The following is a 40,434-nucleotide window of genomic DNA, read 5'->3' as shown; positions in this document are numbered from 1 at the left end:
CATCCGAGACCCCAGGTCAAGCACGCTTTTCGCTTGACCTGGGGTCTCGGATGCGGCTGCCTCAGGTGCGATGCGACGGGAGGGGCACACCACCCCAACGCAACCCACTACGAAACGACACCACGGCTGGGCCCCTCTTTGAGCTGAGCCAGGGGTTCTTAGGGGGCGGAGCCCCCAAGGCGCCGAAGGCGCGCTACGAAAGCCACCGCGTCGCACTCCCAACCCACCACGCAAGCCGCCGCGTGACTCACACCCTCCGTCGCCCACTCCGCCGCCCGCCACCACTCCACAGGACCACGCCAAACGCCACGGCCACCACAACCAGCACCCCCAGCAACGTGTCCGAGGTCGAACCGGTGCGCCGCCGATAGGGTTCCTGAGGATCCGGGATCGAGGGAAAGTTGGAAGCCGCCACCCGCGGCACGTTCCCAGCAAGACCCTTGGCAGCCACCTTCGCCACCGGAATCGCCGTGGTGTCGCCGAAGTCCACCATGCCGGTTTTCTCGACGACCGTGATGTGGTCGAGCACAACCTCCATGCACCGCCGAGCGAAGTCCCGGATCAACGTGTTGCGCGTACCAGTGCGCACGTCGGCCAGAAACTTGAAGACCGTGCCGTGCGCGGCGCGCAGTCGGTTGGCGAAGACGCGGTCGAACTCGGCGCTGCCGGGCGCGGCGGCGTTCAGCTCGCCGAGCCAGCCCTTCTGATCCTCATTGGGCTCGGTGGGCAGCTCCACGTTGAGCATGCGCCCCAGTTCCTGAACCGTGGCGTCCAGTTCGGTGTGCCCCTCGATCAGGTGACGTCCGGCATCCTTCACCAGCGGGCTGTTCGACTTCTCCAGGCCCAGGCGTCCCGCCGGGCCCTCCCACAGTCCGGCCAGGCGCACCTTGACCAGCATGTCGCGCCCCGCGGGACCCATCGGGCCCCACGCCGTCTGGACGAAGTCCGGACCTAGCGGCTGAGCGACCGCCGCCGGGGTGAACGAGCACAGCATCGCCAGTACCGCGATGACTAGGCGGGTGAACACCTGGTCTCCCTTCGTACGAGAACACCGGGGGATACGGGCTGCGCGGCGGGCCGTGACCGTTGCACAGTGCAACCGTTATTGTTTCGTGATCCGGGTAGGCTGTTGTGGTGACTCGATCCGCCAGCGACGTCGACGCCCTCACCGACGCGGTGCTGACCGCCTCCCGGTTGCTGATGGCGATCTCCGCACGGTCCCTCGCCTCGGTCGAGGAGACGATCACGCTGCCGCAGTTCCGGCTGCTCGTGGTGCTGGACAGCAGAGGCGCGATGAAGCTGACGGGGCTCGCGGACGTGCTCGCGGTGAACCCCTCGACGGCGACCCGCATGGTGGACCGGCTGATCGCGGCGGACATGGTCGCGCGGCAGCCCAACCCCACGTCGCGGCGCGAGGTGGTCATCGAGCTGACCGCCGCGGGGCAGAAGGTTGTGCGCGGGGTGCTGCGCAAGCGGCGGACCGAGATCAGCAAGATCGTCGCGCGGATGCCCGAGTCCAAGCGGCGTGGACTGGTCAACGCGCTCGTGGCGTTCACCGAGGCGGGTGGCGAGCCGCCTAGCGACGACTACAGCTGGGTGTAGCCCGTTGGGCGGGACGCCGGTGGCCCCGCGTAACCGGGAGGCCGGACACTCGCCCGCATGAACCTGCTCGTCGTCGGCATCTCGCACCGCACGGCACCGATGTCCCTGCTGGAGCGGGTCGCGCTGCGGGCCGAGGACGCGAAGCAGCTGGGGAATGCGGTCCGCGAGGCGATGGTGCTGTCGACGTGCAACCGGGTCGAGGTCTACGCGGCCGTGTCCGGGTTCCACGGCGCGCTGGCCGAGATCGGCGGCCTGCTCGCCGCCAAGGCCGGTGTGGACATCCACGACCTCGCGCCGCACCTCAACGTCCGTTACGACGACGAGGCCGTGCGGCACGTCTTCCGCGTCGCGGCGGGACTGGACTCGATGGTCGTCGGCGAGCAGCAGATCCTCGGTCAGCTGCGCGACGCCTACGGCAGCGCCGAAAACGCCGGACGGACGTTGCACGAGCTGGTCCAGCACGCACTCAAAGCAGGCAAGCGGGTCCGCACCGAGACGCGCATCGACGACGCGGGACGCAACACCGTCACCGCCGCGCTGGAGCTCGGGCTCGCGCGGACGGGAATCGTGCCGCGGAAAGGACTCGTCGTCGGCACCGGCGCGATGGGCCGGCTCGCGCTCGCGACGCTGCGGCGCGCCGGTGTCCACGATCTCACTGTCGCCGGCCGGTCACCGGACAAGATCGCGCAGGACTACGACGCGACGCCGATTTCGTTGGCACGACTGCACGAGGCCCTGGGAAGTGTCGACGTCGTCATCTCCGCGACGTCCGCGCCGGGCGAGGTGATCACGAGCGCGCCGCGCAAGCCGTTGCTGATCCTGGACCTCGCCGTGCCGCGCGACGTCTCCCCCGCCGTCGCCGACGTGCCCGGCGTGACGGTCATCGACCTGGGCATGCTCGCATCCGCCTCGGGCACCGAGGACATCGCCGAGGCCGAAGCCGTGGTGAACGAGGAGGTAGGCGCTTTCCTGAAGTGGCTGCGCTCAACGACGGTGGCGCCGACCGTCGCCGCGCTGCACGCCCGCGCGGACGAGCTGGTCGGCACGGAGCTGGCGGCGTTGCGCAGACGCAGGCCGGAACTGTCCGATGAGCAGCGCGCGGACGTGGCGCGCACCGTCCGGCGTGTCGTAGGGCAACTGTTGCACCAGCCAACGGTCCGGGTTCGCGAGCTCGCCGCGGGGCCCGACGGGGACAGATACGCAGAGTTGATTAGGGAATTGTTCGATCCCGAATACAATCCGGACGGGATCAAACGAGCGCTGGAGATACACTGAATCGGCCGAACTTCCGCGAATAATCGTCATGTCCACTTCTTGAACTGCTCCATTCGTACTACGCTCCGGACCGTCCTGGGGTGACGAGCACGGCGGAGCGGTCACATGAAACGCGGCACGAAGCGGACCAAGGACGACTACCGGTTCACCGGGCTGACAGTGGTCGTCGCCATCTTCGGATGCCTGTTGTTCCTGCCCCCGTTGATGACCGCGTTCGACCGCGGTGACCAGGTATTCAACGTCCCGGTCGTGTGGGCCTACCTCTTCGGCGCATGGGCGTTGCTGATCGCGCTCATGGCCCTGCTGGTCCGGCGATCGGGCTGACGTGGTTCTCCAGACCTGGTTCGTCATCACCGCCTCGGTCGCCTATCTGGGTGTTCTGTTCGCCGTCGCCTTCTACGGCGACCGGCGCGCGGACGCCGGCCGCAGCCTCATCAGCGGCGGCACCATCTACGCGCTCTCACTCGCTGTCTATGCGACGAGTTGGACGTACTACGGCAGCGTCGGACGCGCGGCCACGACAGGTGTCGGGTTCCTGCCGATCTACCTCGGTCCGACGATCATGCTCGCGCTCGGCTGGCTGGTGCTGCGCCGGATCATCCGGATCAGCCGGCGCAACCGCATCACGTCGTTGGCGGACTTCGTGTCCGCGCGCTACGGCAAGAGCGCCTCGCTCGGCGCGCTCGTCGCGGTGGTCGCGGCGATCGGTGTCGTGCCGTACATCGCGCTGCAGCTGAAAGCGGTTTCCAACACGTTCGAGATCATCCGCAGGCACCCGGAGATAACGCCGACCTCGCAGCTCGGCCAGGTGCCGCTGCTGCAGGACACCGCGCTGTACGTGACGCTGCTGCTGGCCGGGTTCACGATCGTGTTCGGCACCCGGCACCTCGACGCCACCGAGCGGCACGAGGGCATGGTGAGCGCGATCGCGTTCGAGTCAATCGTCAAGCTCATCGCGTTCGTCGCGGCGGGTGTGTTCGTGACCTTCGGTCTGTACAACGGTTTCAGCGACCTGTTCGCGCAAGCGGCGCAGGCGAACCTGACCACGTTGTTCTCCCTCGGCGACGACACGGGTGAGTGGGTGTGGCTGACCGTGCTGTCGATGTGCGCGATCATGTTCCTGCCCAGACAGTGGCAGATCGCGGTGGTGGAGAACGTCGACGAGCACCACGTCAAGCGCGCGATGTGGCTGACGCCGCTGTACATGTTCCTGATCAGCATCTTCGTGCTGCCGATCGCGGCGGCGGGCATGCTGCGGCTGGGCGGCGCGGTCGACGCCGACACCTACGTCCTCGGCGTCCCGATGGCCGCGGGCCAGGAAGCGCTGACACTGCTGGTGTTCATCGGCGGCCTGAGCGCGGCCACCGGCATGATCATCGTCGAGACGGTCGCGCTGAGCACCATGATCTCGAACTCGCTCGTGGTGCCGCTGATCCTGAAGCGGTGGTCGTACCGCCGCCGGCTCGCGGGCCTGATCCTCGGTGTGCGCCGCGTCAGCATCGTCATCGTGATGCTGCTGGGCTACGGGTACTTCCGCCTGGCGGGCGAGGGCACGGCGCTGGTCGCGATGGGACTCATCTCGTTCGCGGCGGTCGCCCAGTTCGCGCCGACGATCATCGGCGGCCTGTTCTGGAAGGGCGCCACCCGCAACGGCGCGCTCGCCGGTCTGTCGGCCGGGTTCGCCGTCTGGATCTACACGTTGCTGCTGCCGAACTTCACGTCGTCCGGCTGGCTGCCGAAGTCGTTCATCACCGAAGGTCCGTTCGGCATCGCGGCACTGCGACCGGAACAACTCTTCGGCGTGACCGGCATGGATAACATCAGCCACGGCATGTTCTGGAGCATGCTGGTCAACGTCGGCGGCTTCGTCGTCGTGTCGCTGCTCGGCAGCCCGCGCGGGCGCGAGGAAGCGCAGGCGGTGATGTTCGTCGACGCGCTGGCGGATCCCGAAGGACCGCGGCTGTGGCGCGGCCGGGTGGCCGTCGACGACCTGCGCGAGGTGCTGCGGCGGTCGATCGGACGCACCGCGACCGACCAGGCATTCGAAACATATGCACGCGATCGGGGCATTGAGGTGCCGGAGACGGGCGACGCGGACCCGGATCTGGTACACCACGCCGAGACGTTGCTCGCGGGTTCGGTCGGCACCGCTTCGGCCCGGATCATGGTGGCGTCGGTCGCCGGGGAGGAACAGCTGCGGGTCGAAGAAGTGATGGAGATGCTCGACGAGGCATCTCAGGTCGCCGCGCTCGAAGAACGGCATCGCCTTGCCCGCGAGCTGCACGACTCCGTGTCCCAGGCGTTGTTCTCCATGACACTGCATACCCGCGCGGTGGAACTGGCCGTACAGAAGGAAGGCGGCTCGCCCGAGGGCCCGGTCGCCCGCGGTCTCAAGGAACTGCGCTCGCTCACCCAGGGCGCGCTGGCGGAGATGCGCGCGTCGCTGTTCCAGCTGCGCCCGGACGCGTTGCACGAGGACGGCCTCGCCGAGGCGATCCGCAAACAGTCCGCCGCCATCGCCGCGCGGGAGAACCTCCAGATCACCGTGGACGCCCCGATGTACCGGCTGGTGCTGGACGACCGCGCCGAGGAGGAGCTCTTCCGCGTTGTGCAGGAAGCCGTGCACAACAGCGTCAAACACGCGAGCCCACGCCGCATCGAGATCCGTCTCGACGAGTGTCCCGAAGGCCTCGTCGTCGAGGTGATCGACGACGGCAACGGTTTCGACCCGCTCGCCGCCCGCCCTGGTGGCATGGGCCTGAACGGCATGCGGGAACGCATGGCGCGCATCGGCGGCGAGCTGATCATCAACAGCAGCACTACGGGGTCGACCACCGTTCGCGCGGTGCTACCCGGCCAGCAAATAGGAGAACCACGATGACGCCGATCCGCGTGTTCCTCGTTGACGACCACGCGGTCGTCCGGCGCGGTATGAGAGCGTTCTTCGAAATGCTCGACGACATCGATGTCCAGGGCGAGGCCGCCGACGGTCAGGCCGCGCTGGACGAACTGGCCGTGCTCGCCGCGCAGGACGATCTGCCCGACGTCGTATTGATGGACCTCCTGATGCCGCGGCTGGACGGCATCGGCGCCACCAAGGCGATCAAGCAGCGCTACCCGCAGGTCGAGGTGGTCGCGCTGACCTCCTTCAGTGAGGCCGAACGCGTGCACGTGGCGCTCGAGGCCGGCGCCGCCGGGTACCTGTTGAAGGACGCCGAGGCCGACCAGGTCGGTGCCGCGGTGCGGGCGGCCAAACGAGGTCAGGTGCACCTGGACCCGGCCGTCGCGCGAACGTTGACGCGGTCCCTGGTAGCGCCGCAGCGCACAGCCACGGCTCTCACCCCTCGCGAACGCGAGATCCTTGTCCTTGTGGCGCAAGGAAAGTCCAATCGCGACATCGCCGATGCGTTGGTGATCTCGGAACGGACAGCGCGGACACACGTCTCGAACGTGTTGAACAAGCTGGGGCTGGCGTCCCGGACGCAAGCCGCGCTGTGGGCCGTTCGCGAGGGCTTGGTGACCGGTCCCTAAGGCCGGGTCGTGCGGACGTGGAGGTGTTCCAGGCCCCGCAGCAGCGGGTCGTCGCGGAACACCGGGGCGGGCGCGTCCGGGTCCAGCCGCAGGTGCGGGAACCGGGTCGCCAGCCGGGTGAAGAACTCCTGCCCCTCGATGCGGGCCAGCGCCGCGCCGATGCAGAAGTGGATGCCGAACCCGAACGACAGCTGACCGTTGGGCTGACGCGTGATGTCCAGCCGGTCGGGGTCCGGGAACCGGGCCGGGTCGTGGTTCGCCGCACCCACGACCGGGTAGAGCATGGTGCCCTTCTTGATGTGCATGCCGCCGAGTTCGAGATCCTCGTTGGCCAGCTGCGGCGTGAGGATCGGCGTCGGGCCGTCGTAGCGCAGCAGCTCCTCGGCGGCCGACTCGGCCAGCAGCGGATCGTTGCCCAGCAACGCGAACTGCTCGGGGTGCCGCAGCAACGCCAGCGTGCCGTTGCCGAGGTAGTTGGCCGTCGTCTCCAGGCCGGCGTTGATCAGGGCCATGCAGTTGTTGATCACCTCGTCGTCCGTCAGCTCGCCGCTGATCAACGTCGACAGCAGGTCCTCGCGCGGGTTCGCCCGGCGTTGACCGATCAGTCCGGTCAGGTACTCGGTGAACTCGTTCATGGCGGCGTGGGCGCGCCGGGCGATGGCCGGGGCGTCCTTGGCGTACTGGGCACCCAGCAGCGCCATCATCTCCGTGCCCAGGAACGTCATCCGTTCGTGGTCGCGTTCCGGCACGCCGATGAACTCCATGACCACTGTGGACGGCAGCGGGTACGCGACGATCGACATCAGGTCTCCGCCGTCGCACACGTCCAGGACGTCCAGCAGCGAGTCGGTGATCTCGCCGACCCGGTCGCGCATCGCGCGGATCTTGCGCGGGGTGAACGCCTTCGCGATCAGGCCACGCAGCCGAGTGTGGTATGGCGCGTTGGTGAACGGGAGCGAGCCCGCCAGCTGTCGTTCGAAGGCGATCATCTCGTCGCGCTGTGCCTGCGGCACCGAGGCGAACAGGTAGTCGGTCACCGGCGGCCGGATCACGCGGTGGTCGCGCAGCAACGCCGACACGTCGTCGTACCGGGTCAGTACCAGGCCGCCGAGCGTGTCCTCGTAGTGCATCGGCGCTGTCTCCCGCAACGCGCGGTAGAACGGGTACGGGTCGTTCAGGAACGCCGGGTCGTCGGGGTTGAACATGATGGCCTGCGCGGCCATCGTGTTCGCAGCCCGGCGTTCGTGCAGCATGCACGAGTGCACGGCGTCGGCGACCAGCATGTCGTTGGGTTCCACGAACATCGTGAAGTGGTCGCCGGGAATATCCACAACAGACAGTGAGCCAACTGTGACGTTCGCCCAGCCGTTCGCCGGGCAGTCCAGGTGCAACGCGGTGTTGCGGTGCGGCTGCATCACCGGCGGGAAGCCGTCGGCCGCCTTCAGCAGCGTGACGTCCAGATCGGACGGCAGCGGCTGGTACTTGACGTTCGCCTCCAGGTTCGCCTGGTAGACGCGCAGCATGTGACCGATGTGCTCGTCGACCGGCAGCGATCCGTTGGAGCCGAGGAACCGGCCGAGGCGTTCCTTCTGCTCGGAGATCGCCAGTGACGGGTCGATCTCCACGCCCGCCGGACCGCCCGACGAGAACGCCAGGCGGTTCATCGTCAGCAGTTCCTCGATGGCCGCGGCATCGTCGACCGGTGGCAGGTCCTGACCCGCGATCGGGACGTAGGAGTCCAGCAGCACGATCCGCGTGACCTCTTCACCGGCCAGGCGCAGCTGCCGGCCCATCTCGTAGGCCACGACGCCGCCGAACGAGTGGCCGCCCAGCAGGTACGGGCCGTACGGCTGGATGACGCGGATCTCCTGCACGTACCGCGCGGCAAGCGCCTCCACCGTGTCGAGCGGCTCCTCCGTGCCGTCGTAGCCCGGTGCGCGCAGACCGTAGAACGGACGCGACGAGCCGACGTCGCGGGCCAGCTTCAGCAGGTAGTAGGCCGCACCCAGCGCGCCGCCGACGCAGAAGAACGGACGCGCGGACGTGAGGCCCAGCAGCAAAGACGAGTCGGACGCGGCAGGTTTCTGTTCTACTGATTCCTCCACCGCCAGGTGCTCGGCGACCGCGTCGATCGTCGGGTGCTCGAGGAACAACGTGTGCGGGATGCGGTAGCCGAGCCAGTCGGACAGCCCGGATTGCAGCGCCGCGACCGACATCGACTCCAGCGCGAAGCTGTCCAGCCGCGCCGACGACGACACGGTGTCGACGCGCAGTTCCTCGGCGATGTGCGAGACGAGCCACGACCGCAGGGCGGCCACGGTCGGTGCCTCCTCGATGACGACGGCCGAGTGGCCGAACACGTCGTCCTCCTCGGCGCCACCGAAGTGCTCGCGCACCAGCTGCTTGCTGTAGGCGACGTTGCACTCGACCAGCTCGTAGGCGGGCAGGCTGCCCGCGTGGAACGTGTGGTTGTTCCCCTGCAACCGCTCGATGCGGTCGTACACGCCGTCGCGGATGTCGTCGCCGCCGAAGTACGGCAGGAACTTCCAGCGCCGCTGCGTGTGCACCTCGCCCAGCGTGCCACCGAGTCGCTCCACAGTGGACCTGAAGCACGCGATGACGTCGTCGCCGTCGAGGTCCGGAGCGCCGTAGGAGTACACGGCGTAGACGTCGCTGTCCGGGTACCGGTGGTGGAACGACACCGCGTTGCCGGGCGGCTCCTCGTCGAGCAGGTAGAACGCCGACTCGGGCAGGCCGGTGACCGACACGACGGTCGTGTAGTAGTCCATCGACCGCACGCGGCCGGCGAGGTCGCGCTCCTCCTCGGAGGCGTCCAGCACGTCCAGGAGCTCGGAGATCGGCACGGTCAGCACGATGTCGTCCGCGACGACATCTCCCTCCACAGTGGACACGCGCACGCCGCCGCGTTCGACGTCCGGCGACCGCGTGATCGATGTGATCGTCACGCCGCATCGCACGTCGGACAGACCCGCCGCCACCTTCTCCCACAGGCCCTTGAAGCCGCCAACGATGGTGAAGCTGCCGGGGTGGCCCAGCAGGGACGGCTTCGCGGACAGCAGGCCGGTCATCTCGGCGTACTTCACGAAGTACAGCGCGGGCAGGTCGCCCTGGAGGTAGCCGTAGCCGGCCGCGGTGTAGCCGGTGCCGAGCGACCCGGCCATCGACTCGAGTCCGTGCCTGGCCAGCCAGGACGTGACGGGTTCGGCGAGCGCCCGCGCGGAGTGCGCGAGACCCGCCGTGGCGATCAGCGGGAACTCCTGCTCGCGCAGCTCCTGGTAGCGGCCGAACGTCTCCCGCTGGAAGAACTCCGTGCTCTGCGGCCGCGACTCCCCCGTCTCGAGGTCGTAGATCCGGTGCGGAGTCGTGTCCTCGGTCGGCACACCGAGTTCCTGGGCCAGGCGCGCCACGTTCTCGTACTGCGTGGTGCACACGTGTCCGCCGAGGTCGTACGCCCGGTCGTCGATGTCGATCGACTCGCACTTGCCGCCGACCGCGGGCAGCTTCTCCAGCACGATCGCGCGGTGCCCGGCTTTCTCCAGCTCGCGCGCGACGCTCAGGCCGGCCGGTCCGGCGCCGATCACGACGACCGTCCGCGCCGTCGACGGCTCCTCCCCCAGCCGCGCCGCCGCCGTCAACCGGTAGACGAGCGCGCGCAGGTGGTTGAGCGATGCGGGCTCGTACGGCGAGGACGCGAGCACGAGGCCGAGGTCCGGCGGGGTGTTGGCGTGGTTGAACCGCAGTTCCTCGATCTCGTCGTTGGCGAGCATCTCGGTGAGCGACACGGTGGCCACGTCGCGCCACGGCAAGTCCCAGGTGACCGTGCAGTCCAAACCGGACTCTTCTGCCGGGTGCAGCTGCACCTGCAGCACCGCGTCGACAGACGAGCGGGACAGCCGGGAGCGCAGCTCCTCATGCAGGAACACGCGCGAACGCGGGTCCTCGGGGTCGAACCGGGTCAGCTCGCCGGGCGGTTCCGGCGGCAGGAAACGGTCACCGGGGTCGACCAGCCCAGCATTACCGGTGCCGTCGGCCGGCACGAGGCGGTAGCGGATCAGCCACTGCGTGCCGTCCAGCGCGGTGAACCCGCTCGGCACCTGCGAGTGGTAGTGGTACTCGGCGTACGAGGTCGCGTGCCGGTACAGGTTCCACGCGGTGTCGCGGAACGACGGGTCCTCCGCCACGAGGGCCGCGCCCTGCCCGGCGAAGTACCGGTGGAACACGTCGGCGGACCGCGCGAAGAACCGGTCACCGGTGTTCAACGACAGGTCGAGCCCGCCGAACCGCAGCGTGATGCCACGGATCGCGGGCGCGATGTCGTCGTTCTCGATGCTGTTGCTGTACCGGGCGATCACGTCGAACTCGCGGCCCGGCTGGAAGAAGGAGTGCGCGGGCAGGTCCGGGGAGTCGAGGACCTTCAACGTGCCACGCGCACCCGTGGCGTTGCGGTGGAACACCCGGCGCCGCGTCGCCCTCGACGCCGCCACCAGCGGTCCGAGCGCGTCGATGACAGCGCGGAAGTCGTCGTCGACCTCGTCGAACCGCGGGTCGTCCGGTCCGGTCGAGAACCTCATGCCGCCTCCCCAGCCAGATATGCCTGCCTGCACGCCAGCCGGCGCACCTTGCCGCTGGTCGTCTTGCGCACGATGCCCTGCCGGCCGACCACCACGTCGTGGCAGCGCAGCTGGTGCTCCTCGTAGATCCGCCTGCGCACCACGTCCGCGATCTCGGCGCGGTTCGCCTTGTCGTGCCTGGTCTCCACGAACAGCACCAGCTGCTCGCCGTCCTCGGTGTCGACGGCGAACGCCGCGAGACCGCCGGGCCGGATGTCCGGGTGGCAGTCGCGCACGCTGTCCTCGATGTCGGCCGGGTACAGGTTGCGGCCACGCACGATGATCAGGTCCTTGTTGCGGCCGGTGATGAACAGCTCGTCGCCGTGGAAGAAGCCGAGGTCGCCGGTGCGCAGGAACTCGCCGTCCACGCCTTCGATGCGCGCGTGGAACGTCGCCTCGGACTCCTCCGGCATGCCCCAGTAGCCGAGCCCCTTGGTGGGCGAGTCCACCCAGATCTCGCCGATCTCGTCCGGCCCGCAGAGGACGTGCGACAAGGGATCGACGATGCGCACCACCGTGTCGGGCTTGGTGATCCGGCCGCACCCGATGTACGGGACACCGGTGTTGTCCGGCACGACCTTGCCGCTCTCCAGCGCGGACTTGTCGACGTGCAGCGTGGCGCGCCCGCCCATCGACACGCTGACGCTGTGCTCGGCGAGGCCGTAGGCCGGGAAGAACACGTCCCTGGGGATGTCGAAGGCCGCGAAGAATGCGTCCATTGTGGCCGGACGGATGGGTTCGGCGGCGGACATCATCGCCCGCAGCGACGACAGGTCCCAGGACGCGCGCTGCTGCGAGGTCGTCTTGCGCACCGCGAGCTCGAACGCGAAGTTCGGCGCGGCCGTGTGCGTGGCGCGCACGCGGGACATCACGTCGAACCACACGCTGGGCCGCTGCAGGAAGGTCAGCGGCGACATCAGCGTCGTGCGGCCGTTGCCCGCGATGGTCGAGAGGATCACGCTGATCAGGCCGAGGTCGTGATACTGCGGGAGCCAGAACACGCCGCGCGTGTCCGGCCCGAGCCCCAGGTCCGCGGCGTTCGCGACGACCTCGTACGCCAGGTTGCCGTGGCTGATGATCACGCCCTTCGGCGTGGACGTCGAGCCCGACGTGTACTGCAGGAACGCAGGGGTGTCGAGAGTCGGTTGACACCAAACAACTTCGGCTCCGGTCGCGCGGAGCTTGTCCGTCCGGTACCACGGCAGGCTGGGCCACTTCGGGCTGTCCGAGCTGAAGAAGCTGGTCACCGAGCCCGCGGTGCGGGATCGGTCGTACGCACTGTTCGTCAGCACGCCGCGGGCCTGGCAGTTGGCCGCGATCGCGGTGAACGTGGCCAGGTCCTTCTTGAGCTTGAACGGGTTCGGGGGATATACCGGCACGGGGATGACGCCCGCCGCGAGGCAGCCGAGGAAGGCCTCGATGAAGTCCAGGCCCGGCGGGTACACCAGCAGGGCGCGGTCACCGGCCGTGAAACCGCGGGCGCGCAACGACTCCACCACACGGTCGGCGGCTTCACCCAGTTCACGCACCGTGAGCGCGGCTTCGTCGTTGCCCTTGTCGTCGACGAAGGTGAACATGCGCCGGTCGGGGTCGGCGGCGCGAAGTCGTTGGAACGACGCGAGAATGGAATCGGTCACGAACCGAAAGTTACGGAGGCTGGACTACTCGGATCATCCCCCGTGCCGCCAAACGGGACGATCGAATTGACCAGATCCGCGCCGCTGACAACATGTTTGAATGCAAAAGCGCACCCAGCACGCGATCGTGGTCGGGGCGGGCTTCGCCGGACTGCTCGCGGCCCGAGTCCTGTCCGAACGATACGACCGCGTCACGCTCGTCGAGCGCGACCGCATCGAGACCGGCACCGCGCACCGCAGCGGCGTTCCACAAGCACACCACCCGCACGCGTTGCTCGCGCGCGGCGCCCAGGTACTGGAAGGCCTGTTCCCAGGCCTGCGCGCGGAGCTGGGCGAGGCGGGCGCGGTCGTCGCGGACGTGGGCAGCGAGTTCATGAGCCGTGCCCCACGCGGGTGGGCGCCGCGCGATGAGATCGGCCTGCTCGTCCAGTCCGTCACGCGGATCACCCTGGAACAGGCGGTCCGCCGCCGCGTCCTGGCCCTGCCACAGGTGTCCATCGTGGACGGAGTCCAGGTGGACGAACTGGTCACGTCCGGCGACCGCGTCGTCGGCGTCTCCGGGCGGCACCGCGCCACCAAGACCTCCTTCGAAGCCCACGCGGATCTCGTCGTCGTGGCGTCCGGACGCACCAGCCGGCTCGTCGACTGGCTCAAGGCCATCGACGTGCACTGCCCGCCCCGGATGGAGGTCGACGGCCACCTCGCGTACACCTCACGCCTCTACCACGTGAACGACGCGCTGAACTTCGACTGGGTCACCATCTACGAGATCACCCACGCGCCGGAGACCAAACGCGGCGGCGCGGTCTCCACAGTGGACGGCAGGCGCTGGTTCGTCACGCTGTTCGGTGCCGGCGGCGACGTCGCGCCCACCGACGAGGCCGGGTTCATCGAGTACGCGGGCACCCTGGAGTGCCGCGAGGTGGCGGACGTGGTCAAGAACGCCGAACCCGCCTCGCCGATCTACCGGTTCGCGAACCTGGGCAGCTCGTGGAACCGGTTCGACAAGGTGCGGAACTGGCCGCGGGGCCTGATCGCGCTGGGCGACACGGTGTGCACCATGAACCCCGTGTACGGGCACGGCATGACGCTCGCGGCGCTCGGCGCCGACATCCTGCGCCGGACGCTGGACAAGCAACGGTTCGAACGGCGGTTCCAGCGCCGGCTCGCCCGCGTGGTCGGCGTGCCGTGGCTGACCGCGACCGTCACCGACCTCGGGTGGAGCGACGAGAAGCTGTCGCTGCCGGTCCGCCTGCAGCTCTGGTACGGCCGGAGGCTCTTCGACGTGGTGCCCGGCAACGCCCACGTCTACCGCCGGTTCATCCGCGTCTCGCAGATGGTCGACCACCCGGCGACGCTGTTCCACCCGTCGGTGGTCGCGACGGTCGTGCGCGGCCTGTTCAGCCGCTAACGCTATGGGGGGAGCTTTCCAAGCGCTGGGCGCTTGGAAAGCTCCCCCATAGCAATTCAGCCTTGCACGATGACCTCGTCACCGAGGTCCGTGAACTCCAGATTGTGGTTGTCCACCTGGACTTTGGACGGGTGGACGAGCAGCTTGCGCGCCACGTGGTCCGCGACCGCGATCCGCACAAGGTGATCGCGCCCGCGCGCGCCCTTAGGCAGTCCGTACGCAGTCGCCACCGTGCCCGCCAGCCAGTCACACTGCTCCACATCGGACAGTGTCAGCCGCGTGACGCCATCGGTCGTCGTCGAGATCCCCAGACCGTCGGCATAGACGCGGTCGCGTAGGAACGCCCGTCGTTGAGACGACGAAGCCGCACCGAACGTGCCGGTCGGCATCAGCACCTCGACGAGCCGCAACGCGACCAGCACCCGTCCCTCCCGCAACAGCTGCAGCTGCACCACGGGGAACCGGCGATCGCCGTTCTCGAAGCCGGCGAACCGCGCCTCCACCTGCACCTCACCGCTGTCGGGCAACGGTTCGAACTGCTCGAAGCTCGTGATCCGGTGCGGGTAGGCGACCTGGTCGCGCGGGATCTCCTGGTACCACCGCCACAGGCTGTCGTGCGGGATCACGTGCGTCGCCGCGTCCAGCAGCCCCTGGTGCAGGTTGCCCCGCGGGACGGATCCGGCGCTCGCGTCGAGCACACCGGAAGCGCCGCCCGCGCCGCGCCGCAACGACTTCAGGTAGTGGAACGCCGGGCCGTGGAACAGCTCACCCGAGGTGTAGAAATCGGTGACCGGCGAAGCGTTCGGCAGCTCCGCGAACGGCGCCGGCCGCGCGCCGGGCGCCACGACGGTCGCCGACGCCACGGGCTCGAACCGCGACAGCACCGCCTTCGGAGCCTCGCGCCACGCGAGCAGCGTGACGCGATCGCCGTCCCGTTCGAGCTGGAACCGCGGCGGCTGGTCGGCCGGGATCCACCGGTTGAGCGTGACGTCCCGCAGTGCGGTCGCGTCACCGGCGAGCCGGTCGAGCACCGACATCATCGGCACGACCGGGACTGTCCATGTTGGACGGTGGTCCCGTAGCCAGTCGTCTTGCGAAGAAGTTCCGACCACACGTGCGCCGAGGTCCACACAGCTGTAGATGCGCTTGCCGTCCACCCACAGCGAGGCCTTGGCCCCGGCGGACCGCGACGCCGGGTCGTACGAGGTGATCTCCACCTCGGAGGTGATGACCGAGTGGGACGGGACGACCTGGCCGCGGTACTTCCACACCATCGGCGCGGTGTCCATCATCATCTCGAACCTCGGGTTCGCGATCCCCTCACCCGCACCGCGTTCGATCAGGTAGAACTGCAGCAGCTGGTACAGCGCCTCGATGCCGAGCGAGCCCGGCTGCACGGGGTCCTGGAAGAAGTGGGCCTTGAAGAACCACTCCCCCGCGTCGACGTCCTTCTCCGCGGTGAGCCGGCCGAGTCCGGCCGCGCCACCGGTGGGGTCGAAGTTCGTGACCCGGTCCAGCATCCGCAGCATGTCGCCGGGCAGCCGCAGCTCACCGCTGCCGTACTGGGTGAGGTCGATGTTCGTGGTCGGTGCGATCGCCGCGCGTTCCGCTTCGGTGGAGCCGAGTCCGGGCTGGTCGACGAACGCCTCGGGCGGGAAGAACCCGAAGACGGTGTCGAGCTCGTAGACCAGCTCGTCGTCGGTGTAGCACCGCACATCGAACGAGACGATGATCATCGTGCCGTTGATCGAGATGTCGCGCAGCTTCGTGTGGGTGCGGATCACCTCGGTGCCGGGCGTGATCTCGCGGTGGATGGTGCCCTTGCCGTCGAGGTTGCGGAACAGCAGGTCCTTGTCGATCTCGACCGCACAGCCCACGTAGGAGGCGAGCCAGCCGCACGGCTGCAGCACGACCTCCATCAGCACGGAGATCGGCATCGTCCCGTGGTTCTCGGCGAAGTACCAGGCGTCGGACGGCACCTCGTACTCGACGACGCACGAGCTGCCGCGCTCCATGCCGCCGATCTCGCCGGTCGTCCCGGTCACCCTGGTCATGAAGTGATAGGGCGCTCCGGGCAGTCGCGCGACCCGGCGGTGGCTGTCGAACCGTTCGTACAGCGGGCCGAACGCCTCGGACGGCCGGCCCCACGCGCAGGCCAGCAGGGCCGTGTAGTCGAACGTGGCGCCACCGGCGACGGCGACGCGTGGGTCCTGCTCGGAGTTCACGAGCTGTGAACGCCACTGGTCGAGCGGCCAGTCCGGCACGAGCCGCAGGCCGACGCGCTTGGCGTGGAACGCCTTCACGCCGTCCACAGTGCACAGCACGTCCGCGTACAGCGTCGGGATCGGGCCGGCGACCAGTTCGGAGACGAACACCTCGTAGCTCAGGTCGCGGCTGTCCGGCGTGACCTGGCCGCGGCACCGCATGTCATAGGCCGCGCCGGGCACGACCTCGAAGCGCCACGCGTCGTTGCCGATGGTGAAACCGCAGCCCGCGAGGTAGAACGACATGGCCTGCACGCAGCCCTGGAACATCAGCGTGCCGGGCATGCACGGGTCGTTCTTGAAGTGCCCGTCGAAGAACCAGTCGTCCGGCGCGATCTTCGTCTCGGCTTTCAGGTAGCCACGCTGCCACGGGCCGCCCTTGACGTCGAAGTCGGTGACCTCGCCCAGGAAGAGCATGCGGCCGTCGTCGATGCGCGGCGTGCGGCTGTGCGCCTTCGTGGTCTCCCACTGCGGGCCGAAGCAGTCCCACGGCCGGCCCTCGGCGAACGCGCGCACGGCCGCGGCGTCGAAGCTGCGCGGCGCGCTGGTGATCAGCGGCTGGTCGACCTGTCCGTGCGGCTGCTCCTGGGCGGGATCCCAGATCACGCCGGTCGTCGCGGCCAGCTCGGCGTCGGTGAAGAACCCGGCCTGTCCTTTTCGGACGGACAGGCGCAGCTCGTCGCCGACGTAGCAGTCGTAGTGGAAGAAGAACAACCGGATGCCGTTGAGCTCGGCGTGGCCGTCGATCTCGATCTGGTACTTCAGCGTCTCGCCGGGCACGGGCGGGCTGCCGTGGTAGGTCAGCTCGCAGCCGAGCAGCCGGTACACGCGCTCGCCCTGGTTGAGCAGGTCCGCGCCGAGGTAGCTGATCAGCAGCAGGTCGGCCTGCCCGGCCTCGATGAGGATGCCGGGCGGCATGCGGCCGGTGCTGTCGAGGTACCACGCGTCCTGCGTCACGTCGGTCTCGGTCCAGATCCTGCCGGTGCTCATGCTGCCGGGCTCGGCCTCGATCCCGGTCACCCGGTCGGCGAGCAGCATCGGCGGTTCGGGCATGCGGCACTGGCGCGCGTACTGATCCTGTGGCTCGAACATGAACCCGAAGAGGTCCGAAATCCGGCCACTGGCCAGGTGCTCGAGCTGCGCGCGGTTGAACTTCGGGCCGGGCAGGCCGCTCGGTTTCGCGTGTACGGACGGCAGTGCGGGCGGCCGGGCCATCACGTTCGTTTTCGACAACCTGACCTCCGGGGGATGTGCGGGCAGCGTGATGACGCGTCCCAGGGCGTCGGCGTGCGGCCAGGCCGTGCCGAGGTGGTTCAGCAGTGCTTCGGTGTCGACGGGAACGCCCGCCGCGACGAGCTCCGCGGCGACCCGGCTGAGCTGCCGGACGCTGCGGCCGTCCTGGGCGTCGAGCGCGACGGCGAGGTGCTCGCGGTCGCCGAGCGTCTGGCGGATCCATTCGCTGCACAACGACTTCGGGCCGTGTTCGACGAACACGCGCACGCCGTCGCGCCACGCCTGCTCGATGGCGCCGGCGAAGTCCATCGTGCCGACGGCCTGCGCGGTGAGCGCGTCCGCGACGCGTTCCGCGGTCGGGAAGTACGAGTCGTCGGTGGCGCAACTGTAGAACCGGACGCCCTCCGGCGGCGTGGTCGGGCGGCAGTGCAGCCGCCACCACTCGTTGCGCACCTCACCCAGTTCGGGCGTGTGCACGGCCAGCTCGTACGGAATCGGCAGCGCGTACGTCGTGTCCAGTGTGGACAGCACGCTCTCGCACGCGCTCCGCTCGCCACCGATGATGCAGGACTCCGGGGAGTTGACCGCGATGAGGTGCACGGCCTGCTCGCCGTGCAGCGTCTTGCGGACGTGGTCCGGGTCGGCGCCGATCAGGTAGTTCTTCCAGCTGCCCTCGATGCCGTGGCGCGCCCAGGCCCGTTTGATGGCGGCGAACTCGCCGGCGACCTGGCGGCTGAACATGCCGCTCGACGTCATCTCCGCGCGCAGTTTGCGCATGTCGGTCCAGACGCCCAGCGCCACCAACGCGTTCGACTCGCCGGCCGAGTAGCCCAGCGCGGCGTTCGGTGCGATGCCGAGGACGTCGCGGGTGATCGCGGCGTGGATCTGGCTGAGCAGCGCGGTGCCCCAGATCTGGTCGAGCACCTCCTTCGGCTTGGCGTCCTGCTCGAACGCCCAGCCGACGACGTCCTTGACGCTGCCGGACCTGGTCTCGATCTCCTCGATCAGGTGCGGGAACGCCAGTAGCAGTTCGCGGCCCATGCCGGGGTACGCGGCCATGCCGCCGGTGAAGACGAACCCGATCTCGCCGGTGATCGGCTTGTCCCGGTACGCCGCGCCCTCCGTCTTGGGACCACGTCCCTCCAGCCACTTCCTGGCCGGTTCGTCGTTGCCGTCGAGCAGCACCAGCCGGGCCGGGCCCTGTTCTTCTTCGCGGCCTTCTTCCAGTGCTCGCAGAACTTCGGCCTTGTCGTTGCCGGAGTAGATCCTGAGGCGCGACGGCCGTTCGGCGATCCACGGCCTGGTCCGGTGCTTGCGCAGGCGGACCGTGGTCTCCGGGGCGTGCAGCGGCGTGATCGTCACCTTGGCGGTGTCGACGTCGAACGCCGGGTCGGCCGGTGCGTCCGGTCGCGGGGTGGCGCGGTGGCGGAGCGCGAGCGCGGCCGTGGCCACCGCGAGCAGGCCCTTGGCCGCGTGCGGGGTGCCGAAGGTGCTCGCCGGGTCGAAGCCCCGGTCCCCCACGACCAGTGCCGCCTCGGTGGTCGCGTCGTCGAGGATGGCGATCGCGTCATCGGTGTCGCTGAGCTTTTTCAGGACCAGCACGACGGCCGCGTCACCGGATGTTCTTTGGATGCCGAGATCCTTCAGTGCCTGCTCGTGCACCGGTTCGCACGACAGGTCGACCGCGCCGACGACGGCCGCGTCGGCCTCGCCGGTGCGGATGGCGCGCGCGGCGATCTCCAGCGCGCGGATGCCGGACGCCTCCTCGGCCGAGACACTGAAGCTCGGCCCGGCCAGGTCCAGCAGCACGTTGAGGCGGTTGGCGGTGATGTTCGGCATGGTGCCGACGACGCCCGCGCTGGTCAGCTCGGCGATGACACCGTCGCGTTCGTCCTGGTCCGCGCGCCAGCGAGCGCCGTAACGAGCGACCTCGGGGTCGCAGCCCATGCCGACGAGCACCATCGTCCGTTCGCGCGGAAGGTCGAGACCCTGCACCGCTTCCCGCGCGGCTTCGAGGACGAGGAGCTGCTGTGCGTGCGTCTGCAGGACGTCGACCGGGGGCATCCGCAGGCCCGGCATCGCCACGTCGACGGTCTCGCGCTTCGTGTTCCTGGTGCCGGTGAACAGGTTGTGCTTGAAGTCGTGCGCGCTGTCCCCGTTGCCGACCTTTGCGCCGATGGCAATGATCGCGACGGGTTCGTTGCGCGGCATGGGTTCGACGGTCGCGACCGTGGTTCCCGGTGCGTCCACGATGAGGTGCGCGTTGTTGCCTCCGAAGCCGAACGCGCTGACGGCGGCGCGCTTCGGGTTGGTCCACTCCTCGGCTTCGTGCAGGACTCGCAACGGATTCGGGATGTCGATCGGGTCGTCCGCGTTGAGTGTCTTCGGCCGGATCCCGGCTTTGAAGGCGCCGAGGACCTTGATCAGCCCGGCGGCGCCGGCGGCGGTGATCAGGTGGCCGACGTTGGACTTGGCCGAGCCGATCGGGAGGCCCGAGTGGTGCTTGAAGATCTCGTGCGCGCTGCTGATCTCGACCGCGTCGCCGACCGTCGTACCGGTGGCGTGGCATTCCAGCAGCTCGACGGTCTCCGGCGCGACGCCGGCCAGTTCGTAGGCCTGGCGCATCGCCCGAATCTGACCTTCGGCGCTGGGGACGAGCAGACCCGCGCCACGACCGTCGTTGGACAACCCGACACCGCGGATGACGCCGAGGACCTCTTCGTCCCTGACGTCCGCGAGCCGCATGAGCGTGACGACCGCGGCGCCTTCAGCGGGGACCAGGCCGTCGGCGTGTTTGTGGAACGGACGGCTCTGCCCGCTCTTGCTGAGCGCGGCGAGCTTGGTGAAGCCGGCGTGGATGAACAGGTCGTCCGAGCAGTTCACCGCCCCTGCCACCATGACGTCGGCGTCGCGGTCGTGCAACCGGTCGCACGCGAGCTTGATCGCGTAGAGGCTCGACGCACACGCCGCGTCCAGCGCGAACGCGCTCGTGAGCCCGAACTCCTCGGCGGCCAGGTGTGCCGGGAGCCCCGACATGAAGCGAGCTTCGGCGTTGTTCCTCTGGTCCTTGCGCCACACCTGCTCGGCGTAGGTGGCCATGCCCGCGGTGGGGAACGACAGGTTGCCCAGCACCAGGCCCGTCCGTTTGCCGGACAAGTTCTTCAGTGCCTGCTCGAGGCAGCTGTTGATCCATTCTCGAGGTGAGCCCGGCTCGGTGACGTATCCACCGACCTCGCAGGACACCTCCACGTCCTTGGCACGCCACCGGTCTGCCGGCGTTCTGCTGATGCTCATCCGGCCCGCGAGAACGTTGGCGCAGAAGGTGTCCGGGTCGGGACCGCCGGGCAGGACCGCGCCCCGCCCGACGATCGCGATCGGTTCGAACCTCATGACGACCAGGCCACCATCTCGACGCCCAGCAGCTCGGCGATCACCTCGTCGTGCTCGTCGATGAAGGCGATGTCGCACTCGACGCCGTCCTGGTGGATGCCGCGCGCGGTCAGGACGACCCGCGTGCTCCCTTCGTGCAGGCCCTTCCGATGGGTGCGCGATTCGCGCACTCCCATCGGCAGCGCGGACTTGCCCAGCACGTGCCGGGCCCAAAGAACCGCGAGCTGGAAGCCCCCGTCGATCGCGGCCGGATCGGTGTTCCAGGCCGTGCCACACCAGCCGGCTTCCCGCGCACCGGTGACGGTCGCTTCGCCGCCGTTGCGGGAGAGTCCCTTGATCTCCTGGATGACCTGGAAGGCCGGTCCGTGGAACAGGTCGTGTCCGTTGTAGACGTCCGGGTTGATCTCCCGGAGACCTTCGGGCGTGTCCCACCTTTGTGGACTGTTGATCGAGGTGACCTTCGCCTGGTAGTGGTTGGTGATCTCCAGGTGTCCGTTGCTGCGCTTGATCTGTGTCTTGTCTTTAGGCCCGAGCTTGCGCAGCACCTTGACGTCCGTCACGGCCGGTGCGAACCCGGCGAACCACTCCAGCGCCAACGCCATCGGCACGACGGGCGTGCCGTTGATCGCGTGGTCGTTCAGGCACGAGTACTCGTTGAGGTCGACCTCGCCGTGCTCGGTTTGCGTTTCCTCGTGCTCGCCCTTGGTGATCACCACGTGCGTGTCACCGCCGCTGGTCAACTCGGCGACGAACTGCCGAGCGCCTTCGTCCACCGGGATGAGCGGCACCCCTTGGCTCTCGAAGTGCTCCTTGAGCGCCGGGTTGACCATGCCGCCGGCCCACGGCCCCCAGGCGATGCTCCTCACTGTGCAGCCTTCGCGCTTCTGCGCGTGGGCGACCTGGTTGAGCACCTCGTTGGCCATCGCGTAGTCGCACTGCCCCGCGTTACCCGCGAACGCCGAGATCGACGAGAACAGGCAGATCGTCTCGAGCGGATCGTCCTTAGTGGCCTCCAGCAACGCCTGCAGACCCTTGACCTTGGTGTCGAACACCTTCGCGAACTGCTCGTCGGTCTTCTCCGCGATCCGCTTGTCCGCGAGGACGCCCGCGCCGTGCACGATGCCGGTGATCGGTCCCCAGGCGCGCGCCTCGGCAAGGGTTGCCTTGAGCGCTTCCGGGTCGCGTGTGTCGACGTTCGCGTACCGCACCTCGGATCCCGCTTCGCGGATCCGTTCGATGGTCTCCTCGACCTCGCGGGCCTTGAGGATGTCGGCCACGATGGCGTTGACCTCGGCCGGCTTCTTGCCGGTCTGCTGGATGATCAGCCGGCGCAGCTCGGTCTCGTCCTTGGCTTTGTAGGTGTCCTGCTGCCGTTCGGTGCGTCCCAGCAGCAGGATCTTCGGCGCGTACTGCCGGGCGAGCTCGATCAACGCCTGCGCTGTGACGCCCCTGGCGCCGCCGGTCGCGACGATCACGCCTTGGATCTTCCTGTGCGGCTCGGCCTTCGTGTGGATCGCGTGGATCTTGCTCCGTTGGCCGTTCGCCTTGAGCCCGATGTCCGTGCTCGACCCGCCGGTGAGCAACTCCTTCGCGATCGCTTCCGCGACCGCGCTCGGGGTGCGCCGCCCGCGCTGGATGTCGATCGTCTTCGTGGTGGCGTCGGGCCACTCCCTGGCGGCCGTGCGGGTGAGGCCCGCGACGCCTCCCACCCAGGCCCGTTCCGTGCCTTCGATGCCGTAGTCGCCGCCCGTGTCCTGGACCGTGACGAACAGTTTGGCGTTGTCGGCCATTTTGCGGGCGTCGCGGAACAGTGCCTTCTGGATTTCTATCGCTTGGTCGATCGTCGATGCGTTCTTGAGGCCGCCTAGGTGGACCACCCTTTCGGTGGTCTCGCTCACCTCGCCCTGGTGTGCGTTGATTCCCTTGGCCTTGAGGCGTGCTACCAGGTGCCTTGCCACGCCGGTGCCGTCGTCGGTGACCGTTACTTGGCCGTCGCGGAGGCCGGGGAGGGACAGGCCGCATGGTGCCGCTTCCTTCATGCGTACCGCTCGGCGGACTAGGTCTGGCTGCTCGGGCTTGGCTTGCTTGGTTTCTTGCTTGGTGTTGCCGAGGCTCGCGGTGATTTCGCCGAGCGTGCGGAGCTTGCTGAGTTCGACCGGGTCCACCTCGGGCAGTTGGGGCACGGCGCGCCGCACCGCGGACAGGATCTCCACTCGCTTGATGGAGTCGATGCCCAGGTCCGCTTCCAGGTCCATGTCGCTCGCGAGCATGTCGGCCGGGTAGCCCGTCTTCTCGGCGACGACATCGAGGACGAGCTTCTCCAGGTCCGCCATGGGAGCTGGGGGCTGTGCGGGGGCGGGGGTCTGCGCAGTTGTGGGTGCGAATGCGGTTGCCGGCGGGGCAGCGGGTGCCTGCGGCTGCGTGAAGGCAGGTACGGCTGCGGCTGCCTGGGGCAGCGTGGCAACGGGTGCGGCGGCAGCAGCGGGTGGCTGCGCGGCGGCGGGTGCCTGCGGCTGCATCGGTGCGGCACCCACGCCGCCGCCCAAGCGATCCGTGATCTCGCCCAGGGTGCGGAGCTTGCCCAACTCCACCGGATCCACCTCCGGCAGCTCCGGCACCGCCCGCCGCACCGCCGACAGGATCTCCACCCGCTTGATCGAGTCGATGCCCAGGTCAGCCTCGAGATCCATGTCGCCGGCCAGCATGTCCGCCGGGTAACCCGTCTTCTCGGCAACCACGTCCAGGACGAGCTTCTCCAGCCCCATTACGGAAGTCGCGGCGGGAGCGGATACGGGGACCGGTACGACAGCTGGCGCCTCTACGGGTGCGGCTGCGGGAGCCGGCGTGACGGCCGGTGCCTGCGGCTGCTCGGGCGCGGGAGCCACGCCGCCCAAGCGATCCGTGATCTCGCCGAGCGTCCGCAACTTGCCCAACTCGACCGGATCCACCTCCGGCAGCTCCGGCACGGCCCGACGCACCGCGGACAGAATCTCCACCCGCTTGATGGAGTCGATGCCCAAGTCGGCTTCCAGGTCCATGTCGCTCGCGAGCATATCGGCCGGGTAGCCGGTCTTCTCGGCGACCACATCCAGGACGAGCTTCTCCAGTCCAGCCACGGAGGTCGCGGGCTGCGCGCTGACAGGAGCGGGCGCCGGAGCCGACGCGGCGGCGGGTGCCTGCGGCTGGTCGGGCGCGGGAACCGCGCCGCCCAAGCGATCCGTGATCTCACCGAGGGTGCGGAGCTTGCCCAACTCGACCGGATCCACCTCCGGCAGGCCCGGCACCGCCCGCCGCACCGCCGACAGAATCTCCACCCGCTTGATCGAATCGATTCCCAGATCAGCCTCGAGATCCATGTCGCCGGCCAGCATGTCGGCCGGGTAGCCCGTCTTCTCCGCGACTACATCCAGCACGAGCTTCTCCAGACCCGCCACTGAGGTAGATGCGGGGGCCGGGGCAGGCATTGGAGGCTGCGTCGCAGCGGGCGCCGAGGTGGCAACGGCGAAAGCGGGGGCCAGCGCGGCGGAAGGTGCGGGCAGCTGCGTCGCTCCGAGCGCGGCGGCAGGTGCAGGAGCGACGAGGGCAGGCGCCGACGCAGCAGCAACAGCCGCGGCAGTCGGCGTAGCAGCGGGCACGGAGGTTTCAGCGGGCACGGCGGCGGGTGCATGCACGGCAGCGGTAGCAGGAGCCAGCGCCGCAGCGGGCATTACAGCGGCAGCGGATGCATGCACAACAGCGGCAGCAGGGGCCAGCGCCGCGGCGGGCACTACAGCCGCAGCCGCAGCGGGTGCGGGTGCATGCGCGGCGGCTGGCACAGCTGCCTGCGGCTGCACTGGAGCGACCACCGCCCCACCCAACCGAGAGGTGATCTCCCCCAGCGTCCGCAACTTGCCCAGATCACCAACCTCCAGATCGGGCAACCCAGGCACCGAACGCCGCACGACCGCCAGAATCTCGACCCGCTTGATCGAATCGATCCCCAGATCAACCTCGAGATCCATATCGGGCGCCAGCACCTCGGCCGGGTACCCGGTCTTCTCCGCCACCACCTGAAGCACCAAGTCAGCAACAGCAGGAGAAGGCGCAGCGACCGGAGCCAAGGGCGGGTAAGGCTTGCCGTAGTTGGCACCAGACACCTGCTTCACCAACCGAGGCCGAGTCTCCTCAACCACCTCAGCCGGCGGCGCGACGTGCGCCCACAAAGCGTCGAAGTCAGCGGCAACGCCGTTGACGGCCAGCACGCCGAGAGCCTCGAACAAAGCGGTCACGCCGTGCTTCCCCTTGCGGTCCAACGACACGGCGACGTGGGGCCGTCCGGCAAGGATCTTGCCGACCAGACCGGTCAGCACCGACCCCGCACCGACCTCGACGAACGTGCGCACACCGGCGGCGTACATGGCCTCGATCTCGTCGACGAAACGGACCGGGGTGGCCAGGTGCGACGCGATGCGTGAACGGATCGCATCGGAAGAAGTGGGATACACCGACGCGTCGGCGTTGCCGTACACCGGGATGCGCGGCGAGCCGACCTCGATCGAGCCCAGGAAGCTGCTCAGCGAAGAACCCGCCGAGGCCACCAGCGGCGAGTGGAACGCGGTGGCCGTCTCCAGGCGGCGGCACGTCACACCCAAGGCCGAGAAATGCGACTCCACAGCCGACACCCCGGCAGCGGTGCCGGACACGACGACCTGCGTGGGCGAGTTGTGGTTGGCGACCCAAACACCGTCCAGTTCGGACACTACCGCGGAGACGGCGGAGAAAGGAGCGGACACCGCGAGCATCACGCCGGACACCGAAGCGTCACGCATGGCCTCGCCACGGCACCGCGCGAGACGCACCAGCGAATCGGCGGAGAAGGCCCCGGCCGTGTGCAGCGCGACCAGCTCACCGAAGCTGTGGCCCGCGACGGCGTCCGGCGAGACCTTCAGCGAGTCCAGCAACGCCAGCTGGGCCAGTGAAGCCGCGGCCAGCGCGGGCTGGGCCCACTCGGTCGCGGTCAGGGCCTCCTGCTGAGAGGCACGTTCCGCGTCAGAGAACACTGGCACCGGGAAGACGCGGGTGTGCACCGGCAGGATGTCGGCGACCGAGTCCCACACGGCTCGCGCCGCCGGGAACTCCATCGCCAGGTCGGCACCCATGCCCACGTACTGGCTGCCCTGTCCGGAGAACACGAAGCCGACCAGTCCGGGATCCGGGTCGCCTGACGCGAACATCACGCCGGGCGCCTGGGTTCCGGATACGGCGAGCGACAACCGAGTGGCCAACTCCGCGGAAGACGAGGCTACTACCGCCAGGCGCGCGGAGTCGGTTGGCACGAAAGAGGACTGCGACGAACGGGCGATGTCGGCCAGCGCAGCTGAAGTGTCCACTTGGGACGCTTTGCGGGCGAGTTCCTCCGGGGATGCCGCCGACAGCAGCACCAGCTCGGCAGGGGAACTGTGCACCCGCCACGGGGTGCGGCCACCGTTTCCGGGCACGTACTCCTCCAAGGTCAGGTGGAAGTTGCTGCCGCCGAAACCGAACGACGACACCGAGGCGCGGCGCGGGTGGTCCGACGAACGGATCCACGGGCGCGCAGAGGTGTTCAAATACATCGGCGACGACGCCAGGTCCAGCTTGGGCGACGGTTCGGAGACCTTGATCGTCGGCGGCAGTACCTTGTGGTGCAACGAGAGCACGGCCTTCAGCATGCCCGCGGCACCGGCGGCGGCCTTGGTGTGGCCGATCTGCGACTTCACCGAACCCAGCGCGCACCACTGCGAGTCGACGCGACCCGACTCGGAGAACACCGTGCGCAGCGCGGTGAACTCGGCCAGGTCGCCCGCGGTCGTGCCGGTTCCGTGCGCCTCGACCAGCTCCACCGAGTCGGGTCCGTAACCGGCCGCGGAGTAGGCACGGCGCAACGCGCGCGCCTGGCCCTCGGGCAGGGGTGCGTAGATCGCGGTCGAACGGCCGTCCGACGCGGTGCCGAGACCCTTCAGGACCGCGTAGACGTGGTCGCCGTCGCGCTCGGCGTCCGCCAGGCGCTTCAGCGCGAACATGACCAGGCCCTCGCCCAGGATCGTCCCGTCCGCCTCCGAGGAGAACGGCTTGCAGTCACCGGACGGCGACAGCGCGGGCGTCTTGGAGAAGCACATGTACATCGTGATGTCGTTGAGCGTGTCGACGCCGCCGGTGATCACCATGTCGGCGGTGCCGAGCATCAGCTCGTTCATCCCGGCCTGCAGGGCCGCCAACGACGACGCGCAGGCGGCGTCGGTCGTGCAGTTGGTGCCGTGCAGGTCGAACTTGTTCGCGATGCGGCCTGCGACCACATTGGACAGCAGACCGGGGAACGACGCCTCCTGCCACGGCACGTAGTGCGACGCGATGGAGTCACAGACAGCCTCCGCGTTGGCGACGCCGTGTTCACGCAACGCCTTGAGCCACACCGGGCGCTGCAGGCGCGACGCCATGGTCGCGAGCAGCTCCAGCGGCGCGGTGCCGAGGATGACCGACACGCGATCGCGATCCAAAGAGGACAGTGAGCCGCCGGTCGCATCGCGAAGCACCTGGTCCGCGACGACCAGCGACAGCAGCTGCGTCGTGTCCGTCGCCTCCATCTGGTTCGGCGGGATGCCGAACGCCAGCGGGTCGAAGTCGACCGGTGACAGGAACGCGCCCCGTTTGCCGTACGTCTTGTCCGGCGCTTTGGGGTCGGCGTCGTAGTAGTCGGAGATCAGCCAGTGCGACGGCGGGACCTCGGTGATCTGGTCCTCGCCACGCAGGACGGACCGCCAGAACCCGTCGACGTCCGACGAACCGGGGAGCAACGCGCTGACACCGACAACGGCTACAGGGACAGACACGGCGAACTCCTCAGATCAGCTTGCGGGGGGCGAAGGTGAAGGACTGGACCGGCACGCCGTACGTGCGCAACTGGTGGGCGCGGGTCAGGACCGCGGCGCCCTCGAGCAGGTTCAGGGCGACCTGCACGACGGTTCGCTCGGAAGGTGCGGCGAGGAAGGTGCCTTCGGTCCAACGGTTGAAGGCGCCCATCGCCGGACCGCACCAGATCTGGTAGTCGACGCGCCGGGTGTCGTCACCCTCGATGGCCCACCGCGAGGCCTTGCCGAGGTACCAGCGGAACACCAGCGCCATGCGGTGCTTGGGATCCGCGAGCGCGCGCTGCAGCTCGGCCGGGTCGCGCTCGCGCCAGAACGCCTCGGTGCCCGCCCAGATCTCGGAGATCGGCGCCCGCAGCACGTCGCGCTCCAACCGCGTCCGCACCGCTTCCGGGAGCGCTTCGAGCGACGGGTACGAGCGGTAGGCCTCGTACAGCTGGCCGGCGCGGGCGGCGAACATCGTGCCGCGGCGCAGCACCTGCAGCTTCACGCCCTGCTCGAACATGTCCGCGGCGGGCGCCATGATCACGTCCGCGATGTCGGCTGCGGCGAGCATCTCGCGCGCCTCGGCCGAGATCCCGGCCTCGACGCACGCCTGGTTCACCGAACCGGTCACGACGTACGCGGCACCCAGCGCGAACGCACCGGCCACCGACGCCGGCGTCCCGAGCCCGCCGGCCGCGCCCACGCGGATGGTGAACCCGTGCTGCGCCACGATGGAGTCCCGCAGGCCGATGATCGCCGGCAGCAACGACACCAGCGGCCGGTTGTCGGTGTGCCCACCGCTGTCCGACTCGACGGTGATGTCCGACGCGACCGGCACGCGGGCCGCGAGCGCCGCCTCCTCGGCGGTGATCTGCCCGCGGTCGAGGAGCACGCGCAGGATCTCGTCGGGCGCGGGCGACATGAACTGCGCCGCGACCTCGGGCCGGGACACCTTGGCGAAGACCCTCCGGCGCGGGACCACGACACCGTCCACGAGCCGCAGTCCCGCAACGGCGCAGCGTACGACCGCGGGCGTGAGGCCCATGTACGCCGACGCCGACACGATCGGCACGCCGCGGCTGATCAACAGCTCCGCCACGCGTTCCTCGATCGCCAGCTCGTTGGGCGAGTGGATCAGGTTCACACCCCAGTTCGGCGCGTCGCCGAGCTCGCGGACGAGTTCGTCGACGGCCGCCTCGACGCGCTGCGGCGCCAGCCCGCCCGCGCCGAAGAAGCCGAGCATCTCGGCCCGCGCCATGGCGATGACCATCTGGGTCGTCGCGATGCCGTTGGCCATCTCGCCCGCGATGTAGGGGAACCGGACGCCGTGCGCCTCGCAGAACGACCGGTCCCCCAGCCACTCCGGGTACAGCGGTGGCAGCGTTCCCAGCAGCCGGAAGCCGTGGTCGTCGTTGACCCCGGCCGAGCCGCCGATCCCGACACCGACGCCGTTGTCGTGCCGCGACGCCACCACGTGTACCGGCTCGCGAATCTCCGAGAGGATCTCCGCGATACCGTCCGGGTCGAACGCGGGTCGACCCGAACCGGGGACCCATGTGGCGATCGGCGCATGGGCCCGCCGAAAATCGATCACCTGAGCAGTGGAATTGCCGTGGTCCGCCGACACGGTGTCCCCTTAGTTATGGGTGAAATGTTGTAACGCACCCCTGTTACGTCTCAGCAGGCGCGGAGGGTCGGCCGAACGTGGAGATTTCTTCTACGGTTCGTCTCAATTCGCCGACGCGAAGGAGAGGGTCCTGAGCACACGCACGTTCGTTCCCGCCGCGACCTGGCTGCTGCACCTGGCATTGCCGCTGCTGGGACTGTGGTTGCTGGTCGCACAACCCGCGTTCGACGTGCGGTGGGAGGACCACCGTTCACACTTCTGGCTGGTCGCGGCGGTCGCGATGATCAGCCTGGGGCTGGCCGCGCGGATCAACGAACAGGCCCGCGCGCGGCGGGACGCGCGCCTGTTCCTGGTGTCGCTGGCGTTCATCACGGCGTCCGGCTTCCTGGCGCTGCACGCGTTCGCGACGCCCGGCGTGCTCGTGCACCACCCGAACCCCGGCTTCGCGATGGCTGCCCCGATCGGGTTGTTCCTCGCCGCCGTCGTCGCCGGGTTGTCCGCAGTCGAGTTCACCAACTCCGGCGCGCGCCGGGTCGTGCGCTGGCAGCTACCGGCTCGGCTCGCACTGGTGTTCACGCTGGTCGTCGCCGGTGTGCTGAGCTACGGCAGCCGGTTCGGCACGCCGAGCGAGGCACATGGACCGCTTGTGGGTGTGGCGATCGCGGGTTCGTTGCTCTATCTGGTGGCGGCCGTCCGGTACTTCGCGGTGCACCGCCGCAGGCCGGCCGCGATCCTGCTGAGCGTCATCACCGCGTACATACTGCTCGCCGAGTCCCTGGTAGCAATGGTGTACGCCCGCAACTGGGCCGCGTCGTGGTGGGAGTGGCATCTGCTGATGCTCCTGGCGTTCGGGTTCGTCGCCTACAGCGCGCACGTGCACTACCAACGGGAGGGCACGCGGTCGGGGCTGTTCAACAGCGTGGCCCTGGAGCAGACGCTCGAAGAGGTACGGCGCTCGCACGCCGCGGCGCTCGACGCCCTCGTCGGGTCCATGATGGACTCACCAGACCCAGCCAGGCTGGGCCGCGTCACCGCCCGGCTCGCCGCCGAGTTCGGCCTCACCGAACGTCAGGCCGAGGTCCTCGAACAGGGCGCCGCGGCGGTCGCGCGGGAACGCGACCAGGCACGCAGGCTCGAAGCGCTGGTGCGGGTCGGCCTGCTGGCGAGGGTGAACCTGCCGGAGGACCGTCTACTCGCGACGGTCGAGGAGCTCACCCGTGAGGCGTTCGGCGAGGCGCGCATCCAGATGGTGCGCGCCGGGCGGCTCGAGGTGAACGACGATCTCACCGCGCGGGCGCTGGAAACCCGCGAGCCCGCGCACGACGATGAACGGATCGTGCTGCCGTTGACCGTCAAGGACACCGCGGCCGGCGTGCTCGAAGTGTGGCATTCCGGCGACGACCCAGTGCTGCGATCGCTGGCGAGCCAGGTGTCGACCGCCGTCGAGAACGCGCGGCTGTACCGGCACCTCGACGGCCTGTTCCGCAGCTACCTGTCCCCCGACGTCGCGCAGGCGCTCATCGCCGACCCGGCCCAGACCGCGCTCGGCGGTGCGACGGTGGAGGTGACCGTGCTGATCGCCGACCTCACCGGCTTCACCACGTACTCGGAACGCGCGCAGCCCGCCGACGTCGTCACGATGCTGAACACCTATTACGGCGCGATCGTGCCGCGCATCCTCGACCACGGCGGCACCATCACGCAGTTCGTCGGCGACGCGGTGATCGCGCTGTTCAACGCCCCGGTGCCGCAACCCGATCACGCGTTGCGCGCCGCGAAGGCCGCGCTGGACCTGCAAAACACGGCGAACGGTGTGGCCCGGGAGGGCTGGCCGCGATTCCGCGTCGGCGTCAACACGGGTTCGGCGCTGGTCGGCAACATCGGCAGCGAGTCGATGCGGCACTTCACCGCGATCGGCGACACGGTGAACCTCGCGGCCCGCCTGGAGGGCGCCGCCCCGGCCGGTGGCGTGGTGATCAGCGCGAGCACACGGGCCCAGCTCCCAGGCGCGCGAGTAACACCACTGGCCCCGATCACGGTGAAAGGCAAGACGGAGCCCGTAGAAGCGTTCGTGTTGGGAGGATGCGATGGATGACCTGCGGCGGCTGCTCGACTCCGTGGTGGCGACCGCGCAGCACATCACCGGCTCCAGGGCGGGTTCGGTGGCCCTGGTCGACGGCCCGGACCTGGTGTTCCGCAGCGCGTCCGGCCCGCAGGGACACGCGCTGATCGGCGTGCGCCTGCCGGTCGGCAGCGGCATCGCGGGTTACGCGGTCAGCTCGGGCCAGGCCATCGCGCTGGACGACGTGCGCGACGACCCGCGGTTCGCCCGCGATCTCGCCGAGTCGCTCGGTTACGTGCCAAGGGGAATCGTTGCGGTCCCGCTGGACACCGAGGACGAGGTCGTCGGCGTGCTGGAGCTGCTGGACCCGGCGGGCGGGGTCGAGCTGGACGTCCTCGCGCTGCTGGCGAGACAGGCCGCGCTGTCGATCACGCTCGCGCGCACCTTCGGCGCGCTGTCCGGCGACACCGAGGCCGCGGAGCTGGCGAAGCGGCTCAGCGGGTTGGGCGAGAAGGAAAGGGTGCTGTTGCGAGCCTTCCTGGACTACCTCGCATGAAGCCGGCGTGGTCGTGGCAGTTCGACGTGACGTCACCGCCCGAGGTCGCCCTCCCGGTCACGCGCGAGTGGGCGTGGGGCGACGCGACCGGGGCGGGCGTGAGCGTCGCGGTGATCGACAGCGGCATCGACGTGGAAGCCGTGGGTCCGATCGCCGGTGCGGTCGCGGTCGATGGCACGTCACTGGTGGAAGGCCCGCACGACGACGCGTTCGGCCACGGCACGGCGTGCGCGGGCCTCATCCGCCGCGTCGCCCCGGACGCCGAGATCTACAGCGTGAAGGTGCTCGGTGCTTCGTTGAGCGGCACGGGATCCGCGCTGCTGGCGGGCGTGCGGTGGGCGCTGGAGCGCGGGATCGGGGTGATCAACCTCAGCCTCAGCACCAAGCGCCGCGAGCACTACGCGGCGCTGCACGAGCTGGCGGACCGGGCGTACTTCCGCAACGCGGTGATCGTCGCGGCAGTCAACAACGTGCCCGCGATCAGCTATCCGGCCGAGTTCTCCTCGGTCGTCTCGGTCGCCGCGACGGAGGGGACGGACCCGTTCACCGTGCGGTACAACCCTTCGCCGCCGGTGGAGTTCGGCGCGCCCGGCATCGGGATCCGCGTGCCGTGGCCCGGCGGTGGAACGGTGAAGGCCACCGGGAACAGCTTCGCGGCCGCGCACGTGTCCGGCCTCGTGGCCCGGATCCTGAGCAAGCATCCGGGCCTGACCCCGTTCCAGGTCAAGGCGATCCTGCACGGGGTGGCCTCGTGAGTGGTTTCCGTTGCTATAACGACGGAAACCACTCACGACTACAGCGGGATGTTGCCGTGCGCGCCGCGGCCCGGCGGCGCGGCCGCCAACGCCGCCGCCAGCCGTGATCGCGTCTCCGCGGGCGAGATCACCTCGTCGACCACGCCGAGCTCGAGGGCCCGGTTCACGCCACCGGCGACGCGTTCCTGTTCTTCGACCAGGCGGGCATGGAGCCCATCTCGTTCGTCATCGGGTACCGCGGCCAGCTTCTTGCGGTGCAGGATGTTCACGGCCGCGGCGGCGCCCATGACGGCGACCTCGGCACCGGGCCAGGCGAACACGGCGGTCGCGCCGAGCGCGCGGGAGTTCATCGCGAGATACGCGCCGCCGTAGATCTTGCGCGTCACCAGGGTCGCGCGGGGTACGACCGCGGAAGCGAAGGCGTGCAACAGTTTCGCGCCACGGCGCACCACGCCGTTGGTCTCCTGCGTCAGCCCCGGCAGGTAACCGGGCACATCGACGACCACGACCAGCGGGACACCGAAGGAGTCGCACATCCGCACGAACCGCGCGGCCTTCTCGGCCGACGCCGAGTCGAGGCAGCCGCCCTTGCGGATGGGGTTGTTGGCGATGACGCCGACGGTGTGGCCGCCGAGGCGGCCGAGCGCGATCACGATGTTGGGGGCCCAGCGTGGTTGCAGCTCAAGGGATGCGTCGTCGAACAATGCGCGCACCAACGGCCGCACATCGTAGGCCCGGCGCGGGCTCGACGGCAGGAAGCCGGACAGGTCGCCGGAGGACGACACGGGCGAGAAGTGGCCGCGGTGTCCCAGCAACGACGTCAGCAGGCGCGCGTCGCGCAACGCCAGGGAGTCCGAGGAGGAACAGACGTGCACGACACCGGACTTGGCGTGGGTGTCGGGGCCGCCGAGCATCTCCATGTCGACCTGCTCGCCGGTCACCGACCGCACGACCTCGGGCCCAGTGACGAACACGCGCCCGGCCGGTCCCATCACGACGACGTCGGTCAGCGCCGGGCCGTAGGCGCCGCCGCCGGCCGCGGGGCCGAGCACCACGGAGATCTGCGGTACGCGGCCGGAAGCACGCACCATCGCGGTGAACACGCGGCCCACGGCGTCCAGCGCCAGCACGCCCTCGGCCAGTCGCGCGCCGCCGGAGTGCCACAGGCCCAGCACCGGCATGTGTGAGGAGACGGCGAGCTCGATGGCGCGCACGATGCGGGCGCAGCCCTCGGCGCCCATCGCGCCGCCCATCGTGGTGGCGTCGGTCGCGTACGCGACGGCCGGGCGGCCGTGCACGAGGCCGCGGGCGGTGACCACGCCGGACGGGCCGGGCGGGTCGATCAGGCGTGTGGAACCGTTGTCGAACAACGACTCCAGGCGCAGTACGGGATCGCGGAGGTCGAGGTCGACCGCGGTGGTCACGCCGCCACCAGTTGCGATCGCAGTGCGGTCAGCGCGGCGTGCGCGCGGGACTTGACCGTGCCGACCGGGATGCCGAGCACCGACGCGATCTCGTCCGGGCTGCGGCCGTGGAAGTACATGTGCACCACGACTTCGCGGCGGTTCGGCGTCAGCTTCGCGACCGCCTCGCTGACGGTCAGCGACATGATGACCCGCTCCTCCTGGCAGTGCTGCACCGGGATCAGCGGCAGGGCGGCGTCGCTCGCCTCCTGCGGGCGGCAGCGGCGGGACCGCAGCCGGTCGACGACGAGGTTGCGCGCCACCGTGACGAGCCACGGGCGGCACTCCGACGGCCGCAGGCCCAGCTCCGGTTTGCGCCACGCGCGCAGGAACGTCTCCTGCATGATGTCCTCGGCCAGGTGCGTGTCGCCGAACGTCTGGCCCATCAGGTAGCGGTGCAGGAACCTGCCGTGCAGGCGATACAGCTCCGCTAGCTGCCTGCTGTCCAACATGGATTCCATGACGGCCACCTCACGCGCTCACCGTGTCGGTGCGGGCGGAGGCCAGCGCCAGCGAGGCCGCGTGCGCCGCGCGCCGGACGCGGTCGGCGACCAGTGCGGGGGTGAACCGCGAGGCCGGACCGCTGACCGAGATCGCGGCGATCGCGCGGCCGTCGCGGTTCAGCACGGGCGCGGCGACACAGGCGACCGCGGGGTGCGTCTCGCACTGGTCGAACGCGACGCCGGTGCGGCGGACCGTGCGCAGAGTCGCCGACAGGACAAGGGGTTCGTCGAGGTGGGTGAGCACCGAGCGCTGGACGTTGAGCGAGGAGAAGCCGAGCAGCGCCTTGCCGAGCGCCGTGGTGTGCGCGGGCAGCGTGCCGCCGACGCGGGAGTTGAGCGGGCTCCGGCGGTGGCCGTAGATCTTCTCGACGCAGTGCACCACATCACCGTCGAGCGCACCGAGGTGCACGGTCTCGTGGGTCAGCTCGTAGAGGTCCTGCATGAACGGCAGGCCCACCTCGCGCAGGTCGGGGAACCCGGCGGACACCATCCCCGAGATGTCGCGCAGCCGGTCCCCCAGCCGGTAACTGCCGGAAAGTCTCTCGACCACGCCGGCGGCCTCCAGGATGCCGAGCAGACGGTGGCTGGTGGACTTGGGCAGGCCGGTGCGGCGGGCGAGCTCGGACGCGCCGAGGCTCTCGCCCCGGTGGTCCCAGGCCTCGAGGACGGCGAACGCCTTTTCGACGACCGCTCGGTTGGCCTGCGCGACGTCGGTGTCGAGCCGGGTGATGCTCATGGGGGTGGTTCCCTTCAGGACTAAGCCACGGCGATGAGGTGGCGAGTTCCCTTGCGGGCGGCGGAGATGCTGGCGTTGCACGCGGCCAGCAGTCGTGTGGTCGCGGCACTTTCGCCGCCACCACAACGAGAACAGCACATGGTCACCGTCGCACCGAGCTCGTCCACCACGACCGTCAGTGCCGTGGCGCACGAGCGGCACCACCGGTGCCGGGTGACCTGATTGACGTGCGTAGCGGACGCGACGCACTGGTGAATCCACTTGCCGTGCACGTGACATGTGAGGCGGTCGTCGGGGTGCAGCAGCCCGGTGTCCTCGGCACGGTCCTCGGCGGCGATCCGCCGGGCCAGGGCGATCACGCCGCCATCCTCAGCCTCGCGGCGGCTTCGAGCCGGCGCGCGTGCTCGTAGCTGGCGGCGGCGTACTGCAGTTCCTGCGTGGCGTCGGGTCCGCCCTTCGCGGCCAGCTGCTCGTGCATGCGGCCCTTCGCGCGGTACCACTCGGCCACGGCCTCGTCCGACGCACCCGCACCCGGACGGCCGTAGAACAACGCCGTCATCTCGATCATCGGGTTGAGAGGAGAAACGCTCATCGCTCGCCTCCGGGCTGAATTCGGGTGGTCGACTTTGACCATCCAAACTGTGCCCTTGCTCACAGCGAGACTCATCGGACGCGCGACCGAACCCGGCCAGTTAATTGAGGCACCAATCGACGGGACCGAAGTCCAGCGCCGTCTACGTCATATGTCCCAGTGCAGGTGGATTAGTGGCATGCATTGCGCAATGCGTCCACCAAACGCTCCGCGTATCCGTCCTTCGTGAGGAACTCGCGGGCGCCCGCGGCGAGCGCTTCCGGACCGAGCGTGCTGCGCAGGCTCATGGCGATCACGGGGACGCTCAGCTCGGCGGTGAGAACCCGCAGCAGGTCGAGACCGTCCTCGGCGTCGGGCATCAGCACGTCGACGATCGCGACGCACGGGTTGAGGTCGCGGGCGATCTCGAGGGCGAGTTGCGGGGAGCCCGCCTCGCCGACCACTTCGAAGCCGTGCGTAGCCATGAGAAACGTCCGCAGCGCGTTGCGCACACGGGCGTCGTCGTCCGCGATCAGCACCCGGATGGGTGGCAGTGAACCCTGCCCGTCGCGGACCATGGACAGGCCTCCTACACAGGTCAGGCTCATCGCAGACAAGTCTGCTCACCGAGGTCGGCGAACTTGAGAGGCGATTGACGCGAACTGACCGAGACGTTTGTCGCGGTTTCAGTCCGCCCGCTCGCGCTCGAACCGCTCCAGCAGCGCCGGGAGCTCGGCGAGCAGGAACGTGTAGAAGTCGCGCATGTGCTGCAACCTGCGCCTCGCCGGCCCGTCGCCGACCGAGGCGATACCCCGGTCGGTGGTCTGCAGGATGTGCTCGATGACCGCGTTCTGCTTGGTGTAGAGCTCGGACCACGGCATGTCGCGCATGCGGTAGTGCTCGCGGCGGCTGCCCGGCACCGGCACGCGCTCGATCATGCCGAGTGCCATGAGCAGCTTGATCGCACCGGACAGCGATCCGGCGCTGGCGCCGAGCTCCTCGGCGATGTCGCCCGCGGTCAGGCTCGGTTCGTCGGTGAACATGAACGCGGCGAGCACCCGCGATGCCATGCGCTGCATCCCGCTCTGCGTCAGCGCCAGGGCCAGGTGCTCGGCCGCTGCGCGGCGTGTCTCGTCGATCACGGGGATCAGTCTTCAGAATTTTCCGAAGGTTCGCTAGTCTGAGCGCGGTGTGCCGGGAAGTCTGGTCGGCGATTGTTCAGCCCATCGAGGGAAGGACAGGTCATGCCCGCCGCACTCGTGGTCGGAGCCGGCCCCGCCGGCCTTGTCACCGCCTACCGATTACGCCGCAGCGACTGGGACGTCGTGGTCGTCGAGAGGTCGTCGGCCCCGCCGGTCCGCCCGGTCGCGCTCACCGGGTTCGGGCTCGACGCCGCACGCCGGATGCGCCTGCCGCTCGACCTGGCCGAGCTCCGCAAGAAGCTGGACGTCCGCTGCGACACGACCATCGTTCGCCGCGAACCCGACCGGTTCGGCGTCACCGTGACGTTCTCCACCGGCGACGTCGAGTGGTTCGACCTCGTGGTCGACCCGGAGATCCGGTTCGCCGGCATGAACGACTCGATGGCGATCTACGCGGCCGAACTGTTCGGCGACGCGTTCGACATCTTCCGCGATCCCCGCGAAGCACTGCGTTGGTGGTACACGAACTGTCTGAAGTCACCTGAACAGAGCAGTTTTTGAGACAATTAATTCGGTCGATCAAGTGCTACTTTCAAGCGGGTGGACGGGGTACTTGCTGAACGTGACAACGAATTAAGACGGTTGGCCGACCTGTTGGCGGACTCCTTCCGAGGATCCGGCCGGGCGGCCGTTGTGACAGGTCCTCCCGGCTGCGGGAAGACCCGCCTGCTCAGCGAGTTCAGCACCCAGGCCAGGGAAAACGGCGCCGTGGTGCTGAACGCGGTCTGTTCGAGCGCGGAACACCACCAACCGCTCGGTGTCGTTTCACAGATTGTTCCCGGCATCAACAACAATGAATCACCCAGACTGTTCCACGAGTCGTTGACAAATCGTGGACCCCTGTGCCTCGTCGTTGACGACGTACATCACGCGGACCCCGCTTCTCTTGAATGTCTCTCATATCTGGTGCGCCGGCTCGGCTCGTCGCCGATCACTCTGGTCATCAGCTCGGACGGCCGCGGCCCCCGGCCGGACTTCCACGCGTGCACCCGCATCCGGCTGCCGCTGCTGTCGGTCCGCGGCGTCACCCGGCTGCTGGCGCAGCACCTGTCCCCCGACGAGGCCGGGCGGCTGGCGCCGTCGTGGCACGCGGCGAGCGGCGGCAACCCCGAGCTCGCTCTCGCCCTGGCCCAAGACCTGCACAGCTACCGCCGGCGGGTCTCCGGTGCCGCCGACCTCATCACCGGTGACGCGTACCGGCAGGCCGTCGTCGCGTGCCTGGTCCGCGGCGGACCGGACCTACTGGAGGTCGCCGCCGCGCTGGCGTTGCTGGGCGACGCCCCGGTCCCGCTGGGGGAACTCCTCGGCATCCGCGAGGAGCAGGCCGAACTCGCCGTCGCCGCGCTGTCCGACATGGGACTGGTCGAGCGCGGCCGGTTCGCGCACCCGGCGGCGCGGACCGCGGTGCTGGGCACGCTGGCCTCGGACGCCCGCGGCGCGTTGCACCGCCGGGCGATCCGGCTGCTGCACCAGTCCGGCGCGCCCGCGCGACTGGTGGCCGAGCAGCTCATCGCGTCCGGGAACGTCCAGGACCAGTGGGTGCTGCCGGTCTTGGAGGAGGCAGCGCAGGACGCGTTGGCGCGCAACGAACTTCACCTGGCCGACCAGTGCCTGCGCCTGGCCGTGCGCGTGTGCGAGGACCCCGACCGCCGCAACACCCTGCTGGTCAAGCTGCTGTCCGCGGAGTGGGCGATCGACCCGTCCATCGGCGCGCGGCACGTCCCATCGTTGATCACCGCCGCGCGCCGCGGCGAGCTGACGGGCCGCGAGCTGATGGTGCTCGTGTACCAGTCGCTGTGGTTCGGCCGGCTCGAGGACGCGCGCAGCCTGTTCGCCAAGGAGATGCCTCTCGCCGAGGCCGCGATCCTGCGCCTGTGGCTGGGCTGCTTCGTACCGCCGCTGCTGCCGTTCCTCGATGGTGGTGGCGTGGCCCCTTCCGACGACCTGCGCTGGTTGGCGTTGACCGGGCTGAGCGACGTGCTGTGCTCGCGCGCCACCGCGCAGACTTTGGTTTCGCTGGAGCAGGTCCTAGAACGTTGCCTGCCCAACGCCCAGCCGCTGCAGCCCGAGCTCACTGCCATCTGCGCGCTGATCTACGCGGGCGAGCTGGACCGCGCCGACACCTGGGTCGAGCGGCTGCTCGACAGCGCGCCGCAACGCAACGCCCCGTCATGGGAAGCCGGGTTCTTCTCCCTCCTGGCCGAGATCGCGTGGCGCCGGGGCGACGCTCCGTCGGCCGTGCGGTGGGCGCGGGCGTCCATGGACTACGTGTCCCCGCAGGGCTGGGGTGTAGCAATCGGCCGGGCGCGGGCAATCCTCGTGCTCGCCGCTCTGGAAGCGGGCGACCTCGACGAGGCCGCGGACCAGCTCGACCACCCCTTCCCGCCGGGCATGCTGCAGTCGTTGTGGGGCGTGCACTACCAGCACGCGCGCGGCCGGTTCCAGCTCGCGTGCGGCAACCTGCACGCCGCGCTCGGCGAGTTCCTGCGGTGCGGTGACCAGATGACGGCTTGGGGCATGGACCATCCCGCCGTCGTACCGTGGCGCGCTTCGGCCGCCGAGGCCTACCTGCGGCTCGGCCGGCCGGACCGGGCCACGCTCATCAGTGCCGCGATTCCGGCCACGCCACTGACCGACGCCGAGCGCCGGGTCGCGATGCTGGCCGCCGAGGGGCATCCGAACCGGTCGATCTCGCGGCAGTTGCGGATCACGGTCAGCACGGTGGAGCAGCATCTGACCCGGTGTTACCGCAAGCTGAACGTGACTTCGCGGCAGCAGTTGGCGGAGCGGTTGCACTTGTTCGCCACGAACTGAGCGCTGGAACGGTGGGGTGGCGGTTAGGGGCTTGGGGCGGGGTGGGCGGTCAGCGACACGAAGCCGGAAGCCGACGATCAGCGACACGACACCGGAAGCCGACGATCAGCGACACGAAGCCGGAAGCCGACGATCAGCGACACGACACCGGAAGCCGACGATCAGCGACACGACACCGGAAGCCGACGATCAGCGACACGACACCGGAAGCCGACGATCAGCGACACGAAGCCGGAAGCCGACGATCAGCGACACGACACCGGAAGCCGACGATCAGCGACACGACACCGGAAGCCGACGAT

Annotated in this window: 24 protein-coding genes; 11 read left to right on the top strand and 13 right to left on the bottom strand. The window is 69.3% G+C overall.

Going from position 1 to position 40,434, the window contains the following annotated elements; genetic code table 11:
• Positions 1 to 247 precede the first annotated feature (247 nt).
• A complete protein-coding gene (locus tag QSK35_RS41370; RefSeq protein ID WP_285753752.1) occupies positions 248 to 898 on the bottom strand; it encodes a DUF4142 domain-containing protein in 651 nt (216 codons plus the stop codon).
• 236 nt (positions 899 to 1,134) lie between these two features.
• On the opposite strand from QSK35_RS41370, the gene QSK35_RS41365 reads away from it, so the two are divergent.
• The 5 genes from QSK35_RS41365 (at position 1,135) to QSK35_RS41345 (ending at position 6,408) form a co-directional block, all read left to right on the top strand.
• Positions 1,135 to 1,602, top strand: coding sequence for a MarR family winged helix-turn-helix transcriptional regulator (locus QSK35_RS41365; protein ID WP_285753750.1), 468 nt, complete (start codon positions 1,135 to 1,137; stop codon positions 1,600 to 1,602).
• Between the two features lie 57 nt (positions 1,603 to 1,659).
• Positions 1,660 to 2,877 carry a glutamyl-tRNA reductase gene (locus tag QSK35_RS41360; RefSeq protein ID WP_285753748.1) on the top strand — a complete coding sequence of 406 codons (1,218 nt, stop codon included), beginning with the start codon at positions 1,660 to 1,662 and terminating at the stop codon, positions 2,875 to 2,877.
• A gap of 105 nt (positions 2,878 to 2,982) precedes the next feature.
• Positions 2,983 to 3,201, top strand: coding sequence for a hypothetical protein (locus tag QSK35_RS41355; RefSeq protein ID WP_285753745.1), 219 nt, complete (start codon positions 2,983 to 2,985; stop codon positions 3,199 to 3,201).
• A 1-nt stretch (position 3,202) separates the two neighbouring features.
• Positions 3,203 to 5,758 carry a histidine kinase gene (locus QSK35_RS41350; RefSeq protein WP_285753743.1) on the top strand — a complete coding sequence of 852 codons (2,556 nt, stop codon included), beginning with the start codon at positions 3,203 to 3,205 and terminating at the stop codon, positions 5,756 to 5,758.
• A complete protein-coding gene (locus QSK35_RS41345; protein ID WP_285753741.1) occupies positions 5,755 to 6,408 on the top strand; it encodes a response regulator in 654 nt (217 codons plus the stop codon). The genes QSK35_RS41350 and QSK35_RS41345 overlap by 4 nt, the downstream gene beginning before the upstream one ends.
• On the opposite strand, the gene QSK35_RS41340 is transcribed toward QSK35_RS41345, so the two are convergent.
• Entirely contained in the window at positions 6,405 to 11,000 is a 4,596-nt protein-coding gene (locus QSK35_RS41340) for a cytochrome P450 (RefSeq protein WP_285753740.1), read from the bottom strand. The two genes, QSK35_RS41345 and QSK35_RS41340, sit on opposite strands and share 4 nt — an antisense overlap.
• Positions 10,997 to 12,676, bottom strand: coding sequence for a fatty acyl-AMP ligase (locus tag QSK35_RS41335; protein WP_285753738.1), 1,680 nt, complete (start codon positions 12,674 to 12,676; stop codon positions 10,997 to 10,999). The genes QSK35_RS41340 and QSK35_RS41335 overlap by 4 nt, the downstream gene beginning before the upstream one ends.
• Positions 12,677 to 12,776: 100 nt before the next feature.
• On the opposite strand from QSK35_RS41335, the gene QSK35_RS41330 reads away from it, so the two are divergent.
• Complete coding sequence (locus QSK35_RS41330) at positions 12,777 to 14,087, top strand: FAD-dependent oxidoreductase (protein WP_285753736.1); 1,311 nt, start codon at positions 12,777 to 12,779, stop codon at positions 14,085 to 14,087.
• A gap of 56 nt (positions 14,088 to 14,143) precedes the next feature.
• Here the strand turns inward: QSK35_RS41330 and QSK35_RS41325 are convergent, their stop codons facing one another.
• Genes QSK35_RS41325 through QSK35_RS41315 form a run of 3 tightly spaced genes read right to left on the bottom strand, consistent with a single transcriptional unit; the run spans position 14,144 to position 29,437 of the window.
• On the bottom strand, positions 14,144 to 20,974 hold the full coding sequence (locus QSK35_RS41325; protein WP_285753733.1) for a beta-ketoacyl synthase N-terminal-like domain-containing protein: 6,831 nt from the start codon (positions 20,972 to 20,974) through the stop codon (positions 14,144 to 14,146).
• Positions 20,971 to 27,822, bottom strand: coding sequence for a type I polyketide synthase (locus QSK35_RS41320; RefSeq protein WP_285753731.1), 6,852 nt, complete (start codon positions 27,820 to 27,822; stop codon positions 20,971 to 20,973). The genes QSK35_RS41325 and QSK35_RS41320 overlap by 4 nt, the downstream gene beginning before the upstream one ends.
• Before the next feature lie 10 nt (positions 27,823 to 27,832).
• Positions 27,833 to 29,437 (bottom strand): PfaD family polyunsaturated fatty acid/polyketide biosynthesis protein, encoded by a 1,605-nt coding sequence (locus tag QSK35_RS41315; RefSeq protein WP_285753729.1) that lies wholly within the window; start codon positions 29,435 to 29,437, stop codon positions 27,833 to 27,835.
• A 235-nt stretch (positions 29,438 to 29,672) separates the two neighbouring features.
• Here QSK35_RS41315 and QSK35_RS41310 point away from each other — a divergent pair, with 235 nt between their 5' ends.
• Genes QSK35_RS41310 through QSK35_RS41300 form a run of 3 tightly spaced genes read left to right on the top strand, consistent with a single transcriptional unit; the run spans position 29,673 to position 32,843 of the window.
• Complete coding sequence (locus QSK35_RS41310; RefSeq protein ID WP_285753727.1) at positions 29,673 to 31,565, top strand: adenylate/guanylate cyclase domain-containing protein; 1,893 nt, start codon at positions 29,673 to 29,675, stop codon at positions 31,563 to 31,565.
• Positions 31,558 to 32,088, top strand: a complete 531-nt coding sequence (locus tag QSK35_RS41305; protein ID WP_285753726.1) for a GAF domain-containing protein — start codon at positions 31,558 to 31,560, stop codon at positions 32,086 to 32,088. Before QSK35_RS41310 ends, QSK35_RS41305 begins: the two co-directional genes overlap by 8 nt.
• On the top strand, positions 32,085 to 32,843 hold the full coding sequence (locus tag QSK35_RS41300; RefSeq protein ID WP_285753724.1) for a S8 family serine peptidase: 759 nt from the start codon (positions 32,085 to 32,087) through the stop codon (positions 32,841 to 32,843). Before QSK35_RS41305 ends, QSK35_RS41300 begins: the two co-directional genes overlap by 4 nt.
• A 38-nt stretch (positions 32,844 to 32,881) precedes the next feature.
• On the opposite strand, the gene QSK35_RS41295 is transcribed toward QSK35_RS41300, so the two are convergent.
• The 7 genes from QSK35_RS41295 to QSK35_RS41265 form a co-directional block, all read right to left on the bottom strand.
• Positions 32,882 to 34,267, bottom strand: a complete 1,386-nt coding sequence (locus QSK35_RS41295) for an acyl-CoA carboxylase subunit beta (protein ID WP_285753722.1) — start codon at positions 34,265 to 34,267, stop codon at positions 32,882 to 32,884.
• The gene (locus tag QSK35_RS41290) at positions 34,264 to 34,767 is read right to left on the bottom strand and encodes a sigma-70 family RNA polymerase sigma factor (protein WP_285753721.1); all 504 of its coding nucleotides are present in this window, start codon (positions 34,765 to 34,767) and stop codon (positions 34,264 to 34,266) included. The genes QSK35_RS41295 and QSK35_RS41290 overlap by 4 nt, the downstream gene beginning before the upstream one ends.
• Positions 34,768 to 34,777: 10 nt before the next feature.
• Complete coding sequence (locus QSK35_RS41285) at positions 34,778 to 35,545, bottom strand: IclR family transcriptional regulator (protein ID WP_285753719.1); 768 nt, start codon at positions 35,543 to 35,545, stop codon at positions 34,778 to 34,780.
• Positions 35,546 to 35,565: 20 nt separating this feature from the next.
• A complete protein-coding gene (locus QSK35_RS41280; protein ID WP_285753717.1) occupies positions 35,566 to 35,904 on the bottom strand; it encodes a hypothetical protein in 339 nt (112 codons plus the stop codon).
• Positions 35,901 to 36,137 (bottom strand): hypothetical protein, encoded by a 237-nt coding sequence (locus QSK35_RS41275; RefSeq protein WP_285753715.1) that lies wholly within the window; start codon positions 36,135 to 36,137, stop codon positions 35,901 to 35,903. Before QSK35_RS41275 ends, QSK35_RS41280 begins: the two co-directional genes overlap by 4 nt.
• Positions 36,138 to 36,307: 170 nt before the next feature.
• Entirely contained in the window at positions 36,308 to 36,724 is a 417-nt protein-coding gene (locus QSK35_RS41270) for a response regulator (RefSeq protein ID WP_285753713.1), read from the bottom strand.
• Between the two features lie 78 nt (positions 36,725 to 36,802).
• On the bottom strand, positions 36,803 to 37,258 hold the full coding sequence (locus QSK35_RS41265) for a GbsR/MarR family transcriptional regulator (protein WP_285753711.1): 456 nt from the start codon (positions 37,256 to 37,258) through the stop codon (positions 36,803 to 36,805).
• A 102-nt stretch (positions 37,259 to 37,360) separates the two neighbouring features.
• On the opposite strand from QSK35_RS41265, the gene QSK35_RS41260 reads away from it, so the two are divergent.
• Both QSK35_RS41260 and QSK35_RS41255 read left to right on the top strand, forming a co-directional pair.
• Complete coding sequence (locus tag QSK35_RS41260; RefSeq protein ID WP_285753709.1) at positions 37,361 to 37,819, top strand: FAD-dependent oxidoreductase; 459 nt, start codon at positions 37,361 to 37,363, stop codon at positions 37,817 to 37,819.
• A gap of 39 nt (positions 37,820 to 37,858) precedes the next feature.
• Positions 37,859 to 40,132, top strand: a complete 2,274-nt coding sequence (locus tag QSK35_RS41255) for an AAA family ATPase (RefSeq protein ID WP_285753706.1) — start codon at positions 37,859 to 37,861, stop codon at positions 40,130 to 40,132.
• Positions 40,133 to 40,434 lie beyond the last annotated feature (302 nt).

It is taken from the genome of Lentzea sp. NBRC 105346 (genome assembly GCF_030269605.1).
Classification (GTDB): Bacteria; Actinomycetota; Actinomycetes; order Mycobacteriales; family Pseudonocardiaceae; genus Lentzea.
The sequence above is the reverse complement of the archived record's forward strand: the minus strand, read 5'-3'. Positions and strand labels throughout refer to the sequence as shown.

What these genes read in the sequence shown, in the direction of transcription:
- QSK35_RS41370 (WP_285753752.1), bottom strand. Translation starts at nt 898, where the DNA reads ATGCTGGTCAAGGTGCGCCTGGCCGGACTGTGGGAGGGCCCGGCGGGA.
- QSK35_RS41360 (WP_285753748.1), top strand. Translation starts at nt 1,660, where the DNA reads ATGAACCTGCTCGTCGTCGGCATCTCGCACCGCACGGCACCGATGTCC.
- QSK35_RS41355 (WP_285753745.1), top strand. Translation starts at nt 2,983, where the DNA reads ATGAAACGCGGCACGAAGCGGACCAAGGACGACTACCGGTTCACCGGG.
- QSK35_RS41345 (WP_285753741.1), top strand. Translation starts at nt 5,755, where the DNA reads ATGACGCCGATCCGCGTGTTCCTCGTTGACGACCACGCGGTCGTCCGG.
- QSK35_RS41340 (WP_285753740.1), bottom strand. Translation starts at nt 11,000, where the DNA reads ATGAGGTTCTCGACCGGACCGGACGACCCGCGGTTCGACGAGGTCGAC.
- QSK35_RS41330 (WP_285753736.1), top strand. Translation starts at nt 12,777, where the DNA reads ATGCAAAAGCGCACCCAGCACGCGATCGTGGTCGGGGCGGGCTTCGCC.
- QSK35_RS41325 (WP_285753733.1), bottom strand. Translation starts at nt 20,974, where the DNA reads ATGAGGTTCGAACCGATCGCGATCGTCGGGCGGGGCGCGGTCCTGCCC.
- QSK35_RS41305 (WP_285753726.1), top strand. Translation starts at nt 31,558, where the DNA reads ATGGATGACCTGCGGCGGCTGCTCGACTCCGTGGTGGCGACCGCGCAG.
- QSK35_RS41300 (WP_285753724.1), top strand. Translation starts at nt 32,085, where the DNA reads ATGAAGCCGGCGTGGTCGTGGCAGTTCGACGTGACGTCACCGCCCGAG.
- QSK35_RS41290 (WP_285753721.1), bottom strand. Translation starts at nt 34,767, where the DNA reads ATGGAATCCATGTTGGACAGCAGGCAGCTAGCGGAGCTGTATCGCCTG.
- QSK35_RS41285 (WP_285753719.1), bottom strand. Translation starts at nt 35,545, where the DNA reads ATGAGCATCACCCGGCTCGACACCGACGTCGCGCAGGCCAACCGAGCG.
- QSK35_RS41275 (WP_285753715.1), bottom strand. Translation starts at nt 36,137, where the DNA reads ATGAGCGTTTCTCCTCTCAACCCGATGATCGAGATGACGGCGTTGTTC.
- QSK35_RS41270 (WP_285753713.1), bottom strand. Translation starts at nt 36,724, where the DNA reads ATGAGCCTGACCTGTGTAGGAGGCCTGTCCATGGTCCGCGACGGGCAG.
- QSK35_RS41260 (WP_285753709.1), top strand. Translation starts at nt 37,361, where the DNA reads ATGCCCGCCGCACTCGTGGTCGGAGCCGGCCCCGCCGGCCTTGTCACC.